The sequence below is a fragment of the Flavobacterium sp. FG68 genome, assembly GCF_057808895.1.
Genome location: NZ_JBMDIY010000030.1, coordinates 1 through 57,671 on the forward strand (window position 1 = coordinate 1; position 57,671 = coordinate 57,671).

Sequence of the window (57,671 nt, forward strand, 5' to 3'; positions counted from 1 at the left end):
GTGGAAATCCTTTTATTTTGGGGTTCAAAATAAAAGATTGGAACGGATAGCGGGAAATAGCTCCATCAAAACAAACTTCAATTCTTAAATTCCAAATTCCAAACTTAAAGGCTTCGACTTCGCTCAGCCGGACAATCAGCATTCAAAACCTAACAACAGTTTCATTCAAACCTTATAGCCTTTTTACTCTTATATATATTATAGTAGATTTTTCTACTTATATATGTATATAAATAAACCCCGCAGGTTTTAAAATCATGTCTGGCTATAGAAATAATAGCTACTCTTATATTAGCATACCTAGCTTCTTACATAATAAAGCAATCTTCTACATATATATATTGTATGTATTTTTGTAATCACTTATATTTGCATTCACAAAATTATAAACAATGATCAAGATTACTTTACCCGATGGGTCAATTAGAGAGTTCGCTCAAGGCGTAACTCCAATGGAGGTCGCTAAAAACATTAGCGAAGGTTTTGCAAGAAATGTTATTTCTGCATCTTTTAATGGTACAACTATTGAAACCGAGACTCCATTAACGACCGATGGTAATCTTATATTATATACTTGGAATGATGCTGAAGGTAAAAAAGCTTTCTGGCATTCGACTTCGCACGTAATGGCGCAAGCTCTAGAGGAATTGTACCCTGGAATTAAATTAACTCTTGGGCCGGCAATTGCTAATGGGTTTTACTATGATGTGGATTTTGAAGACCAAAAGATCTCTGAGGCTGATTTTAAAAAGATCGAAGATCGTGTTCTTGAGATTTCAAGAGGTAAACATGAATTCAAAATGCGTCCGGTTAGTAAGGCTGATGCATTAGAAATGTACAAAGACAATGTTTACAAGACTGAATTGATTTCTAATCTTGAAGACGGTACTATTACTTTTTGCGATCACTCTACTTTTACTGATTTATGTCGTGGTGGACATATTCCGAATACTGGAATCATCAAAGCTATGAAAATCATGAGCGTTGCCGGTGCTTACTGGAGAGGAGACGAAAAGAACAAGCAGCTGACTCGTGTTTACGGAACTTCTTTCCCTAAACAAAAAGATTTAACTGAGTATCTTGAACTTCTTGAAGAAGCTAAACGTCGTGATCACCGTAAATTAGGAAAGGAACTTGAATTGTTTGCTTTCTCTCAGAAAGTGGGCCAAGGTTTACCTTTATGGTTACCAAAAGGTGCTGCGCTTAGAGAGCGTTTGGAGCAATTTTTAAAGAGAGCTCAAAAGAAAGCAGGTTACGAGCAAGTTGTGAGTCCGCATATTGGACAAAAAGAACTTTACGTAACTTCTGGTCACTATGCTAAATATGGTGCTGATAGTTTTCAGCCGATACATACTCCTGCTGAAGGTGAAGAGTTTTTATTGAAACCAATGAACTGTCCTCACCACTGTGAAATTTACAATGTAAGACCTTGGTCGTATAAAGATTTACCTAAGCGTTATGCTGAATTTGGTACTGTATATAGATATGAGCAATCTGGTGAGTTACATGGTTTAACTCGTGTTAGAGGTTTTACTCAGGATGATGCACATATTTTTTGTACTCCGGAACAATTAGATGAAGAGTTCAAAAAAGTAATTGACCTTGTACTATATGTATTTGGTTCGTTAGGTTTTGAAAACTTTACCGCTCAAATTTCATTGAGAGATCAGGAGAATAGAGAGAAATATATTGGTACAGATGAAAACTGGGAGAAAGCTGAAAACGCAATTATCAATGCTGCAGCTGATAAAGGTTTGAATACTGTTGTAGAATATGGTGAAGCTGCATTTTACGGACCTAAGCTTGACTTTATGGTTAAGGATGCTTTGGGAAGACAATGGCAGTTAGGAACAATTCAGGTTGATTATAACCTTCCTGAGCGTTTTGATTTGACATACAAAGGTGCTGATAATGAATTACATCGCCCGGTTATGATTCACAGAGCTCCTTTTGGATCTATGGAACGTTTTATAGCAATTTTACTGGAGCACACTGCAGGAAATTTCCCACTTTGGCTAATGCCAGAGCAGGCTATTATATTGTCTTTGAGCGAGAAATACGAAAATTATGCTAAAAAAGTTTTAGATTTGCTAGAAAATCACGAAATTCGCGCCCTAATTGACAACCGAAATGAAACTATCGGTAAGAAAATTAGAGATGCAGAAATGCAAAAAATTCCATTTATGCTTATCGTGGGTGAGGAAGAGGAGAAAAACGGTACAATTTCTATTCGTCGCCACGGCCAAGAAGGAAAAGGTAATATCACTGTTTCTATCGAAGAATTTGCTTCGATTGTAGACGAAGAAATAAAAAAGACATTAAAAGTATTTACAGTTTAACTTAAATTAGAAAGTCATAGCAATAAAAAGTAACAGAGGTTTTCAACCTCGAGTAGAAAAAAAAGATGCACACAGAATAAATAACAATATTCGTGGTGTACAGGAAGTAAGGTTAGTAGGCGAGAACATCGAACCAGGTGTATTTAAGCTTGCAGAAGCTTTACGTCTAGCAGATCAGTTTGAATTAGACTTGGTTGAAATTTCGCCAAATGCTGAGCCGCCGGTTTGTAAAATCATGGATTACAAGAAATTTGTTTACGAACAAAAGAAGCGTGATAAGGCATTAAAAGCTAAATCTTCGCAGGTTGTAGTAAAAGAGATTCGTTTTGGTCCTCAAACAGATGAGCATGATTATGAATTTAAAAGAAAGAATGCTGAGAAGTTCTTAAAAGAGGGAGCTAAGTTAAAAGCATTTGTTTTCTTTAAAGGACGTTCGATCATCTATAAAGATCAAGGACAAATTTTACTTTTACGTTTGGCAACAGATTTAGAAGAGCATGGTAAAGTTGAAGCTATGCCGGTTCTTGAAGGAAAGAGAATGATTATGTTCATTGCTCCGAAGAAGAAAAAGTAAAACAGTTTGCAGTCGCAGTTTTCAGTTTTCGCATTGTAAACTGAAAACCGAGACTGACAACTAAAAAAATAAGTAAGTAAGAATAAATTAAAACACTAGGAAAAATGCCTAAAATGAAAACTAAATCTAGCGCTAAGAAACGTTTTAAAGTTACTGGTTCTGGAAAGATTAAAAGAAAGCATGCTTTTAAAAGTCACATCTTGACTAAAAAATCTAAAAAACGTAAATTAGCTTTGACACACTCAGCGCTAGTTCACTCAACAGATATGAAAAGCATCAAACAACAATTAAGAATTATCTAATAATTCTTTAGGTTAAAAAATTATTTATATAACCTTGGAGTATGGCTTTCAAGTTCCTTTGATTCAATTCAGGACGCCTGCTACAAAAACACATTAAAATTATGCCAAGATCGGTAAATTCAGTTGCTAAAAGAGCAAGAAGAAAAAAAATAATGAAGCAAGCCAAAGGTTTCTTTGGTAGACGTAAAAACGTTTGGACAGTTGCTAAGAACGCGGTAGAGAAAGCGATGAGCTACGCTTACCGTGACAGAAAACAGAATAAAAGAAATTTCCGTTCATTATGGATTCAACGTATTAACGCTGGAGCTAGATTAGAAGGAATGTCTTATTCTCAATTCATGGGGAAAGTTAAAGCTAACGGAATCGAATTGAACCGTAAAGTTCTTGCAGATTTAGCTATGAACCACCCAGAAGCTTTCAAAGCAATACTTAATAAAGTAAAATAAACGTTTTATAAACTCAATTTAGATTACTTACTTATCATAAAGAAACCATTCGTTAATTCGGATGGTTTTTTGTTTTTACAATAATCTGCTTTACCTTTAATCTTCTTATAAAACAATTGTAAAATGTTTACGGCACTATTTGATCATATACAAAAATTCATAACATTAGAGTCTTCAGAAATTGAGACACTAGAAGCATGCCTAACTATTTCGAAAGTAAAAAAGAAAGAACATCTATTACAGGAAGGCCAAGTTTGTAATACCTTATATTTTATACTAAAAGGCTGTGCGAGACAATATATCATTAATCCGAAAGGTGTAGAACAAACTTTGCAATTTGCTGTTGAAAATTGGTGGATAATCGATTATTTGAGCTTTCACAACACTACTCCATCTCACTTCTATATTCAAACTGTTGAAAACTGTGAATTAATAGCGATTGAAAAAGGGATTTTAGAGTCTCTATTAATTGAAATTCCGAAGTTGGAAAGATATTTTAGAATTGTTTCTCAAAAATCATTTGGAGCTGCTCAAATGCGTATTAAATTTTTATTTACAATGTCTGCCGAAGAAAGGTATCATCATTTTAATAATCAAAATCCGGAGTTTGTGCAGCGTGTACCGCAATATATGCTTGCCTCCTATTTAGATTTTTCAGCAGAATTTATGAGTAAAATCAGGGCTGGAAAAGTCTGATTTCAATTTCTTGAAGTAGTTCAAGTTTTTAAAAGAATACATTACTGACCTTTGTAATGAACTTTTAAAACACATAAAAATGAAATCAAGAATTCTTATCCCAGAAGCTGCCCCACAAGCTTATCAAGCTTTAATTAACTTAGAAAAATATATCTCTACTACTTCATTAACTCCAGTTCATAAAGAATTAATTAAAATACGCGCTTCTCAAATTAATGGTTGTGCTTATTGTATCAACATGCACACTGCTGATGCGAGAAAACATGGTATTTCTGAACAGAGAATATACTTAACAAGCGCATGGCGTGAAGCTGATGTTTATACTGAAGAAGAAAAAGCTATTTTAGCTTTAACAGAACAGGTAACTTTAATTAACAATCATGTTACTGACGAAGTTTATCTAAATGCTGCAAACTTATTTGATGAAAAATATTTAGCAGAAATTATCCTTGCAATTATTACTATTAACTCTTGGAACAGATTGGCAATTACTACTGGATTAAGGGCTGTATAATTCCTTTATAAGGATAAATTTTACAACATTTTTAAAATTCCAAACCCTCCTGCCAGAGGGTTTCTTTGTATTTACCTGTAAATGAGACTCAGTTAAATAAAAATTCAATCATTTTACAAAAACAGGTATTTATACTCTTTCATAGGAATTTAGGTTTTCTATTTTTGATTTATGATTTCAAAATACACTACAATAAATTCATACTCTATGGCAGTTTCTTTTGTCTTTTTTGCGTGCCAGAAGGAGTATTATAAATATTCTAATTTAAAAAACTCACAACTCAAAAATATAACAAGTATAAATCTTCATCGGATTTTTCATTAGTTATTTATAAGTACGGGGAAATACGGAAATCCGTACGAAGGCTATAACTAAGAGAATTAATTTTGAAAAAAGAATAGGTTTCAATTTACTATAAAATAAAATTTGTATGTTCAAAAAGGTTTTAATTGCAGAGGACATAGACAGTATTAGTGCAACAATTATAAAAGTTCTTGAAGAATTAGAAATTCCGGTAATTCATCATGTAAAATATTATGATGATGGTTTATTAAAAATCAGAAAAAGTCTTCTTGACAATGAGCCATATGATTTGCTAATTACCGATTTATCTTTTAAAATGGATCATCGAAATACCAACATTTTGAACGGTGAAGAGCTTATTAACTCCGTGAATAAAATACATCCACAATTAAAGAAAATTGTATTTTCATCGGAAGATAAATCATATAGAATAAAAAAGCTTTTTAATGAATCAAAGATCACGGCTTATGTTTCTAAAGGAAGAAACAGTATTGAGGAGTTAAAAATTGCTATGCAAAAGGCTTATAAAAATGAAGAGAAAATACTTTCTTCAGATTTGAGCTTTAGTTTTAATGATAAATCTTTAATTGAAATTGAATCTTATGACATTTCTATTTTAACCTTAATGGCAAGAGGCTATATTTTAGGAAACATTTCAAATGAATTTAAGGCAAAATCGATAACTCCAAACGGAACCAGCAGCATTGAGAAACGAATTAATAAATTAAAAATATATTTTAAAGCTAATAACAATGTGCACTTAATTGCTATAGCCAAAGATTTCGGCTTAATTTAATTCTATTAAACTTTATGAAACTTAAATATAAATTTAATCTGATATCGAAGATCAACACAGCCAGCAATAAAATTATCATAAAAACATTACTGCTTTGTCTTTTCTTGTCTATATGTTTTGCTTATGTTTCTGAAAAAACGGGCTGGCTTGAAATAGACTGGAAGATTATTTTTATACCTGCACTTCTTGTTTTGCAAATAATAATTATTGGAAAAGCTTTACAAAATAGATATAAAAAGCTTTAAGTATTTTGATTTAAAAATATCGAAATGCTTATATTTGATTTTTTAAAGCCTTATGAAAATTCTTATAAATTACGTTCTCTTATTATTCATTTCTTTCCATTCTTTAGCACAGACTAAAATTATTTCCTGGAATTTGGAAAACTTTGGAAAATCTAAATCACAATCTACTTTAAATTTTATAGCTAATACGGTACGCGATTATGACATTGTTGCCATTCAGGAAGTTGTTGCCGGATATGGCGGTTCGCAGACTGTTGCAAAACTTGCTGCACTGCTAAATGAAAAAGGGGCAAAATGGGATTATACTATTAGTGATCCTACAAGTGGAACCAGCTATAAAAAAGAACGCTATGCTTTTCTTTGGAAAACAAATAGAGCAAAATTAAAAGGAGAGCCATGGCTTGAAAAAAAGTATAATCTAGAAATTGATCGTGAGCCTTATTTTGCAACTTTTGAAGTAAATAAAAAAACATTTACTTTGGTCAATTTTCATGCAATCACAAAAAGCAAACAGCCGGAAACTGAAATTAAATATTTTAAATTTCTGCCTCAGCAATATCCCAATCTCAATTTAGTATTTACAGGAGATTTTAATTGTCCGGAGTCCCATACTGTTTTTAATCCGTTAAAGAAAATGGGATATACTTCGATGCTGCAGAAGCAAAAAACTACTTTAAAGCAAAAATGTAATGGAGATGTTTGTCTTGCTTCTGAATTTGATAATACTTTTTACAATCCAAATAGATTAAATCATATCGATTCAGGAGTTATTTTATTCTATAAAAAATTCAATACGCTTCAGGATGCCCGAAAAATATCCGATCATATTCCTATTTGGCTTGAATTTTCGCTGAATTAAATTATGTTTTGAGCTTTTTCTTTTTTGCTGCAGGGAATAAAACGTTATTTAAGATCAAACGATATCCTGGAGAATTAGGATGTAAATCTAAAACAGTTGGCGGATCTCCAACCTGATGTTGAAAATCTTCGGGATCGTGGCCTCCAAAAAAGGTAAACATTCCTTTTCCTTTTTCTCCGTGAATGTATCTTGCTTCACCATTTAGTTCACAAGTTCCCATCACTAATACATTAGATTTCACCAAAGTTTCATTAAAAGAAGTCGTTTGTCCCATAAATCCTTTTACCAATTGTGTATGATTTTGGCATAACATACTTGGAATTGGATCCCATTTTGCAGAAAATTCCATTAAGGTAAAGTAATCTTTTTCCATTGGGACTCTTCTTTTACCAGTCATATCAATATCCGAAAACTCGTAAACTTCTGGTCTTCGCTCTAAAATAAAGTCTTTGAATGCAAAAGAGTTTGCATAATTTAGTTTTGATTGATAATTAGATTCACTTGGGTCTCCATCAAACATGGTTTCGCAAATATCAACACCATCTGCTGCAAGCGCAATATCAAAACTATCAGTTGCTGAACACATAGCAAACATAAATCCGCCGCCGATAACAAAATCTCTGATTTTTTTTGCTACAGCGCCTTTTTCCTGTGAAACTTTAGAGTAACCCAATTTAGTTGCTAAAGCTTCTGCATCCTTTTTCTGCTCGATATACCAAGGTGTATTTTTATAAGCAGCATAAAACTTTCCATATTGTCCGGTAAAATCTTCGTGATGTAAATGCAGCCAATCATACAGTAATAATTGATCACTTAAAACTTCTTCATCATATATTGGGGTAAATGGAATTTCTGCATAAGTTAAAACCAAAGTTACAGCATCGTCCCAAGGTTGTTTTCCTTTTGGAGTGTAAACTGCAATTTTTGGAGCTTTTTCAAGAACAACTGATTCCATATTTTGAGATGGACTCGAAATATCATTTAAAATTGAGGCTTCTTCGCTATCTGAAAGTATCTCAAAGCTAACACCTCGAATTTTGCATTCTTTACGAATTTCATCAGCATCCGGCAATAAAAAGGAACCTCCGCGGTAATTAAGCAACCAACTAGCTTTGTAATCTCTGCTCAAACACCAATATGTAATACCGTAAGCTTTTAAGTGATTTTGCTGCGTTGTTTCATCCATCGGAAGTAAAATAAACGAAGCTTTTGCATTAAAGGAAAGCAATAAAATGAAAATATAAACTAAACTTTTTTTCATCAAAAAATATTTTAAGTAAAGATATAAAGGAAGCTTATAAAATCACAATAGAAGACTAGTTTTATAATAATATAAAACTGTTAATTAACAAGAATGCAAAAAAGTTGAAAGATTGAAATTTTGTAAAAAACAGGTAAAAATACGTAAACTATGACAACTTTTTCTGCCTAAATTTGGAATCTAAAATCGACCAAATTAATCGATTAAAATCAAACCAAATGAATTACAACCAAAATAATCAACCAAAAGAATTTAGCATAATGCAAAAAATAGGTATTTGTGTACTTGTTTTTACAATAATCGTTTATTATGTTTTATCCATTCAATTTTTAACAAGTTAAAATTATAATGTCAAAACAGCAATTTCATTTTGAATAGCATAAACAACTAAACCGGCAATATTTCGTGATTCTGTTTTTAGCAATAAATTATTACGATGTCCTTCTACAGTTCGCGGACTTAAAAAAAGATGTTCTGCTATCTCTGTAGTTGTTTTTTGCTGACAGATAAGCTGTAAAATTTCAATTTCACGCGGAGAAAGAAAACTTGTTTCAAGATTCCCTTTCGAGTTTTTAGAAGATACAATAGTTTCCTGAATAGTTTTTAATACATTTTCGTTGTAAAAAAATCCTTTTCTGTTAACTTCATTAATCGTTTTGATTAGATCTTTTGGAGTTGTGTTTTTAATGAGGTATGCCACTGCCCCAACCTGAATCATATTTGCAATAAATGATTTTGAATCATAGCTGGTCAGTGCTATAATTTTAATACCGGGAAAAGATTTTCGAATAATTTTTGTTGCTTCGACGCCATTTAAAACCGGCATTTTCAAATCCATGATAATGATATCTGGCTTGACATCATTATTTTGTAATTTGTTAACCAGCTCTTCACCGTTTGAAGCTTCAAAAATAATTTCAATATTGTCTTCTCTTTGCAATAAAAAAGCTATTCCTTTCCGAAACAATACTTCGTCATCGACTAAGGCGATTTTAATTACGGCATTCATTTTGTTTGTTTTTGGTCATTTGGTTTCCCGAAATTACAAAATATGAATTAATAATAACTACAGAACCTTGTTTTATTGATCCTAAAGCATAATTATTTACTAAAATTTATATTAAAAGGTAAAAATTACAGCAATACCTTTATTTATTTCTGAATTTATTTTTATAGTTCCGTTTAAAAACGAAACCCGGCTGTCAATGTTTTTCATTCCAAGTCCTTTTTGATTTTCACTGTTTTTGCTGTCAAAACCAATTCCGTTATCTTCATAATAACAAGTATTTATTCCGTTATTATCTTTAAAGGCAATCCAAATTTCTGTTGCTTTACCATGACGGAGCGAATTATTCATTAATTCCTGCAAAATTCTAAAAATGTGTAAATGACGATCGATATTATCATCAAAATCGATTTCATTTTTATAATAGGTTTTAACTGATTTACTGCTTTCAAATTCTTCGCATAATTCTTCAACACCGGCATTTAATCCAAATTTTTCAAAAACCGGCGGTAATAAATTATGAGCAATTTTTCTGGAATTCTCTAAGGCCTTTGCCGTCAGGTTTATAATATTATCTGTGATCTCGATAGTTTCTGCTTCGGTTAAATTAGGTGCAGAAAGTAAATGCGTATTTAAAGAAACAATATTAAGTTTTGAACTTATATCATCGTGCAAATCTTGTGCAATACGTTTACGTTCTTCCTCTTGTGTCACTATAATGGCGTGAAGCTGTTCTTTTTGATACTGTAATACAAGATCTTTTTTCTCGAGTTCTTTCTGTATTATTTTTTTTCTGGAGAAATAGAAAAATATTATCAATACAACTGCTACAATTATAAAGAAAAGAGAGATATACAATATAATGGCAACAAGTTCTTTTTCAGGGATTGAATGGGTATTCATATCAAAATTCTATGTTAAACATTAAGATTTTAAGTTAACCGAACTTTTGTAAAAACTTTTTATCCAATCGTATAAAATGAAAAACTGATAGATTAAAATTAAAAAAGCATTTAATATCCAGGTCAGATATTTAAGTTCGCTGCTAAGTCCTAAAGAAAAATTTCCAATTAAATACAACACTGTGCTTGCTAGTAAGTAAAAGACAAGACCTACGGTAGTATAATAATAACTTTTATTTTCTGTCAGCATATTATAAAAATGAAACAAGGCATAAATTACAATAAGCAGATTAGTCAAAGTAATTTCAAACAAATTAAACTTAAAAAACTCACTTGAATCTATATAAAATTGTATCGCTAAAACTAACAATGCTATGGTAAGGCTAATTTTTATAAATATTTTTTGGCTCTTTATCTGAGTTAATGAATTATAAAAAATTCCAAGTAATATCATTTGTCCAATAAAGAACATATTGACAAAAATTAAATTCGTCATTCCAAGGTGATAGCATAGTTCCATACTAAATTGCATAGTAAAGCAAAAAGCTAAATAAGAGACAAAAAAAACATTAGCTTTTCCCTTTCGGAAAAAGCTATATGAATAGACTATTAGGTTTATTAATAAAACGGTATACGTCGAGTATATTAATAATTCTTCATTCATTTTTTATATGCTGAATATTAATATGGAGGACTAGGACGTGTGCCATCGAACACAATATCATCAGCAGATTCTGCTCTATTTTGCTGAGATGATGAATGCCCGTAAACATCTACATATTTACCCGTTTCTTTATCATATTGTGCACCAACAAAAAGTAAGGTTTTTTCTTGTTGATCATTGATACCAATATATGCACGAACAGCATCTGTATTTAGTGCAAGTACATTTTCTAAGCTTTCTCGTGGAATTAAAAAAGATTTTACTTTGTTTTCTCGGGTTTCGATCGTGGTATCATCCTCGTATCTTTTTTCCCACACTTCTGCAGTAGCCAACGGGATTTGGATTGGCCCCGGAAAGTTTTTTTCGCTCATAGTTTTTGAATTTTAATTAGTTAATAGTTTTAGAATTGTTTATGGTTTTGCTAATCTACCGAATTAATTTTTATGTAGAAATATTATTTTGTGAAATTATATATGGACGTGTTTAATCGCTGAATAAAAAAAAATCTTTACAAGCTGGCTGCTCATAAAGATTTTTTTATTTAGAATTTTATTTAAATTAAAATGGAACATCACTGTCGTCATCGTCATCATTTAAATTACTTCCAAAGGCTTCATTTGCCGAAGGAAGATTATTAGTTATAAACGGATTATCATCATGATTCATTTTTGATGGTAAATCATCATAACTTCCCGAAAATTCATCAAGATTATCAAATTTTCCTAAGTGTCCTAAAAATTTCAAACGGATGTTTTCAATACCACCATTACGGTGCTTGGCTATCATAATTTCGGCTTGACCAGCTGTTGGCGAAGCTTCTTCATCATCCCATTCCTCAATTTTGTAATATTCTGGTCGGTATAAAAACGAGACAATATCGGCATCCTGTTCAATTGCTCCAGATTCACGAAGATCTGATAGCAACGGACGTTTACTAGAACCACGTGTTTCTACAGCACGCGACAGCTGGGAAAGTGCAATAACCGGAACGTTAAGTTCTTTTGCCAAAGCTTTTAAGTTTCGGGAAATTGTCGAAATTTCCTGCTCACGATTTCCTCCTCCTTTATTATTTCCTCCCGCAGTCATCAATTGCAAATAATCTATAATAATAATTTTAATACCGTGCTGCGATGCTAAACGACGACATTTTGCTCTTAAATCGAAAATAGAAAGTGAGGGTGTATCATCAATAAATAAAGGCGCTTTTTCTAAATCTTTCACTTTAGTACTCAACATTGTCCATTCATGAGCCTCTAATTTACCTGTACGTAATTTTTCTGATGACAATCCTGTTTCAGAAGAAATAAGCCTCGTAATTAACTGAACAGATGCCATCTCAAGAGAGAATAAAGCTACTGCATGCCCATATTGAATAGCAATATTTCTGGCCATAGAAAGTACAAATGCTGTTTTTCCCATCGCTGGTCTGGCCGCGATAATAATTAAATCACTCGGCTGCCATCCAGACGTTAGCTTATCCAGATTATGAAAACCAGTTTCAACACCACTTAATCCTTCTTTTTTAGAAATTTCTTCAATTTTCTTTTTAGCTTGTAAAACTAAACTTTGTGCAGTTTCAGAACTACGTTTAATATTTCCCTGTGTTACTTCGTATAATTTAGATTCCGCTTTATCCAATAAATCAAAAACGTCTGCACTTTCATCATACGATTCTTCAATAATTTCTGAAGAAATTCTAATTAAACTTCTTTGAATAAATTTTTGAAGAATGATACGCGAGTGAAATTCGATATGCGCTGAAGAAGCAATTTTTTGAGTAAGCTGAATCAAATAAAAATCTCCGCCTGCTAAATCTAATTTTCCGTTTTTCTTTAACTGAGTTGAAACTGTTAAGATATCGATTGGCTGAGTTTCGGTAAAAAGCTGTAAAATCGCTTCAAAAATATGTCGGTGCGCATCTTTGTAAAAAGCATCGGGCTGCAAAATATCAATTACATCATCAACCCCCTTTTTATCAATCATCATTGCTCCCAACACAGCTTCCTCCAGATCAAGTGCTTGCGGCGGCAATTTTCCTTTCTCCAGATTAATAATAGTGGTTTTATCTACCTTTACAGGATTTACATTCTTGAAATTTTCCATATAGCGAAAGTAACAAAATTTAAAAAAAAATTGTTATCTAGTTATAACTATTAAATGTTTATAAATATTTTGCTTTTGTTGATAACCAAAAAAAAATCCGAAACCGCAGGGCTTCGGATTTTTAATCATATTATATGAATTTACTCTTTATACTCGCCCATGTTGCTGTATTTGTCCATTCTTTGGGCAATTAGCTCGGCTGTTGATAAGTCTTTCAATTCGTTATATCCTTTGGTAATGTATTCTGCCACTGTTTTAAAAGTAGTTTCGCGGTCGTAGTGCGCTCCACCTAGTGGTTCAGGAATTACATCATCAACTAATTTTTGTTTTTTCATGTCAGAAGAAGTCAATTTTAAAGCATCTGCAGCACGTTCTTTGTACTCCCAGCTTTTCCATAAAATTGAAGAACATGACTCTGGAGAAATTACAGAATACCAAGTATTCTCTAACATATAAACTTTATCTCCAACACCTATTCCCAATGCTCCTCCAGAAGCTCCTTCACCTACAATAATAGTAATGATTGGCACTTGCAGACGAACCATTTCGAAAATATTTCTTGCAATAGCTTCTCCTTGTCCTCTTTCTTCAGCTTCAAGCCCTGGATATGCACCCGGAGTGTCTACTAAAGTTAAAACCGGAATTCCGAATTTCTCTGCCATTTTCATTAAACGCAAAGCTTTACGGTATCCTTCTGGATTTGCCATACCAAAATTACGGTATTGACGTGTTTTTGTATTAAAACCTTTTTGCTGACCAATAATCATAAACGATTGTCCGTTTACTTTACCAAGACCACCAACCATTGCTTTATCATCTTTAAAACCTCTGTCTCCATGAAGTTCTAAGAAAGTATCACCGCAAATTGCTCTGATATAGTCTAAAGTATAAGGTCTATTTGGATGCCTTGACAATTGTACACGCTGCCAAGCCGTAAGGTTTTTGTATATTTCTTTTTTAGTCTCTACTAATTTCTTGTTGATTTCTTTACAAGTTGGCGTAACATCAACGTCAGATTCTTTTCCAATTATAACACACTTTTCTAACTGTTCTTCAAGTTCTTTTATTGGAAGCTCAAAATCTAAATATTCCATGGATTTTTGAATTTTGTTTTTAAATCGAACCGCAAATATAAAAATATTATACTATTCGTGTGATTATTTCGTGTTTAAAATGTAAAAATGTAATTTAAAAATAAGGCAAATACTACACTTTTTCTTTATTCTTATAATGTTTAAAAACACCATTTAAAATAACTGTAATAACAATTATTACAGCTCCTATGTAAAATTCGGTACTCATTTTTTCTTTTCCGCCGAGGATAAAATAGGCCAAAAGAATACCGTAAACCGGCTCTAAATTAGTAGTTAACATTACCGTATAAGGAGTTAAACGCTGCATTACTTTTACCGAAGCTGTAAAGGCATAAGCTGTACAAACAGAAGCCAAAATCAACAACAAAATCCAGTTATTTAATGACATTACAAAAAAGTCTGCATTGAATTTTCCTATCACTAAAAAATAAATGGAGATAAAGAAAACGCCTGCACCAAATTCATAAAATGTAATAACTGAAGGTTCGTGATCTGAGATTAATTTCCCATTCATCAGCGTAAATAAAACTCCAAGAATTATCGAAATTAAGGCATAATAAACTCCTGTAAGATATTTAATTTCAACCTGCAATATCAATCCTAATCCGGCAATAATGATTAATCCGAAGAAAACTTCATACCATAAAATCTTTCTTCCGTAAAAAAGCGGTTCTAATAAAGACGCAAAAAAAGCCCCAAGCGAAAAAATCGACAATGTTATAGAAACATTTGATACGTGAATGGCTTTAAAAAAGAAAATCCAATGGAGTGCAATTAATAATCCAACGAAAATTAATTTAGCAAAAGATTGTGCTGATATTTTAAAAGACTGCTTTTTATAAATGATAAATCCGCCAAGAAAAATTCCGGCAATCAACATTCTAAACCACACTAAATTTTCGGCATCAATTGTAATTAAAGCTCCAAGAATAGCGGTAAATCCCCAAATAAAAACAATTAAATGAAGGTTTAAGTAACTTTTTAAATTATCGTTTCGCATTACGTAATAAGTAAACTGCCAAAATTCCAAAAACAATATTTGGAAACCAAACAGCTAATAAAGGTGAAAAAGTAGATTTTTCGGCAAGAGTACCAAATATTTTATCAAAGAATACAAATGAAAACGCAATTGCGATTCCAATTGCTAAATTCATTCCCATACCACCGCGGCGTTTCATTGCAGAAACGGATACTGCAATAATAGTCAGGATAAAGGCAGAAACCGGGATACTGTATTTTTTATAAAGAACTACTAAATAGGTATTGATGTTTCCTGAACCTCTTTTTCTTTCTTTTTCAATAAAATCAATTAATTTGCCTAAAGTCAATGTTTCTGCTATATAAACAACAGGCGTTAAATCAGCAAGTTCAAACTTAAATTTTATTTTTTTCTCAGGTTCTTTTTCAATTACATCATTTAAATCAGCTAGAGTTCTTTTTGTATAATCATACAAAATATAGGTTTTTAATTTCGGATCCCATTTAATACGGCTTGCTGTAATTTTATACGTTAGTTTATCTTTTTCAAAATGCTCTAACGTAAAATTAAATGCTGTTTTAGACTCTTCATTAAAACTGTTTACAAAGATAAAGTCATGATCATTGATCTGTCTGTAAACATTAGTGTTTTCCCCCCGCATGAGCTCCTTTCCATTTCCTTTCAAATAAGTATACCTAAAATTATTATACCCTTCACTTGCAGCCGGAACAATAAAAAATCCCATCAGCAAAACAAAAATCGAAACGATTGTTGCACCTATAATATAAGGACGTAAGAAGCGCGTAAATGAAATTCCTGAACTTAAAATCGCAATAATCTCTGTATTATTTGCCAGTTTAGAGGTAAACCAGATTACCGATAAAAACAAAAATATCGGAAATAAAGAGTTTATAAAATAGATTGTAAAATTGTAATAATAGAACGCAATATCCATAAACGGAATCTTGTTTTCGAGCATCTTATTTACTTTTTCAGAAACGTCAATTACGATTCCAATTGGCGCAAACAAAAGCAGCATCACAGAGAAAGTTCCGAGATATCTTTTTAAGATGTATTTATCTATTATTGACAGCATATAGTTTTTGTTTTTTTTGTTTCAGGTTTTAAGTTTCAAGTTCTGTGGAGAACTGGAACTTGAAACCTGAAACTTGAAACTCTTTTTTTAAAGTCTTTGACTCATATTTTTAACCATCATTTCTTTCCATGGTCTAAAATCGCCTGCTAAGATATGTTTTCTAGCTTCACGAACCAACCACATGTAGAAACCAAGATTATGAATTGTAGCAATTTGTTTTCCTAAATATTCGTTAGCGGCAAATAAGTGGCGTAAATATGCTTTTGTGTATTCTGTATCTACAAAAGTATGTCCCATTTCATCAATAGGAGAAAAATCAGCTTCCCACTTTTTGTTCTTGATATTGATTGTTCCATTTGCTGTAAACAACATACCGTTTCTTGCATTACGCGTTGGCATAACACAATCAAACATATCAATTCCTAATGCAATATTTTCTAATATATTAATAGGAGTTCCTACTCCCATTAAATAACGAGGTTTATCTTCAGGAAGAATTTCGCAGACAACTTCAGTCATCGCATACATTTCTTCTGCAGGTTCTCCTACTGATAATCCGCCAATTGCATTTCCCTGTTGACCAGAATTTGCAATATATTCAGCTGACTGACGACGCAAATCTTTATAAGTACTTCCCTGAACAATTGGGAAAAAAGTCTGCTCGTAACCGTATTTGTAAGGAACTTTTTCTAAATGATTAATGCAGCGGTCCAGCCATCGGTGTGTCATGTGCATTGATCTTTGTGCGTATCTGTAATCGCAAGGATAAGGCGTACATTCGTCAAAAGCCATAATAATATCGGCTCCAATAGTACGCTGAATTTCCATTACATTTTCTGGAGTAAAAAAGTGGTAAGAACCGTCAATATGCGATTTAAACTTCACTCCTTCTTCTTTAATTTTTCTGTTTGAAGAAAGAGAATAAACCTGATATCCACCCGAATCTGTCAAAATATTACGATCCCAATTCATGAATTTATGCAATCCTCCTGCTTTTTCAAGAATTTCTGTCTGCGGACGTAAATATAAATGGTACGTATTTCCCAGAATAATATCCGGATTTATATCGTCTTTTAATTCACGCTGATGCACTCCTTTTACCGAAGCCACTGTTCCAACAGGCATAAAAATAGGCGTTTCGATTACGCCGTGATCAGTAGTTATACTTCCCGCTCTTGCTTTAGACTGCGGATCTTTTTGTAATAAATCAAACTTCATGTGTTTCTTTTTTCAGTCGGCAAAGATAAGTTAATTTCAGGGAAATTTAATTAATTAGATAATTTGTCCATTATAAAATTGAGTTAATTAAAAAACAATATAAAAGCCAAACTCCAGAAATTTTTAAATTTGAATAAAATCAATAAAATATGATACGCAATATTGTCAGGCTGAGCGATCCCGAAGCCTTGGGAGAAGCTCACAAAGCATATCTGCCACAATAAAAAATAAAATGAATTTAGCTCAAAAACTTGGATATCCTGAAAACTCAAAACTATTAATCATTCATGCGGATGATGCCGGATTATCACATTCAGAAAATCTGGCAACGATTAAAGCACTTCAAAACGGATCTGTAAACTCATATAGTATAATGGTACCTTGCCCGTGGTTTTATGAAATGGCAGTATTTGCGAAAAACAATCCAAATTATGATTGCGGAATACATTTGACATTAACTTGCGAATGGGAAAATTATAAATTCGGACCTGTTCTTCCAGTTTCTGAAGTTTCAAGTTTAGTTGATCAAAACGGTTATTTTTACAAAACCAGAAAGGATTTTAAAGAAAATGCAAAACCTTCTGAAATCAAAAAAGAACTAATCGCCCAAATTGAAAAAGCTTTGCAATTTGGTATTCAGCCTACACATCTTGACTCGCATATGTGCAGTGTTGGCGTAACTCCAGAAATTTTAGATATTTATAAAGAACTCGGAAAAACATACAATTTACCTGTTTTCATCAATAAAGATTTTATCGAATCCATTAGTTTATCTGATGAAAAATATGATTTTGAAAATACTCTTTTAGCAGATAATCTTTTAATTGGATATTATAATGATTTCGAAAAAGGAGAACTTAAAAAATCTTACGAAAAAGCTTTAGACAACATTATTTCAGGATTTAATGTTTTCCTGCTTCATCCTGCTTTTGATGATTTTGAAATGCAGGGTATTACTGTAAATCATCCCAATTTTGGTTCAGAATGGCGTCAAATTGATTTTGATTATTTTACAAGCGATGAATGCAAAACGAAATTAAAAGAAAACGGAATTCAATTAATTACCTGGAAAGAGATTGGACAATTAGATGATTTGTCAATTTAGATAATGAGATAATTTTCTATTTTAATGTGAATATTACAATATCCTGTTATTAAAAGTATAAGAAGCAAAAATCATTGATTTCATAACTTTATAAAAAAATATTAAAATAAAGAAATCATGATAAACTCAGAAGAAAAATTAGATCAAATCAGGGATGAACAAATTGAAAGAAATCTGGAAAACCTGGATTATCCGGCAAATGAAGACATTTACAATCAGGAAGATAAATTAGAAGATATTGACCCGGAAGGCATTTCTGGCGAAAGAATCATTAATCAGGACAATCATGAATGGAAACAAAATAGTGATAAACTTGGAAATGATCTTGATGTTCCGGGTTCTGAACTTGATGATGATCAGGAAGAAATAGGTTCAGAAGATGAAGAAAATAATTTCTACAGCGAGGGCGATAATAATTAGCTTTATATCGTTCGATTATTTCAAAAGCTCCTTACGGAGCTTTTTTTGTTTAGCAAATTACTGGAAATCATAACATCTAAAATGTGGAATTTAAAAATTCTAAACCAAATTGGCTTTTTTTTTAAGATTAATAAAAAAAGAAACAGAATTTAACAATTGTGATAAACTAAAGCAGAAAATCATTTGTCTCCCCGCAAAATAACGATTACTTTTGCAACAGTTTAACTTTTACATATAAAATGAAGCCTAACACACAACAATTAAGCGATTTAACGATCCAAGTAAGAAGAGATATTCTTAGAATGGTACATGCTGTAAACTCTGGCCACCCAGGTGGATCACTAGGTTGTACTGAATTTTTGGTTACACTATACCAAAATATTATGGACCGCAAAGAAGGTTTTGATATGAACGGAATTGGAGAAGATCTTTTCTTCCTTTCTAATGGGCATATTTCTCCAGTTTTTTATAGCGTATTAGCACGTAGCGGTTATTTCCCTGTTTCAGAACTTGCAACTTTCAGATTATTAAACTCACGTTTACAAGGACACCCTACAACTCACGAAGGGTTACCTGGAGTTCGTATAGCTTCTGGTTCGTTAGGACAAGGTTTATCTGTAGCTCTTGGAGCAGCTCAAGCTAAAAAATTAAATGGAGACAATCATTTAATTTATTCTTTACACGGAGATGGAGAATTACAAGAAGGTCAAAACTGGGAAGCTATCATGTATGCTTCTGCTAAAAAAGTAGACAACATAATTTCGACAATTGACCTTAACGGAAAACAAATTGATGGTACAACTGACGAAGTTTTACCAATGGGAAGTATCCGTGCTAAATTTGAAGCTTTTGGCTGGGATGTTCTCGATATCGAAAAAGGAAACGACATTGATGCAATTCTTGCAGGTTTAAATGACGCAAAATCAAGAACAGGTAAAGGTAAACCAGTTTGCATTTTACTACATACTGAAATGGGTAATGGTGTTGATTTTATGATGCACACTCATGCATGGCATGGTAAAGCACCAAACAACGACCAGTTAGCAGGTGCTTTAGGTCAAAACATTTCAACTTTAGCAGACTATTAAAAACCAGCTTTAAGCTTTAAGCAGTATGCTTTATGCCTATTGCCTACAGCCTATTGCGTACAGCAAAATATAAAATGAAAAAATACGAAAATACAGGAAGTAAAGATACTCGTTCTGGTTTTGGAGCGGGAATGACTGAACTAGGTCAAAAAAATGAAAATGTAGTAGCACTTTGCGCAGATTTAATTGGATCATTAAAATTTGACGATTTCAAGAAAAATCACCCGGAGCGTTTTTTCCAAATTGGTATTGCAGAAGCAAACATGATTGGTATCGCTGCAGGTTTAACAATTGGAGGAAAAATTCCATTTACTGGAACTTTCGCTAACTTTTCAACAGGAAGAGTTTACGACCAAATCCGTCAATCTGTTGCTTATTCAGATAAAAACGTAAAAATCTGTGCTTCTCACGCTGGTTTAACATTAGGAGAAGACGGTGCAACTCACCAAATCTTAGAAGATATCGGATTAATGAAAATGTTACCGGGAATGACTGTAATCAATACTTGCGATTACAATCAAACTAAAGCTGCAACATTAGCATTAGCAGATCATCATGGTCCTGCTTATTTACGTTTCGGTCGTCCGGTTGTGCCTAACTTCACTCCTGCTGACGAACCATTTGTAATTGGAAAAGCAATTTTATTAAACGAAGGAACTGATGTTACTATTATTGCAACAGGGCACTTAGTTTGGGAAGCTCTTATTGCTGCTGAAGCTCTTGAAGCAAAAGGAATTTCTGCTGAAGTAATCAACATTCATACTATTAAACCACTTGATGAAGAAGCTATCCTTAAATCGGTTGCTAAAACAAGATGTGTGGTTACTGCTGAAGAGCACAACTACCTTGGAGGTTTAGGAGAAAGCGTTTCTGGAGTATTAGCTTTAAACAATCCAACTCCGCAAGAATTTGTAGCAGTACAAGATAGTTTTGGTGAATCTGGAACTCCAGAGCAATTAATGGAAAAATACAAATTAAACAATCAAGCAATTGTTGAAGCTGTAGAAAGAGTTATTAAAAGAAAATAATTTTTAATTCTTACTTTATAAAAACAAAAAACCTCGAAAGTGATTTCGAGGTTTTTTTATGTCTTATATTTTATTATTTCTTTTGATAAGGATACGATTTATCCAAATGAATTCTTAATCTTCCTGCAGCTGTATAATCTGCTGGTAAAAAACTTTTAGGATTATCAATTGATTCTGGCTGTCCTTCAGTTTTAAGAGGACCAGTTGGTCTTCTAGGAATTCCTCTTGGCTCCGTTTCGTCTGTATTTGGCGTACTTGGATTGTCTACAACAGGATCAAAAGGATAATACGTACTTGACCCATTAAATACTCCATCTACCCAGCCAATATGGTTTGTTGGTTTAGTGATTTCATAATAAGTAGAATAACCATCTCCATCATCATCAGTATCTACACAATCCGGAACACCATCTTTGTCTGTATCATCTGCCACCATTGTTGCCGGCGGAGTTGGATATCTTGCAGTATCTCTAAAATCATAAATATACCCATCTCCATTTAGATCTTCCTGATAATCAAAAACACCATCAAAATCATGATCTAATCTTTGAAGGCTGAACAATTTAAAACTAAACACTAAAGGCGAATAAGCCGGAATAGCATCTTGTCCTGAACCATAATATCCTAATCCGGAAGGTAAAAACATTACTCCCGCACCAAAATCTGTATACGTTATTGTACCATCAGGACCCGGAGCGCTAGGAGTACCTGTTTTAAACTGAGGAAAAATTTCGCCCCATCCATCAATTACAGATTGTGCTGCATACAAATACAATTCAAAACTTCTTCCTACACCATAAGAAGAATCAAATACAGTCCCGTCTAGCAAACTTCCTGTATAGGAAGCAAAAACTTTGTCCGTATTTGTTGGAGAATCTCCACTACCTTTATTTAAAGATAAGTAATACACTTTATAAGTAACATCGTGATTATAAACATCTCTGGATAGTAAAGGATATACTGTTTGATTCATGATTGAAGTTTGTGTTCCTCCTGCCGGAATTTTTTCAATCGTTATATCAAAATTAGCCGTTACTTCTTTTATATAATGAGTATTTAAATATTTAACAATAGAGTCATTGTCAGCTTTATATTGTTCTTTATAATCTCTTAAAGGAACTATTTCCGGATCATCATGGTCTTTACTACAGGAAACTATAGCTATACCCGCAAGTAATAAAATAAAATAATATTTAAATTTATTCATTATTGTTAATTTTTTAGGTGCGCAAGATACAATATTGATTTATTTTTGTAAAGAATTTAACTTGGATTTTAGAAAAATTATGAGAATAGATAAATACTTATGGTGCGTGCGTTATTATAAGACCAGAAACATGGTAACTGAGGCTTGTAAAAAGAACCATGTTACGGTAAATGGGCAAGTTGCAAAACCATCTAAAGAAGTTTTTCCTACTGATAGAATTACTTTTAGAAAAGATCAAATTACACAAATTATAACCGTACTCGATATTCCGGAAAGTCGTGTGGGAGCTAAACTTGTTGACATTTACCGTAAGAATGAAACCCCTGCAGAAGCTTACGAACATTTAGAGTTATTAAAACTCTCCAAAGAACATTATCGTAAAGCAGGAACTGGAAGACCGACTAAAAAAGACCGAAGAGATATTGACGATTATGGAAGTGATTTTATTGATGAAGAAGAAACGGAGTAAATTTCAATTTTTAAATTCCAAAACTTTATAAAAACACAAAAATTCAAAATTGCAAATCCCAAACACTCTAAAATCAAAAGCTCAACATTGGAATTTGGGATTTAAAAAATTTGGAATTTCCTTTATAAAAATTGGAATTTGGATTTTTTATATTGGAATTTAAATTAGTTATATTAGCAAAAAAATAAATCATGAGCAAAAACATCATCTTAAACAATCAGGAAATCGAACACAAAATAAAACGTATCGCTTATCAAATTTACGAGACGTTTGTAGACGAAGAAGAAGTTGTAATTGCCGGAATTGCTTCCAGCGGTTCTGTTTTTGCTCAAAAAATTGCTGCGGTGTTAAGCGACATATCTACTCTAAAAATTTCTCTATGCGAAGTACGAGTTGACAAACAAAATCCGCAGCTGCCTATTCAGACTTCTTTAACTGCAGAAGAATATTCTAATAAAGGATTAGTTCTTGTTGATGATGTCTTAAACTCAGGCACAACATTAATCTACGCTGTTCGTCATTTTCTGGACGTTCCGCTTAAAAAATTCAAAACTGCGGTACTTGTAGACCGAAATCACAAAAAATACCCTGTAAAAGCCGATTTTAAAGGAATATCTTTATCTACGTCTTTATTAGAGCACGTTCAGGTTGTTTTTGATGAAAACGGAGACAATTACGCCTTTCTAAGCTAAGATTTCTAAAATATCATCAACTGTTTCATCGACTGTTTTATTATCTACCACAACTTTGTGTTGTGCGTGATTGTAATAAAAACTTCTGTCGAATAAATGTTTTGCGATAAATTCTTTCATTTCTTCCTCATCCATATTCGCAATTAAAGGACGTTTACTTTTATTGTGAACTAATCTATTATATAAAGTCTCTATTGAAGCTTTTAAATATATAGATGTAATATCCTCTCTTTGCAATAATAAATGATTATTTGCATAACAAGGAGTTCCTCCGCCTAAACCAATAATGGCGTTTTCTGAAGATTGCAGCAATTCAAGAAACATTTCGTGTTCTAATTTTCTAAAATAAATCTCTCCATGTTGTTCGAAAATCTCATTTATCGACAAATTTGCTTTTTTTTCGATACATTTATCTAAATCTAAAAATGGAATATTTGTAATTTTTGAAAGGTTTTGGGCAATTGTTGACTTTCCGCAGCCCATATAACCTAATAAGACGATTTTTTTCATTCTAATAAAACACTATAAATTAGGGGATTGTAAATTTTGTTTAAAAAAAGACAAATTTATAATAAAATTGCTTGCAATTAATAAAATAAACTCCTTATATTTGCACCCGCATTCAAGAAACGAATATGACTCGATAGCTCAGTCGGTAGAGCACATCACTTTTAATGATGGGGTCCTGGGTTCGAGCCCCAGTCGGGTCACAAAAAGGTCGAGTATTAATTTACTTGACCTTTTTTGCATTTAGGCCATGTGGAGAAACGGTAGACTCGCCATCTTGAGGGGGTGGTGCTCGCAAGGGCGTGAGGGTTCAAATCCCTCCATGGTCACTTTAAAAAAGAAAAAGCCTGAGAATCTAGATTCTCAGGCTTTTTAATTATATATATCAGTAGATATGAATCATTTTGATTGAACTTCAAAAAGATTGTTCATCTTATAAACAGATTTTTTTACTATATTAATTTAATTGATTTTTTAAAATTTTCGAATTCTAAATATGCTATTTGATTTTGCTCAGATGATTGATGACAATTAAAATCATAATAGTAATCATTATGTTCTGCCTTTATAACTTTTAATTCTACTTTTAGTGGTTCATCAAGCTCAATATGCTCAAATTTATACTCCGCATCATATTCATAGAATTTACAACCTGAAATTTCATAGGGTTCATATTTTTTGGTTACGTTAAAATCATTTAGCAAATTACTAGTACCCGCTAATGAAAGCTCCATTAATTTTTCAAAACTCTCATATTCACAATCTTGTAATTCACTTTTATGTGTGATGTTAAGAGTAATTGTTGGAGAGAATTTTCCTTTATATTCAGGTTTGTCCTGATAATACTTTGTAATAATACATATTGGTTCACCAAGATCTTCATAAACTTCGTCTTTTTCATTCTCCCAGCCATTTGCCAAAATTTGAGAGTCCCTTATTTTCCCAAAATCCTTTACGTCAACATATCCCCATCCTATAGGTTTATAAAATAATATACCTAGTTTTTTATTAACATAAACATCATCATTTATAATAACTGACTGTAATGGATTTATAACCACACCGGTCAAGGCTAAACTAGTAAATTTTAAAAAATTTCTTCTTCCAATTCCCATTTGAATATTATTATATAGATTTTATCATTCCTTTTTCAGCAGCAAATCAAAAACAATTAAATCATTTATTCAAACCCATTTGCTTTTCTCCCCAAATTCTCATTTGATTGATAAAAGGAATTAATTCTTGTCCATTTTCAATAAGAGTATATTCAACTCGAGGCGGAACTTCGGGATAAACCTTTCTTGAAATCAACTCATCAGCTTCTAACTCTTTGAGTGTTTGCGTAAGCATTTTTGGTGTTATACCTTCAACAGCTTTTTTCAATTCACCGTACCTCATTAAACCATCTTTTAAATACCACAAAATTCTTCCTTTGTATTTCCCGCCTATTCTTTGAAAAGCATAATCAACCGGGCAATATACTTTAATATTTCTTTTCTCCATTATTATTTCATTATATAAAATACTAATAATCAACAATAGTATACTTTTAGAACCTAAAGAACTAAAATGTACGTACTTGTGATAAAGATATTAAATTACTTTATTTGTTAAGACCTTTAGAAGAAAATGGCAGCAATTAATTATACATAAACCAATATGAGTAATCTAACCCAACAAAATTCAGAAAACATAAAAGTATTAGAAATTCGGAATTATTTATTAAAACCAAATTTAACCGATAAGTTTCGCGATTATTTTCATTCGAAATTTGTTGCTCCAATGAATGAATTAGGCGGCTACACGCTGGGAGAATTCAAAATTGACAATACAAACGATCGATTTGTCTGGTTTCGTGGTTTTACTGATATGAAAACCAGATTAGAATTCCTGAATGATTTTTACATCAATAGCACAACCTGGAAAGAATATGGCAATGGTGCAAACGAGATGATGATAAACTCTGATAATGTTTATTTGTTGCGACCGTTAAAAGAAGAAGTTAATAGTGAGCTACTAAAAACTGATAAAACTTTTAGTGTTGTAGACTTTTATATTTGTAATAACACACTTGAAAAGGTTATTAACTTATTTGACACTGCTTATATTCCTTTTCTTAAAAATTTAAAAATAGAAGATATAACACTTTGGATAAGCGAAATGGCTGAAAATGATTTCCCAAGATTACCTGTTTTTCAAGATAAGAACCTTTTAGTGAGTATTACACATTACAAAGATAAAAATGAGTTTTATGCCAAACAAAAGGAAATTGATGCTATGCCGGCTGATTTAAAAAATGCGATGCAGAAATTAATAACCATTCAGAATCAATTAGTCCTTTTGAATTTGAATCGCTAAATCTAAGTTTGTCAATTTCAAGATTTCTTTTACTTCACAAAAGCTGATAACAACAATTACAATTTCTTGTATAAACAATTCCCAAAATATTTTTTTATTAAAGCATTTCAAATTAAATTAGTTGATTTTTCTTATAAAATTAAAAACTATGATTAAGATAAACTATAAAATTCAATTTGTTTTATTTGTTATATCCTTATTCTTTATAGGATTGGGCATATTTGAAGTATCAAATGAAGGATTAAAAACTGGAACTGATCTTTTTTGGCAAATTTCTCACTTTGTTCCATTCGTTATGGGAGCAATAATTTTTGGTGTTAATTTATATTCTAAACGAATTGAGAAATTCAAAATTTAATAAAAAAGCCTCTCAAAGTCATCAAACTTTGAAAGGCTTTAAAATCAGAATAAAATTGTAACCTAAATTTATTCCTTAATTATTTTTTCTACAGAAGTTCCTTTTTCAGAAGTTATTCTGATAAAATACAATCCGTTTGATTTGTTGGATAGATTAATTTTCGAACTGTTTTTGTTTTCAATTACAGACTGAAGTATTCTGCCCTGAACATCAAACAATTCAATTCTTTTTATGGTATTATCACAATTAATAAACACCTCATTTTTTGTTGGATTTGGATATATATGTATAGTGCTGTCTTTTTCAAAATCTTTATTTCCTAATGATTTAAAAATGGTTTCTGCCGTATTTGTATCAACTGCTTCGTTGTAATCAAAATAAATACTGGCATCTTGTCCAACCTCATCTCCTGATTGAAGCGAAGGCAGTGTTTTTATCTTAAATAAAATATTTCCATGACCTCCAACCGGCGGCGCTTTTGAGGTGCTCAATTTAATTTTTGCAAAAATAAATTCGGCAGTATTTCCTTTTATGACAACATGTACTGCATGCGAAGCATCTAATAACTGAAGCGAATTAATATCATATTTACTTTGATCTATAACAACCTTTACAACCACATTTTCAGCTTCAGCCGTGCCTGTATTTTCAAAATTGATTCCATAATGTAAATAATTTCCAATTGTTGAAGGAGAAACGCTCTCACCTTCTAAACAAGTAATATCATTTGGATCAAATGAACCCACTATTTCCTGATTAAAAACAAATTGATTATCTGCCGGATTACTGTCTCCCGCAATTGGATTTATTGAAGCAGTAAAATTTAAAATATCTCCCAAATTTGCCGGCGGAACCTGTACCGGACTATTTACATTTAATCCGACATAAATTCTCCTAGTTTCAAATGGAAGTAAATTAGCGTAATTCCAACCAAGATTTCCTGGAGTTTGAACGTTTGGTGCCAGCGTTGCTATTCCATAATGCAATACATTTTGATTGTAGGTAAAGTTAGCTGTACCATTTAGCGTTTGATTTCCTTTATTTCGTATCAAAATCTCGTACCAGGCCATAAATCCGGGTTTTGCAGGATATATAGGCGCAATCACGATTTCAGCGTCGCTGTTTGTTCCTAATGCGCTTACACAGAAATTTTGCTGTGCGGTATTATTGTTGTTATCTGCAAATGAAACAATCGGCGTTGTTGGCGAAACAGTAAAGAAAGCAGGATTTTCAACCGCTGTGGTTATATTAAAGTTTCCGGCATCGGTAAAGAATGTATATTTTCCGTTCAAATCTGTAAAAGTGGAACTTAGGGAAGAACCATCATTTAAATTCACTTTTACATTAGCTTGTTTTGAATCGGCAGCATCACAGCCATTATTATCCACATCAAAAGCAATTGTTCCCGTTATAGTGTTGTAATTTCCGCCTGGATTAAAACTGCAATATGAGTTTACAACAACTGTCGGTAAACCAACACCAACTAGGTAACTTTTTGTGTCTGCTACATTCGCATCGTCCTGACAAACAAAAATTAAATTTGAATTTCCGGTATTAAAAAAGAAATCTTCATCACGTCCGTTTTTTGCAAACACCATTTTCAGATTCGGGTTATCATTTGCTGTTAAAGATTGAAAGGCTGAAAGATTCGAAACATCAATATTTTGCAATCCTGTTTTAGTAATATTTAAAACCGTAATATTTGGTGAATCAGAGAAATCAGCTGTCGCTAAAGGCATATCAGAATAAAATACATTTATCAATGCACTGCAATTTGTTAAATCAACTGAATTGATGTTGCTATAACTGCAGTTTAAAAGTTTTAAATTAGTCAATCCAGATAGATTCAATGAAGTTATCGGCGCTTTTTGAACGGCTGTGCCGGCAAGTACAAGCGTTTCAAGCGCAGCACATCCCTGAACATTTATTGAATTCAATGCTTCACTAGTATTACTAATAACAGTAAGCGCATTGCAATTTGAAAAGTCGGCGGTCACTAACGGAACATCCTGAATGCTTAAAACTTTTAACTTCGTACATCCTGAAACATTTAGATTTGCAGTTGGATTAATATCCAATTCTAAAATTTCCAAATTTGTATTTCCCGAAAGGTCAACCGAAGGAATTTGATTAGAAACCAAAAAAACATTTTTTAAATTCACAGTACCTGTCAAATTCAAATTTGAAATAGAATTTGTGTTTGCTCTAAGTTGAGTAAGATTTGAAGACGAACTCAAATCTAAAGAAGTTAATTGATTTTTGGAACATTCAATCGTCAAAAGTGCCGAACATCCTGTGAGATTTAAATTTGTCAATACATTGTTAAACACATTTAATCCCTGTAATGAACTGCAGCCTGATAAATTTAAAGTAGTCAGTAAATTATCCTGAATTAGAAGATTTTGTAAACTGGAGCAATTCGAAAAATCAGCTGTTTTTAAAACCTGATTAGAAGGAAAAGTAGACTGCGGAAAATTAAGGAGCGTACATCCCGAAGCATTTATATCTTCTAAAGTTGGATTATCTGTTATTAAAAAAGTAGTTAGTTTAGTTAATCCCGAAACATTTAATGTTGTTAGTTTATTATTTACGGCATTAAAATATTCCAAATTTGGGCAGCCCGTTAAATCAAGTTCCGTTAAAACATTATCTTCTAAATACAACTGGTTCAAAGCAGAAAGACCGCTGAAATTCAATGTAGAAAAAACAGGGTTTTGCTGTGCTACGATATTAGTAAGACTCAAACAATTCGAAATAGTTAAAGAAGTCATCAACGGGTTTTCCATAAAAGTAACGCCCGTTAATCCATTCATTCCTGAAACTGTCGCAGAAGTCAAAGCTGGACTTTTTACATAAATCGTTTTTAAGTTCGGCATTCCGCTTAAATTGATCGAAGTCGTACTGATACCATTAAAACCCAATTCTGTTACATTCGTGAAACCTTCAATTCCCTGAATATTGGTTACTGCATAAGCATTAGCACCTTCTATCCAAAGTTTGTCAATTAAAGCCGCTTCAGAAACCTGAATCTGATTATCAAAATTAGTATCGATTCTCGTAACAGCAACGCCGCCGGAATAAGCCGTAAAATTTGCCGCACCGCCATTTACAAGCATGTTTTTAAATGTTGGATCGGTAAAATTTAAAATCTGTGCTTTTAGTATTACTGTGAAAAACAGTAAAAATAGGAGTAATTTTTTTCTCATAATTAGTGATATTTTGGTTTTTGGGGAAATCGTTAAAGAGCATTTATTAATTCCTGCAATTTTTCTTTTTTGCTTTGCGCAATCGGAATATTCGAATTATCAGCCATAATCACATAACCGCCATCTGTTTTTATATAAGATTTCAGATAAGACAAGTTGATTAAATGCGATTGATGAATGCGCTCAAATCCATGTTCTGAGAGTAATTCTTCGTATTCCTTAAGCGTTTTAGAAATTAATATGGGTTTGTGATTTTTAATAAAAAACTGCGTGTAATTAATTTTTGCTTCACATCGAATGATATCCGAAACTTCAAACAAATGAATTCCATCGCTGGTAGAAAGTGCTATACGTTTAAAATTGTCGACTTTTTTTCGGATGTTTTCCAGCAGCAAATCAATATTCTCAAATGAATTGTTTTTTCCAACAGCTTCTTTAATTTTTGCCATTGTATCTTGCAATTCTTCCGGATCAACAGGTTTTAAGATAAAATCAAGAGCACTAAATTTAAATGCTTTTACAGCATATTGTTCATGCGCAGTGATAAATACAACATGAGCATTTAGTTTTCCGTTTACTTTATTTAATCTTTCGAGAATATCAAAACCAGTTCCGTCGGTTAAATGAATATCCAGAAAAATAACCTGAGGCCTTAATTTTTCAATCACGGCAATTCCGGTTTTTACACTTTCGGCTTCGCCAACAATTAAAATATCATTTGTATAACGTTCTAAAAGCGCTTTTAGACCTGTTCTCAAATGTTTGTCGTCCTCTATTAATACTGCTGTTATCATTTATTAAAAATTAGGGTATGTATTGAACAGGCAGACGCAAAACGACTTTTGTTCCTGTTTTTTTATTTTCTGATTGTAATTCGGTAATTTCTATTTGAGCAGATTTAGAGGTTATAGATTCCATTATTTCCAAACGCTTTTTTGTAATTCCTAAAGCCATTGATTTATGCGCCGTAACTGAGTTTTCTTTTAAATGTTTCGATTCCGATAATCCAATTCCGTCATCTTTAATCGTACAAATCAGCTGCTCTTTTTCAACATCAAAATCAACTTCAATTTTTCCGGTTCCATCTTTAGGTACAATTCCGTGAAGAATCGCATTTTCTACAAAAGGCTGAATCAGCAAAGGCGGTAATCCCATATTAAATTCGACTCTTTCGCTAGATCTTATTTCAAATTCAAATTTGTCATGAAAACGGAGTTTTTCTAATTCCAGATAATTCTGAAGGCTTTCGATTTCTTTATCAATCGGAATCAATGAACCTTTTGAATATTCAAGTGTAAGACGCATTAATTTGGAGAATTTAGACAAATATTTCAATGCCGAATCGGTTCCGTTCTGGACAATAAAACTCGAAATAGAACTCAAGCAATTGAATACAAAATGCGGGTTCATTTGTAAATGCAGGGCTTTTTGCTCGTATTCGGCAACTTCTTTTTTCAATGTCAGCTGACGTTTAACCTGCATTCGATTATAAATTACCAATATTAAAGCAATTAAAAGTAAAGCGCCTAAAATGGAGAAAATAACAAACTGAATCTGCCTTTTGTTTTTTTCAGATAATAAAGCTTCTTTTTTTCTGTATTCGTAATTCACTTCTGCCAAAGCAAATTTCTGACTTGTTGTTTCATTGATAATACTATCACGTGCTTGAACATAATTTTTATAATGTTCTAACGCTGTTTTCGGATCATCTAAAGCTTCGTACAATTCGCTTAATAATTTTTCAGAATGATACGTCTGGTCCAGCACTCCTATTTCTTTTGCATAAGCAAGGGATTTCTCTGCAAAAGGCATTGCTTCTTTATATTTTTTTTGATTCTGAAGCAAACCTGCGATATTGTATAAGGAAAGTGAAGCCCCAAATTTATTCTGCAGTTCTTCATACAAATTCAATGACTTCGTATAATACTCATTAGCCAGTTTTAAATCATTTTCTTTCTTATAATAATCGCCTAAATAATTACACAAAAGTGCATATCCTCGCATATTATCTGTATTCTCAAAAAGCTTTTTAGCTTTGTTATAATACAAAATCGCATTTTTATTCTGACCTGTTTCAAAGTAAATCGCACCAATATTGGTAAGCGTAACAGCAGCGTTTTTTTCTCCTGTTTCAGTTTGAATTTTAGAAGCTTTCTTTAAGTATTCTAATGCTTTTGGATAATTTAACTGTGATTTATAAATAATCCCGATATTATTAAGCGCTTTAGAAACATTAGCCTGTTCATCAATTTCCTGATATAACTGCAGTGCTTCTTCGTAATTTTTCAATGCCAGAATTTGATTGCTTTGTTCTGAGTAAACCACACCCGAGCTGGCATAAGAACGCGCCAAACCGCTTTTTACTTTTTTGCCTGAATCTTCCTTTAAAACCTTTTTAAATTCTAATTGGGCAGTTTTAAAATATTTTAAAGCATTTGGGTAATCTCCTAAAATGATTGAAGCATTTCCTTTATTGACATAAGCCGTAGCAAGTCCAAAAGTAAAGTCAGATTTCAAACTTAGATTAGTTGCTTTTTGAGCATAAAACAATGTCGAATCAGGATTGATTTCTTTATATAAATCGGCTATTTTATTATACTCATTGACTTTTGAAGTATCAACTTTAGTATAAATTAGCACTCTTTTCAAGCTGTCAATCTTAGCATTTTGAGCGTTCAATAGCTGTCCTGCAAGAAAGAAGAAAAAGAAAATTATTTGACGTAGTTTTTGACTCACTATTTTTTATTTTGCTTGTTGTGAGACAAATGTATGATATGTTTTTTAGTAACTGAACATGAATTATTATTTCTCAGGTTTCACTTATTATTTGATTTTTTTCAATTATTTCAAAATATAAACCAACATCAGAATTTCAAAGAGCATGTTTTTTTAAGATATATCTTCTTTAATAATTTATACATTTTTATAAGTTAAATATTACATTTTAATAATTAAATAACAAGGTAATTACTATATTAGCCGTTAGTCAAATTAAATAAAACCTTTTTATGAAAACAAAATTTTTAAAATTAGCAGGAGCATTTTGCGCCTTATTGTTGATTCATTCTTGTCAAAAAGATGAACTTCCGTTAAATGCAAAAAATGACAGTTCTTTAATTGAAGAAGAAAGAGGAACGGGGTATATTCCGTCTACTCCTGAGCAGCTGGCAGAAATTAAACAATTAAAAAAGACATCAAGCCTCTTTGGCAAGGAAGCTATTCCTGCTCAATATGTACTTCCTGAGCTGCCTGCTGCTCTTAATCAAGGATTCAAAGGCTCATGTGTTGCTTATTCAATTGCACATGCTCTTACTATTTTAAATAATGAATCAAAAACATTAGCTGATGGAAGTCCAAATTATAATGGTTATGCAAGTGGGGATTATTTATATGAAAAATATAAGTCCAGAGATAATTGTGATGGTCAATTATATTTTATTGAGGCTTTAGATGCTGTAAAAACAGAAGGAACACCTAGCTATGCTGATATGGAATATGGACCTTGCGGTATTCTTCCTACTCTCACTCAGGAAAAAAATGCATACAAAAACAGAGTAAATGATTACTACAGATTATCATCGCCCGAAGGCGGCATACCTTCACTGGAAGATATAAAAAGACAAATAGCAAATGGAAAACCAGTAATGTTAGGACTAATTATTGATAACGATTTCAAAGCTAAATCTATAAGATTGTGGGATAAAAACACTTCAAGTTCATATGCAAGCCATGCCGTTGTTTTAACTGGTTATGACAATCAAAAACAAGCATTTAGACTTATTAATTCTTGGGGACCAACATGGGGTGAAAAAGGATATATTTGGGCTACTTACAGAAAAATAGAAGAAGTTTTAAGTTCTGATGTATTTGTAGTAGAGAAAAATAATCCATTATCTTATAAAGAAGAAACATTACCTTTTATCACCTTTACTAAGGATATAAGTAATTCAGGAGATAATATAAAATTTACAAAAGGTCAAGTAAATCCTTTTATTAGTAATGGAAAGTTTAACTGGAATAATGATTTGATAAATCCATATTTTGATCAATATAATAATCCTACAATGAGTTTGAGTTATTTTGTACCTGCTAATAATGACGGAATTGATGTAGATGGAGATTTGACTTTTGAGATAAGAGTAAAAATAGAATCAAGCAAAAATGTACCTTATCCTATTGATACAGAAAAAGGAATTGAATTGCAATTATGGAATGGTGCATATGGAGGCAAAAATCAATACATGAGCTGTATTGTCCCGATGAATTCAGCGTATAAAGAAATATTCACAAATAACTCAGGTGAAACTTATAAAAATAGAGCAAATACTTATATTGACTATAATAATCCAAATACTTTTGATAGAGAGAAAACTATTAGAGTTCATATTAAAAACGGACAATTCTATGTGGCCAATAAAACTTACAAAATGCCATCTGGAATAAATAGGCTAAAAACTTTTTATATAAAAAACATAGGCACTATGGGTTCTATTACCGATATTAGAGTATATATAAATGATAAACAAGTAGGTATTGATACTTTTGATCAGGCAAAACCATGGCTTCAATGGTATGAATAATAAACTAAAATTAAAGGCGCAAAGAAATCTTTGCGCTTTTTTTTAATCTTAACTTTAAATCCAAAAATTTAAAATATATCATTTCCAATCTTTTTTGTAATTTCATCCTTAATTACAGATTGCTTTTCTCCAAAATATTGACTAAAAAGATAAACGTATGGCAAGAATACATTTATTTGAATTTGAAGATCAAAAATGGTTTCCTGTTTTTTTAAGAAATTACATAACCGACTTTTTGCAATTCCTGTCAAACAAAACCGGAATGTACAAACCTGTTGTTCCTTTACTTGTAAATATTCTAAAAACCAATAATGCAGCAACAATTATTGATCTGGCTTCTGGCGGAGGCGGAGGACTTATTTGGTTAAACAATGAATTAAAAAAAGAAATTCCAAACTTAAAAATCATTCTGACCGATTATTATCCAAATATCCCCGCTTTTGAATACACAAAAAAACAAGCTGATAATTTTGAATATATAAGCCATTCTGTAGATGCAAGAAATGTTCCCGCAGAATTAAACGGACTTAGAACTCAGTTTCTTTCCTTACATCATTTTAACCCAAACGATGCGAAACAGATTTTACAAAATGCAGTAGATGCTAAATCCCCAATCGCTATTTTTGAAGTTCAGGAAAGGAGTTTTGCCAGTATTGTGGCAATGATTTTTTCTCCACTAAGTGTATTATTCACTACTCCATTTATCAGGCCTTTTAAAATTGGCCGAATTATTTTTACTTATTTAATTCCTATAGTTCCACTTTTTGTTTTATGGGATGGTATTGTTTCTTCATTAAGAACTTATTCTGTCGAAGAAATGAATGATCTTGTAAATGAACTACATAATACAGAATCTTATAACTGGCAGATTAACCGGGTAAAATCCGGTCCTGGAGTGGTATTGTATTTAATAGGAATTGAGAAAAAATAAATATTATCCAAAATACAATTCATAATTAGTAATTATTTTACAAAAGAATTCTTTCACAAAAACAAAACTTTGCTAAATTCGTTTGAAGAATAATTAACCTGCTAATCCCAAATTAGTTTTATGAAAAACCTACTATTATTATCATTTATTATGATAAGCTTTTCGTCGTGGTCACAAACCGCAGAAATTTATTTTAACAGAGCTTTTAACAAAGCTGCAAACGGAAATTACAAAAGCGCAATTACTGATTACACAAAAGCCATTGGCAAAAATTCTAAATTTGTTGAAGCGTATCAAAATCGCGGCGTTGCAAAATACCAATTGAATGACCTACAAGGCGCAATGACCGACTTTAGCAAAACCATTGAACTTGATAATATGAATGCCGATGCTTTTACGGGCCGTGCAAACGTAAACTTCAAACTTTCAAAATTTAAAGAAGCCATTGAAGACTGCACATCATCACTTAGTTTAAACCCAAGAGATTATGTTGCTTACAATTTACGAGGTTTAGCTTACAATAAAGTTGGAGAAAAGGCCAAATCCTGCAAAGATTTCTTAAAAGCAATCGAATTAGGAAGTCAAAGTGCTATAAAAAACAAAAGCACTTTTTGTAAATAATAAATCAAATTTGTGTTAACAAAAAGTAATCTGCAAAATAATGCCTTTGCAGATTACTTTTTATACCTTATTCATAAAAAAATAGTGTCCGTTTTTTAATAATCTGGTTAGTTGTTACATTTGTTACAAAACTAACTTAACCATGATAAAACACTACTTTTCAAAAACTTACACTCCTTATACCCTTTTCATATTAGTTTTTCTGTTTACAGCCAATGTAAAATCACAAACCTTTACAGACAGTAATTTACCTATTATCATTATTAATACAGACATAGATCCGAACACGAATCAGCCAATTGAAATTCCCGATGATCCAAAAGTTTTGGCAACGATGAAAATCATTAAAAGACCAGACGGAACCCGAAATTATTTAACCGATAGTAATACTGCCGCTTATTTAAATTATAACGGAAGAATTGGCATTGAACTGAGAGGATCGTCTTCACAGTCGCTTCCTAAAAAACCGTATGGCTTTACCACTTTAAAAGCGAATAATACAAGCAATAATAATGTCAGCTTACTGGGAATGCCGGTAGAAAATGACTGGATTTTAAATTCACTAGCTTTTGATCCTTCTTGTATTCGTGATTATATTTCGTATAATTTATCCAGACAAATTGGCGATTATGCTACGCGAACTGTTTACTGCGAAGTAGTAATCAACAATGAATATAAAGGCTTATACATTTTACAGGAAAAAGTAAAATCAAACGTTAACAGAGTAAACGTTATTAAAATGGCCGATACTGATAATACACTTCCAAATGTAAGCGGAGGTTATATTACAAAAGCCGATAAAACAACTGGCGGAGATCCGGTTGCCTGGACGATGTCTTCTTACAACGGTTCTTCTGTAGATTTTATTCATGAATTGCCAAAACCGGAAAACACAACTATTGAACAAAATGATTATATAAAAAACCAGTTTAAAAATCTGGAAATTACAGCCGGCGCACATAATTCTGATTTAGCAGCAGGATATTCATCTATTATTGATGTTCCCTCTTTTGTTGATTATATGATTTTGGCCGAATTAGCTTCAAATGTTGACAGTTATCAATACAGCACTTATTTCCATAAAGACAAAGAAGGAAAACTGCGTGCCGGCCCTATTTGGGATTTTAATCTAACATACGGAAATGATTTGTTTAGCTGGGGATATGACAGAAGCAAATACGATGTTTGGCAATTTTCAAACGGAGACAATGAAGGCGCCAGATTTTGGAGAGATTTATTTACTGACACTACATTTAAATGTTATTTCACTAAAAGATGGAATGAACTTACATTGCAGGGAAAACCTTTAAACTACAACAGCCTTACCCAGTTTATAGACGAAACTGTAAATTATATCAGCGAAGCAAAAGCCAGAGAAAATCAAAAATGGGGAACAATTCCAAACGATGCACTTGAAATCAATAATCTAAAATCATTTTTATCCAATAGAATTTCATGGATAACAGGACAATTAGGAAGTTTTAGCAGTTGCAGCAATATCGAAACTCCTTCACTTGTTATCACAAAAATAAATTACAATCCCGGCGTTTCGGCAACTTTTCCAACCAGTAATGATCTGGAGTTTATTGAAATTAGAAATACAGGAAACACCACTGTTAATTTAACTGGTATTTATTTAAGCGAATTGGGACTATCGTATCAATTTCCTGCCAATTCAACATTAGCAGCAAATCAGGGTATTTATATCACAAGCAATAAAACTACTTTTGATTCTAAATACGGAGTAACCGCTTTTGGGCAATTCTCCCGAAACTTATCCAATACATCACAAAAAATAATTTTAGCAGATGGTTTTGGAAACACAATCGATTCTGTTGAATATACAAATGTATCTCCGTGGCCAAATGCAGATGGAAACGGAAGCTATTTACAGCTTTCCAGCACTGATCTTGACAATGCGCTGGCGTCAAGCTGGATTGCAGCATCAGATAATAATTTATCTGTTCCTGAAAGTGTTGAATTAAAAAATGCTGTTTTATATCCAAATCCGGTAAAAAACACCTTAACTATTCAGGCAAGCAAACCTATTTTGAATTATAAAGTTTATGATATACTGGGACGTTTATTGTATGAATCCAAACAAGATTCTAATACAATAAAAGCAGATTGGAGTTTGTATCCAAAAGGAATTTACTATATTTCGATTTCCAATGAAAATGGATACAGCACCAAAAAGGTAATCAAACAATAACAGTAAAAACTGCATGTCACTTTTAAGAAAAATAAATAACCTTCAAACAGATAAAAATTCAGGATTTGGTACTAATGCCGGAAGCTACGGCGGAAGATTTGTAAATAAAAACGGAACTCCCAATATCGAAAAAAGAGGTATGAACCTGCTTCGCCGAATAAGCTGGTACCACACCATGATCGATATGCCCAACTGGAAATTCATGCTTATTTTATTTTCTTTCTATATTATAATCAATTTTATTTTTGCAGTTATTTATTATGCCATCGGTGTTGAACATCTGGACGGAATTTCACCATCAGGAAGTCTTTTAACGCAGTTTGGTCAGGCTTATTTTTTTAGTGCGCAGACTTTTACAACGGTTGGTTACGGACATATCAGCCCAACCGGATTCCTGACAAGTGCTTTATCAGCAGCCGAGGCTTTAATTGGTTTGCTAAGTTTTGCCATTGCAACCGGTTTATTCTTTGGAAGATTCAGCAAACCAACAGCCTTTTTAAAATTTTCGCACAATGCCTTAATTTCTCCTTATGGAGAAGGCAAAGGCTTAATGATAAGGCTTGTTCCTTTTAAAAACACCAATTTTACAGATGCAGTGGCAAAAGTTACTTTAGGTATGAGCATTGAAGAAAACGGTCAGCGAGTAAATAAATTTTATACTCTTAACCTCGAAATAGATCGTATAAATGCGCTTTCGCTGAGCTGGACATTAGTTCATCCCATTGATGAGAACAGCCCTTTGTACAATTTTACCGAAGAAGATTTTAAAAACACACACGGAGAGATTTTAGTTTTCATCACCACTTTTGATGATATGTTTAGCAATACCGTGGCAGCCCGAACTTCGTATACTTTTAACGAAATTATTTACGGTGCAAAATTCCAAATTATGTACAACCGAAGCAAAGATAATACTAAAACGATTTTACATTTAGACAAATTAGATCAGTTTGATACTACAAACTTCTCATAAAGAATCATTTTTATCTAGTTTTTAAGGTTTTTTGAGATTTTATTTTACTTTTGTTTACATAATCGTATCAAATGGTAAACAATATAAAAACTGTTTTCAGTATAAAAGATCTTGAGAATTTATCCGGAATAAAAGCACACACGATTCGCATTTGGGAAAAAAGGTATAATATTTTGGAGCCAATGCGTACTGATACCAATATCAGGCTTTATAATCTGCAAAATCTACAGAAACTTCTTAACATCACATTATTACACGAATACGGCTATAAAATTTCTAAAATAGCAACTTATCCTGAAGAAAAAATTCCGCAGTTGGTCCGTGAAATTATTTCGAAGAAAAATTCTCAAAACTACGCCATTACATCTTTCAAAATGGCGATGATGAATTTTGATCAGGAGCTGTTTTTCAACACGTTTGACTGGCTTATTTCTGAAAAAACATTCAAAGAAGTTTTTAAAGACCATTTTTTACCCTTATTGAAAGAATTGGGATTATTGTGGCAGTCAGAAACAATTACACCTGCAAATGAACATTTTATGAGTCATTTGATCAAACAGAAAATCTTAATTTATACTGAAAGCCTTCAGATTCAAAAACCAACAAAAACAGACCGAATCTTTGTTCTTTCCCTTCCATTAAATGAAATTCATCAAATAGGATTGCTTTATCTTCAATATGAAATTTTATCTAAAGGCTACAAAACCATTTATTTAGGCGAAAGTATGCCAATTGAAAACCTACAGGATTTAACCAAACATTTTGAAAACATCACTTTTGTTTCCTTCATGACAATACAGCCGGATCGCAGCGTTATCAACCAGTATGTCAAGTCAATGGGGCAAAAACTGCTGCAAAAAAATAATGAAATCTGGCTTATGGGTAAAATGGTTGAACATATTGATCACAAAAACCTGCCGGAACGAATCCGTATTTTTGATTCGATGGAAGAAACAATGGAAACAATATAAAAGTTTCGTTTAAAGTTTTTTGTATATTTGTTAAACAAAAATGACAAAAACTATTGCAATTATAGGTTCGGGCTTTTCTTCGTTAGCCGCTTCATGTTACTTGGCAAAACAAGGAAACAAGGTCACTATTTATGAAAAAAATCCAACGATTGGAGGTCGCGCAAGACAATTCAAAAAAGAGGGTTTTACATTTGATATGGGACCAAGCTGGTATTGGATGCCAGATGTTTTTGAACGTTTTTTTAATGACTTCAATAAAAAACCATCAGATTATTACGAGCTTATAAAACTAAATCCTGCCTATCGTGTTTATTTTGGAATAAATGATTTTATAAGCATTTATGATAATTTAGAAGAGATTAAAGCCACATTTGAAGAAATTGAAAAAGGAAGCGGCAGCCAGCTGGAAATCTTTATTAATCAAGCCAAAAGTAATTATGATATTGCCATAAAAGATTTGGTTTATCGTCCCGGAGTTTCTCCACTTGAATTAATTACAAAAGAAACAGCATTAAAACTCAATCAGTTTTTTAGCAATGTGAGCTCAGATATTCGCAGGAAATTTAAAAATGAAAGGCTGATTCAAATTCTCGAATTTCCCGTTTTATTCCTCGGCGCAAAGCCAACTAAAACGCCTTCATTTTACAATTTTATGAATTATGCCGATTTTGGACTCGGAACCTGGCATCCTAAAACCGGAATGTTTGATGTTATTCGTGGAATCGAAAAATTAGCCATAGAACTTGGTGTTACCATCCAAACAAATTCTCCTATTGAAAAAATAATCGTTGAAAATAAAACCGCAGCAGGAATTGTTATTAATGGCGAAATTATAAAAGCCGATATTATTTTAAGTGGTGCCGATTATCAGCATACCGAAACTTTACTGGAAAAAAAATATCAGGTTTATTCTCAAAAATACTGGGAAAGCCGAATTTTTGCACCCTCTTCTCTCCTATTTTTTGTGGGTTTCAATAAAAAAATTGAAAATATTTCGCATCATGCCTTATTTTTTGATGTCGATTTTAATCAGCATGCAGCTGATATTTATGACAATCCAAAATGGCCGGAAGCTCCATTATTTTATGCCAACTTCCCGTCGAAAACAGATCTGACCGCAGCTCCTCACGGAATGGAAACGGGATTTTTCTTAATTCCGCTTGCGCCGGGAATTGAAGATAACGAAACACTAAGAGAAGCATATTTCGAAAAGATAATTACTCGTTTTGAGCTACTTACACAACAAGAAATCAGAAATAACATTATATTTAAGGAATCATTTTGTAAAAACGATTTTGAAGCAGATTACAATGCTTTTAAAGGAAATGCTTACGGAATGGCTAATACATTATTGCAAACTGCATTTTTGCGCCCAAAACTAAAAAGCAAAAAAGTACGTAACTTATATTTCACAGGACAATTGACCGTTCCCGGCCCTGGTGTTCCGCCTGCATTAATTTCAGGAAAACTAGCCGCTGAATTAATTCAAAAATCTTTAAGATCTTAAAAAATGAAATCATTATTCGACGCCGTTTCTTTTAAATGCAGCAAACTAGTTACCAAAAACTATAGTTCCTCTTTTTCACTTGCTGTAAAAATGCTGTCACCAAGCATTCGCGATGCTATTTACAGCATTTATGGATTTGTTCGTTTTGCAGACGAAATTGTAGATTCTTTTCATGATTATGATAAAGAAGCCCTAATTGACGATTTTGAAAAAGAATATTATAAAGCAATGGAATTAGGAATCAGCCTAAATCCTATTTTAAATTCTTTTCAGCATACGGTGAAAGAATATAATATTACTGATGATCTGGTTCAGGCTTTTTTAAAAAGCATGAAACTCGACCTTGTAAAATCAACTTATAACACACAAGCCGAATATGCGGATTATATTTACGGTTCTGCAGATGTTGTGGGTTTAATGTGTTTAAAGGTTTTTGTATCAGGAAAAGAACATAAATATCAACAATTAAAAAGCGAAGCCATGCGATTAGGGTCGGCCTTTCAGAAAGTGAATTTTTTGAGAGATTTAAAAGATGACAATACCATTTTAAACCGAACTTATTTCCCTGGCGTTAACCTCAACAATTTCAACGAAGATTCAAAAGCGCAGATCATTAAAGAAATTGAAGAAGATTTTCACATTGCTTATCAGGGAATTGTAAAACTGCCAATCGAAGCCAAATTTGGCGTTTATACGGCATATGTTTATTACAGCAAATTGCTTAAAAAACTAAAAAACACACCGTCTCATGAAATTGGAAATTCAAGAATCAGAGTTTCAAATTATACAAAAGCCGGGCTTTTAGCGCAGTCGTTTGTGACGTATAAATTGAAATTAGTTTAGGTTATATTAAACGAACGGTTTGTCATCCTGAGCGAAGTCGAAGGAACGCGAGAAGCTCTACAAAGATTGTTACTTTAGATTGCGGAGCTGCTTACGGTCCTTCGACTTCGCTCAGGATGACAAAAATGATAGAACTCACAATAACAAAAAAAAATAATCTTTAGAGTCAATCTTTTATAAACTAAAGCTAAACTCAAACGATTTTAAATCATAATTTTAATAACAACATTTATAAAATGATTTCTTTTTTAATCTTTTTAGGCGTTTTTCTGTTTATGGAATGTGTGACCTGGCTTACGCACAAATATGTAATGCACGGTTTTATGTGGTATTTTCACGCTGATCATCATCAGCCAAAATACGAGCATACTTTTGAGCGCAATGACATTTTCTTTGTCATTTTTGCAATCCCAAGTATTCTTCTATTTTATTTTGGAGTTCAGGGCGGGTTCAATTATTTGTTTTTCATTGCCTGCGGCGTTACGCTTTACGGAGCCTGTTACTTTTTAATTCACGATGTATTGATTCATCAGCGTTTTAAATGGTTTAAAAATACCAAAAACAAATACCTCATCGGACTTCGAAAGGCACATAAAATACATCACAAACACCTAAATAAAGAAAAAGGAGAATGTTTCGGAATGTTGTTTGTACCCTTAAAATATTATAAAATGTAGCTTATTTGGGTGTTCCAAATGAAACATTTGTAACCATTGATTTAGTTAGAAGATGAAATTATACAAGATAGCAACCGTACAATATGTAAACGCCAAGGTCGAAGATTGCTGGGATTTTTTCTCCAGTCCAAAAAACCTGCAGACTATTACACTCGACAATATGAATTTTGAAATCAAGGATTTTGACGAAAAGCGAATGTATCACGGACAAATTATAACTTATACTTTGCGACCGCTTTTAGGAATCAAAATTTCATGGGTTACAGAAATCACAGCCTGCAAAGAAAACAACTACTTTATCGATGTTCAGCGTTTTGGCCCTTATAAATTATGGCACCACAAACACTTTTTTGAACGAACTGCTGACGGAGGAACCAAAATGACAGACGTTGTTCATTATGCGCTCCCACTTGGAATTTTAGGGAGAATTATGAATTGGTTGGTGGTGAAGAATAAATTAAAAACCATTTTTGATTTTCGTTACAATAAAATCGAAGAATTGTTTAATTCAAAATCACAGCCAAAGATTATACAGATAAATGCCGAGCAAAAAAGTATATAAATATCTTATTTAAACACATAGAAACATAGTTTATATTGCGTAGAAAAGGCGTTTCACTTGCATAAACAAACATAGCTATGTGTGAGAAACTAGTTTCTTTCCATATTCTTTCACAAGAAAAATAAAACCTATGTTTCTATGTGTTTAAAAAACCACACATAATACAAAATATTCGTCAAGCGAAAATTATAAAATGACAAAACAAAAAGTTTCCTTTTTCTGGTTTAGACGTGATTTACGTTTAGAAGACAATACCGGATTATTTCATGCTTTACAATCCAGTTTCCCTGTAATTCCATTATTTATTTTTGATGATGATATTCTGGATAATCTTCCAAAAAACGATGCACGAGTAAGTTTCATTTACGATTCACTTCAAAAAATAAATACCGAATTAAACACTTTTAAATCTTCGGTTTTAATCAAAAAAGGAAAAACAAAAGACGTTTGGAAATCACTTCTGGAAGAATTTGATATTCAAAACGTATTCTTTAATAAAGATTATGAACCTTTTGCTATCCAGCGTGATACTGCAATTTGTTCTTTATTAAAAGAAAATAATATTGAATATTTCTCTTTTAAAGATCATGTTATTTTCGAAGAAAAAGAAATCATAAAAGCCGACGGACTTCCGTACACGGTTTATACTCCTTATAAAAATAAATGGCTTGAAAAATATCATTTATCAGGATCAGCTCCAGAATATGATTCGAAACCATTTCAATCAAATTTTGCAAAAAATCAATTTCCATTTCCTGAATTAGCAGCAATTGGTTTTGAAAGAAGTTCTATAAAAGTTCAGCCTCACAACTTAACACAAATTGCCAATTATAAGGAAACAAGGGATTTTCCCGCTCTTGACAGTACATCTTATCTTTCGCCGCATTTACGTTTCGGAACCGTGAGTATTCGGAAATTAGTAAACTGGGCAAATAGAAAAAATCAAACTTTTTTAAGTGAATTGATTTGGAGAGAATTCTTTATCCAGATTCTGTTCAGTTTCCCTAATTGTGTGAATCATAATTTCAAATCAGCTTACGATGGAATTCAATGGCGAAATAATGAAGAAGATTTTAAACGCTGGTGTTCCGGAACAACGGGATATCCAATGGTCGATGCCGGAATGCGGCAACTTAACGAAACAGGTTATATGCACAATCGCGTTCGTATGGTTGTGGCCAGTTTTTTGTGCAAACATTTATTGATTAACTGGCAGTGGGGCGAAGCTTATTTTGCCGAAAAACTACTGGATTTCGAACTCGCTTCAAACGTCGGAAACTGGCAATGGGCTGCGGGAACGGGCTGCGATGCCGCACCATATTTCAGGGTTTTTAATCCTGAAATCCAACAAAAGAAATTTGACGAAAAAGGCGAATACATTCGCAAATGGGTTCCTGAGTTTGATTTTGGATATAATGAACCTATGGTTGATCATGCCTTTGCGAGGGATCGCGCGATTGCGACTTATAAGAAGGGGATCATTAAATAAATTCCAAATTTTTTAAATTCCAAATTCCAATATTTTAGGGTTATCCACAATCTTGTCATTCCGAGGAACGAGGAATCTTCGCAAGAAAGTCCGTTATCAAAATCGACAATCTTTGTAGAGAGCTACTTACGAAGATCCTTCCTTCGTCAGGATGACAAATTAAACGAAAAAAAACCTTTGTCAAAGTTTAAAACTTTGACAAAGGCGTATATCTATAAATTTGGAATTTGGAATTTAAAAAATTGGAATTTCTCAGCTTAATACTTCAAATAATTCTCCACAACAATTTTCGCTTTCAAATCAAACATTAAATTATAAAGTCCGAAGAAAGTACGGTTCATGTAAATAAAGTGCTTAGAACCACGATTCCCGTTCATTTTTTTCAAATTTGTATCTTCAGAAAAACGTTTGCCTAATTCTGCAATCGCATTAAAGAAAGATTCATCGGCAAAATCGAAAGTTTCATTTTGAAAAGGTTTGGTGAAAAGTGATAATAAATCATGAAACATATCAGTGAAATATTCCACTTCTGCCGGAGTATCGTCTGGACGAAGGATTTCTAATTCGAATAATTTTTTATTAAAAAGCTTCTCGTCTGTAATCACATTTTTATTGATTAACTCAAAATAGGGTGTATAAAACTCTTCTGGAATTTGTTTCATACAGCCAAAATCTAAAGCGATTAATTGGTTTTCATCATTAACCAAAAAATTTCCCGGATGCGGATCTGCGTGTACTTTTCGCAAAACATGAATTTGGTACATGTAAAAGTCCCAAAGCGCCTGCCCTACTTTATCGCCAACTTCCTGATCTGTATTTTTAGCCGTAAATTCAGAAAGATGAATTCCCGTCATCCAATCCATTGTAATGATTTTCTCTGATGAAAATTCAGGATAGTAATTTGGGAAAATGATGTTTTCAATTTTATTACAAGCTTCTACAACTTCCTGACTTTGCTTTAATTCTAACAAATAGTTCGTTTCTTCAATAAGTTTGTCTTCAACTTCTTTAAAATATTTGTCTGAATCTTTTCCCTGCAGATTAAACATTCTGATTGCAATAGGTTTTACCAAAGCTAAATCTGAAGAAATACTGTTGGCAACGCCCGGATATTGAATTTTAACGGCCAGTTTTTTATCATTTTTCTTTGCTAAATGAACCTGACCAATACTTGCAGCATTTACGGAATTTGCATTAAACTCATCAAAAATTTCATAAGGTGTTTTGCCAAAATTAGTCTTGAAAGTTTTTAAAACCAAAGGTGCAGAAAGCGGCGGAACTGAAAATTGCGACAAAGAAAATTTCTCCACATAAGCCTGAGGCAAAAAGTTTTTGTCCATGCTTAACATCTGCGCTACTTTCAAGGCACTTCCTTTTAAGCTTTTAAGTCCGTCGTAAATATCTTCGGCGTTATTTTCGTTAAGTTTATCGCGGGTTAAATCTGGGTTTACTACTTTTTCAGCATAGTGCTTTATATAATTTACTCCGATTTTGGCGCCGGTTTGAACTAATTTTCCGGCTCTTTCTATTTTTGAAGTTGGAATATAATCGATTGTTTTCATTGTTTGCTGTATATTTTTTCTTTGAATAGAAATTTTCCAAAATCTATTAAATGATTCATTGGTGCAACATTCATTAATTCAAATGATGCATTAACCGATTTTTCGATAAAGATGTCTGTTTTTTCAAAAGCAGCAGATTCATCTTCCATCCAAAATTTAATCGTCAGCATTAATTGTAACCATGACGATTCCTGAATGGCTTTTTCCTGATATTTCTGCAGTTTTTCTAATTCTAATCTATAATCATCAGTCAGAATTTCAGAAACGTATTCTTTGAAACTATTTCTAAGTGTAGTTAACTGAACCAGGTTTTTAAGCGGATTTCTATCAATTTTAAGCGATTGTAAAACGTAACTTCTGTTTGAGGTTAAAATTTCGAAGAAGGTAAAATAGAAACTCAGCATTTTATTCTTCATGTCATATTCCTGATATTCTTCGTTTTTGTGAAGTAAGTTAACCGTGTTTTCAAAAAACAATCGGAATATTTCTTTTTCTAAACCTTCTAATGTTCCAAAAAAGGAATAAAATTCCGCTTCGGTAAAATCATTTTCTTTCGCAAAATGATAAACTGATTTTGGTTTTTGGCCTTTTTCTAAAACTTCATCCATGTATTTTGAAACGATATCATCTTTGGTAATTACCTTTTTTTTAGTCGTCATTTTATTTAAAATTTAGAATTTGCCATAAAGGTAAACATTGTTTAAGTACCTTTACTAATGATTAAACGGCAAGCACTGTTAAATATATTATAAACTATTATGGCTCAAAATGTTCTATTAACCGGAGGAAGCGGATTCATTGGAAAACATCTAACAAATGTTCTTATTCAAGCTGGATATTCTGTATCTGTTTTGAGCCGTTCCCATAAAGAAAACACTGCTGAAATCACCTATTACAAATGGGATTTGAACAAAAATTATATTGATGAAAATGCTGTCCTAAATGCTGATTTCATAATTCATCTTGCCGGTGAAGGAATCGTTGAAAAAAGATGGACAGAAAAAAGAAAAAAAGCAATTCTGGAAAGCCGCATAAAACCAATTGATTTGATTTTTTCGGTTTTAGAAAAAAACAACAAAAAACTTGATGCTTTTATTTCGGCTTCGGGAGTTGGAATTTATGGCGCTGTTACCAGTCATAAAATTTGTACTGAAGAAACGCCTGCAGCCAATGACTTTTTAGGCACAACCTGCCAAATTTGGGAAAATGAAGCTGATAAAATAGAAACATTAGGCATTCGAACCGTAAAAATCAGAACTGCAATTGTATTGGGAAAAGATGAAGGATTTTTGAAAAAAGTCAATCCTAATTTTAAAGCTGGTTTTGGTGCCGTTTTAGGATCAGGAAAACAATATTTACCCTGGATTCATATCGAGGATTTATCTCAAATTTATTGTAAAGCAGTTTCAGATGACCAAATGCATGGCCCGTATAATGCGGCTGTGACAGATAACACTACAAATTCGAGATTTTCTAAAATATTGGCTTCATTATACGGATATACAATCTGGCTGCCTAAAATCCCTCCTTTTATTCTTAAAATTGTTTTAGGAGAAATGAGCGAAGCGGTCCTAACCGGACAAAGGGTTTCATCAGAAAAAATACAAAAAACCGGATTTGAATTTCAGTTTACTGATTTAGAAAAAGCGCTTATAGCAAGTATTCATTAAAATCATTTCAAAGTTAGATACTTCATATCTTCACTTTTCACAACTCCAAGTAAATTTGTATTGGCCGTTTTTGAAATTTTGCTGGCAACCACACTTGGTATTTCTATATTAAAATCTGAAACTGAAATTGGATAATTACACGAAATCTGTATTCCGTCCGGAACTCTTTTTATTAAGGCTTTCATTTCAATGATTTTCGATTTTCCGTGCAGGTAAAGTTTTCCTTTTACGTCATACTCTTTTTCAATTTCATCGACGTTTTTCAAATCAAATTTTTGAACTTTCCCTTTAAAAACTGATTTTGGATAACGATGGCTTTCAATATAATTTTCATTAAAATGTTCTTGCATTAAATCCATTTTAAAACGAAAATCTTTGATTACAACAGTACAGATCAAAGTACTGGTTTCTGGTTCGAGAATAATAGTTCCGAGTTTATTTACTGCTTTTACTTCTTCAAAAAAAGGAACAGAAGCTTCGAAATTTACAACTGCCGTAGTGGTTTTAAATTTGTCTTGGGCAAGTAATGAAAATGCAGTAAAAAATAAAATAAGCAATGTAGTTCTTTTCATAATCGTCATCAATTAAACAATTATGTCATTCTATTTCTAAGAAGAATTTTACAAGTTAAAAAATAGAACGGCAGTACTCCGTGAAAAAATTTGTAACATAATGTTTATACTTAAAGTTACGAAATTTCAAGATGCGGAGTTCTTGAACTAGTGCTAAATATTTGTGAATATTTTGGTGTACGAAATGGTGGATATAAATGCGAGGTGAAATTTGTTTGAGGTGAAATCAAATGTCCCAACGGGACAAATATGGGGTCGGGAATTTTATTTTTTCTACCGACGAGATATCTCTACGAGATATTTTTTTTGACAGCGAAATAATAAATGCCGTATAGTCCCTACGGGACAAAAACGGGATAGACAATTTATTTTTTCTACCGATATGTAATCTCTACGAGATATTTTTTTGACAACGAAATAATAAATGCCGTATAGTCCCTACGGGACAAATATTGGGGTCGGAATTTTATTTTTTCTACCGATATGTAATCTCTACGAGATATTCTTTTGTGAATATTCTATTTGAACAAAATTCGTTTTTGAAAATTTTAATTTTTTCTACCGATATGTAATTCCTAACGGAATATCTCGTAGAGATTACATATCGGTAGAAAAAAAAATAACGAATGACCCAAATGTCCCGTAGGGACTATACCGCTATTATTAATGACATTTTATCCATGCATTGGCGTACAAATTTCCAATAAAAAACCATCTGTATCTCTAACATATGCTACAACTTGTCCCCACGGTTTTTTTTTTGGTTCTGTAACTAAAACGGCTCCAAACGAAGTTGCTTTTTGAACAAGATCGCCAACATCTTCTGTAATAAAACCTAATTCTATTGCAAAAGGTTTGTCTTCTAAACTGCTTTCTATAAAACCTTCGCTTAAATTATGCGATGCCAACTTTTTTGATGCAAACGAAATGGTGGTTTCGCCCGTATTTAATTCTCCATAATCATTATCCGGGCTTATAAATTTTCTTGCGAACCCGAATACATTTTCATAAAACTCTATTGATTTTTCTACGTCTTCAACGTATAAAATTGTATATCCAAACTTTATCATGATTTCTTTATTTAATGAATGATTAATAAAAATGAGATGTCCCTACGGGACAAAATGTGTTGGTACATATCTTTTTCGTCTACCAACGAGATATTATATTACTAATATAATCATTGAATGAAAAAATTACAACTAAATACGAAAGAAATATCTCAGAGAGATATTTGATCGGTAGAAAAATTTAGCTGATTTCTAAAAGCACGTTGTATTTATCTAGGCTTGCTAAGTCTTCGATTGAGTTAATATTGGCAACTTTTTCGTGTTCTTCGACTTCTTTTCTAACCTCGATATGTTTGATTGCTTTTCTAAAACGTCGCACTTCATCTAAATTTGACAAAATCAATCCCGGAACAGGAACACTTTTACCTTCTTTATCTTTGGCAACCATTGTAAAATAAGATGAATTACAATGTTTGATTACTCCGGTTTGGATATTTTCTGCTTCAACACGAATGCCCACAATCATCGAACTTCTTCCCACATAATTTACAGAGGCTTTCATGGTTACTAATTCTCCAACTTCTATTGGTTTAAGAAAGTTTACGGTATCAACAGAAGCCGTTACGCAATAGTTACCGCTAAATTTTGACGCCGAAGCAAATGCAATTTGATCTAAAAGCTGTAAAATATATCCCCCGTGAATTTTACCGCTAAAATTAGTATGCGACGGAAGCATTAATTCTGAAATGCTGATTTTTGATGAAGAAACGGGTTTAAAATCTGTAGTCATGTTTTTTGTTTTTGGAAATTTCTATAGTTATTATTTTAAACACATAGGGACATAGTTTTTCAATGTCGTTAAAGGCGTTTCACTTGTATTAACAAACATAGATAACTATGTGTTAGAAACTAGTTTCTTTTTAATTCTTTCACAGAAAAATAAAATCTATGTTTCTATGTGTTTAAATATTTTCTTGATTCAATAATTCGGTTTCATCCGTATTCAACGCTCTGTTGATGATGTTTTCGGGAAGTGATTTCTTGGCTTTTGCTCCCATTTTTTTTAATCTTTCTACACTCGAAATCAAGTTTCCTTTGCCGTCAACAAGCTTATTCATAGCGCTTTCGTATTCAGTTTTGGTGTCTTTTATTTTATTTCCAATTCTAACTAAATCGGTAACAAAACCTTCAAATTTATCGTATAAAGCTCCGGCTTGTCTGGCAATTTCAAAAGCATTTTCCTGTTGTTTTTGATTTGCCCACATACTATCTATCGTGCGCAGCGTTGCTAATAATGTACTTGGCGTAACAATTACAATATTTCTGTCGAAAGCTTTATTATATAAAGTAGAATCTTCGTTTAACGCAATCGCAAAAGCGGGTTCTATCGGGATAAAAAGCAAAACAAAATCCGGGCTCTCAATTTGATATAAATCGTGATAATTTTTATTTCCGAGTTGTTCAACGTGGCGTTTAATAGACGAAACATGTTCTCTAAGCCAGTCTGCTTTTAGTAAATCAGATTCTTCGTTTACCCATTTTTCATAAGCAACAAGAGAAACTTTAGAATCGACAATCATTTTCTTACCATCCGGAAGATTGATGACAACATCTGGAAAAACACGGTTTCCTTCGGCATTTACAAAACTTTGCTGTACTTCATATTCTCTTCCTTTTTCTAAACCAGATTTTTCGAGAACACGTTCTAAAACAAGTTCACCCCAGTTTCCCTGCATTTTGCTGTCGCCTTTTAACGCTTTCGTTAAGTTTAGGGTTTCTTTGCTCATTTGAGCGTTCATTTCGCTTAAACCAATAATCTGCTGGCGCAATGCTGCGTGATAATCAATGCTTTCTTTATGCGTTTGATCTACTTTTTGTTCAAATACATGAATTTTATCCTGAAGCGGCAGCAGGATATTTTTCATGTTTTCACTATTCTGCTCTGTAAATTTTGCCGATTTTTCTTCAAGAATTTTATTCGCGAGGTTTTCAAATTCTTTGGTGAATTTTTCCTGAAGTTCGTTTATTTCACTTTTCTGCTCTTTGTGGCGTTCCCATAAATTCTCAAAATCAACTTCTTTTTTAGAAAGCTGAATGGCCAGACTATCTTTTTCTGTTCGGATACTTTCTTTTTCAGAATTGGTTAAATGAAGCTGTTTCTGAAAATTATTTCTTTCTGTTTCAAATTGTTCTTTCTGTAATTGAAGCTGATTTGCAGTTGCACTCAGTCTTTCTTCTAAACTTACTTTTTCTGCCTGAAATTTAGCCGAAAACAACATTTTTCCTAAGTATATTCCCAGAAACAGAGCAATTACAAAAGCCAATAAAAGTGGAAGAAATTCTATCATATCTAAGTTTATTTTAAGTAAAAGTACGCAATAATACGTAGTTCGTGGTTTTAAAAATTAAAATATCACGAATTAGTATGGGGTCTAAATTAATCAAACAATCTAAATAAGATTTACGGAAATCCTTTAAAAAAATAATTTTTCACGCAACCATTTTAAAGCAACTTCATCTACATTATATAACCTATTAAAAAATAATCATGAAAAAATTAATGTTGAGCTTATTTATCGCTTTTGGATTTAGCGCCTGCTCTCTTAGTAATGACGACCTGAATGTTGACTGTGGAACTAATGTAGATTTACCTTTTTCAGGCTTCCCTGTTTTATGTAACTATAGTGTAAAAACTTTACCTAATAATCCGAGTGCCCTTATTATAACTTCGCAGGAAAAAATGGACGCTTATTTTACAAAACATGCCAATACCTGTACAGTTGCAAGCGATCCTAACATTAATTTTAGTGATAACTATATGATTGCACTTTTTGCAGGCGTAAAACCTACAAATGGTTACGCAATAAAAATTACTTCAATTGTACAAAACAACTGCGAAATCATTGTTAATTTCTACGAAAAAGGACCTCAAACGGGAGAAACTTTAACGCAGACTCCAACTTACCCGACAGATTTCATTTTGATCCCTAAAACTGCAAAAGCAATTTTGTTTAACAGAACAAACGAAAGTCCTGACAATATCGTAATTGGAAGTTTTGGAACTACAAATGACTTTTTTCAGATCAATGACTACAATATTTTAAAATTCCTTGGTGTAACTACCGGAAACTACGAGTTTGAGCAATATAAATACAATGCTAAAACGGTAAGAAGTGAATATACTACATTGTCAAAAACTATCCCTACAGAAATTACAGCAATTAAAGGTCAGACAAAAACCTATGGTACACCAGGTGCTCAGGGCGGCGTTTATTTTGAGCTTCGTCAGGGAATTACAGTAACTAAAATTACTATTGACAATAATGATACTCCAGATATGAGCAGTGAAATAAAAGCTTTCAGAATGGCGCTTAAGGCAAAAATCAACAGCTTAAAATAATACTCATTGAGTAACATCTGTATCTTTTGTTACCCAACAAAAGATACAGATATACTTGATAATCAAAAACTAACACAAAATACCACTAGTTCTAACTATTTACAAAATGTAGTTTTGTAAGCTTTTAAGAACTATTTTTGCAAAACCAAATTAATCCATTTTTTGAAAGACGATTTAGAGAAATATATTAAGCTTTGCATGAAAAATGACAGAGGAGGACAACTGAAAATATATCAGTTGTTCTCTCCTGTTTTATACGGTATTTGCCTTAAGTATATGAAAAATGAAGACGATGCAAAGGATGTTTTCCAGGAAGCATTTGTTATTGTTTTTCAAAAAATCAGCCAATATAAATTTGAAGGAAGTTTTGAAGGCTGGCTAAAACGAATTTTCATTAATAAGCTGATTGAAACTTTAAATAAGAAGAAAAAAGAGAGTTTCTTTCTTGATGTTTTTGATCCCGATACTGATTTTGTAGAAGAAGAGGAACTGGACATTATCCCAATAGAACAAGAAAAACTGTTAGAATATATTAGAGATTTACCAGATCAATATCGAACGGTTTTTAACCTCTATGTTTTTGAAAAGATGAAACACAAAGAGATTGCCGAATTACTAAAAATCTCCGAAGGAACATCAAAATCAAATTTAAATAGAGCTAAACATATTTTGCAAAAAAGAATACTGAGCATAAAAAAAAATTTTAAGATAGCATGAAGAAGCAAAAAATAGAAGATATTTTTTCATCAATGGAAGACTTCTCGAGTGTTCCGCCTCCTGAATTGTGGGGTCAGATTGAAGAAAAACTCGACAAACCTAAAAAGAAGAAAAGAGCAATTCTTTGGTGGTCTGCGGCTGCATGCTTATTATTAGGTTTACTGCTCCCATCTGTATTGCATTTTAGTTCTGATAATTCGGGAATTAAAACAATACAAAACAATTCTATTGAAAATAATAATGTGGTTCTGGATCAGGAAAATAAGGATACAGATAAAACCAGAAGTATTGAAAATAAAGAAAATATCCTTGAAAAAGAATCGAATAATAATCGGGTTTCGTCATCAGAAAAAACAACAAATCAATCAGACCAAAATCAATTAAACCAGAATTCAAAAACAGTTAAAGCTCAAACAGGTTCTCAAAACAAAACAAATAATAACAGCTTTGAACCAAAAGTAAATGTCGAAAGAAATAATGCCGTAGCCGAAAAATCATTTGTTCCAGCGAGAGAAAATGGGTTAAATGCAGATTCTAAAAGTCAAATTTCTACCAATAAAAAAGAAAATATAAATCGCGCTGTCGCCGAAAAAACATTTGTTTCAGCTGGAGAAAATGGATTTAATGCGGCATCTAAAAATCAACTTTCGACCACTAAAAAAGAGAATTTAAACAAGGCTGTTGCCGAAAAATCATTTGCCCCAAACAAATCGAATTCTTTTAATTACGGCTCGAAAAGTCAGTCAGACATTGAAAAAAGAAATGCTGATAAGGTTTTAGCAGAGAAGAAATTTGCTCCGGCAAAAACAAATAATTTTAATGCTGTTTCAGGAAATCAATTACCGAATTCAATTTTTGAGGATCTTTCGTCTTCAAAAAATAAAAATGCACTTGCACTTAATGCTTCAAATTCTACGACAAAGAGAAATCCAAATGCTTTAAGTCCTTTGTTGAATAAAGAAAATATTCAAAAAACGACTACTGACAAAAGTATTGCAAGTGTTCAAAATAGTAATTCAAAAAACAATACTGCTTTTAGTAATTCAAATGTTTTGAGTAAAAAAGATTCTGTACAGTTAGCGGAACTTCAAAATTTAGAAAAAGGAATTGCTGCTGTTACTCCGGAAGCAGAGAAAAAGAAAAAAGAAGACAAAACATTATCTAAATCAGAAAAATGGGCTTTACAGCTTTTTGCCGGTGTTGCCAATTCTGAAAATTATAAAAACAATAAAACTTTAGGAAACGTAAACGATTCTAAACAAAGTAATTCATACGGTGTAAAAACACAGTATAAAATCAATAAAAAATGGGCTGTTGCTTCTGGCTTTAAAATCAATGAACTGGGACAAAGTGTGGCAAATGTTTCCTATTTAAGCACAAGAAACCAAGCTCTTTTCAGCTCAAGCGATTATTTTGTAAAAAATGAAAGCGTTCCTCAAATTGCAAGTGATACACGTTATGTTTTAGTTTCAAATACTACAAAAGATGTGCTGCAAAGCGATAATATCGAAACTGGAAATCTGAGCCAAAATCTTCGTTACATCGAAATGCCTTTAGAAGTTTCGTATTCTGTTTTTAATAAAAACAGAACAAACATAAATCTAAACACAGGCGGATTTGTTGGTAAACTGATTTCTAACAGTGTTGCCATTGATGGAAATTCTATGGGCGAAAACGTAAATGCAAACGATTATGTTTATGGTACCACTTTGAGCAGTACGGTACAATATAGGGTTTATAAAAAAACAAACGTTTTTGTTGAACCTGCTGTTAATTATTATGCAAATCCTTTAAGCAATCAATCTTTTAATCAATTTCAATGGGGATTGAATTTTGGGTTGAATGTTAACTTTTAATGTCTATAGTTTATTGTTTTTAATTTCAATAGATATAACAAAAAGGCGGTTCAATTGAACTGCCTTTTTTATTGAATTAATGTTTGATTTATTGTATTTTGCAGGGAAAATAAAACAATTAATGCCTTTTAAAAATAACTGGAATGATCTAAAATTTGTTCCAAAGAATTTACAAATTGCAAAAGAACTGATTTATGATATTTGCAATTTCGAATGTTCTGAACCTCAACCCGAAAAGGAAAGTCAGGAATATGACGCTTTCGATTTTAAAATCGGCGAAAGCCAGATTAAATTTAGATCGGCTAAAATTACGCCAACCAAAACGGGTCAGTTTGTAACTTTATGGAAACGAAATAAAGCCGGAATTATCGAACCTTTTGATTATTCTGATGCAATAGATTTTGTAATTGTAAGTGTTCAAAAAGAAAATCTTTTAGGGCAGTTTATTTTTCCGAAAGAGGTTTTACTCAAAAAAGGAATTTTTACAACAACTGTAAAAGAAGGAATAAGAGCCACAAGAGTTTATCCGCCTTGGGATGAAACAACAAGCAAACAAGCACAAAAAACACAGCAATGGCAATTGGATTATTTTTTATCCATTTCTGATCCAATAGATATAAATCGCGCTAAGTTTTTACTTGGGAAATAAATGAAAAACAAAAAGGCAGTTCGAATTGAACTACCTTTTTGTTTTTTATGTATGTTTTTGTTCCGTAGGAACATTTCATTGGTAGAAAATATATTATTACCATATAATTTACGTTCCGTAGGAACGTTTCATTTTGTTATCATTTTTTTCAATATCATATCAAACGTTCCTACGGAACGTAAACACTGCTTGCTATTGTTTTTTTCTACCAACGAAACATTCCGACGGAATGATAAGCCAATCTATTTCAAAATTGTAAAAGACTAATTTATTAAAAACAAAAATAATTTTAATGAATTAATCTTTAGCTTATTTTTTCAGGATTTTTTCTTTATAAATCACTTTATTGTTTTCTGATAAAGTATAAATGTAAAGTCCCGGATATAAATTACGAACTGACATTACGGTGTTTGAAAGTTCCTGACTGCTTTTAATTTCAATAGGATTTCCTAACACACGACCGTTTATATCGTAAAGTCTTAGTTTTAGATTTCTGTTTTCGCTTGTTTTTACTGCAAAATTTAAATCATCAACTGCCGGATTTGGATATGCTTTTACAAAAAATCCGTTTTTAGATCCAAAATCAGGAGTTGATAAAACATCTTCTTTTAATTCAAAACGAGCAATTACAGGCCCGTGATCTGACGTTGTTGTGGTATAACTTGGAATATCATTACGCGGGTCATAAACTGCAATGGAATTTGGAATATATTCATCACTTAATTCATTAGAAATTATAATGTGATCCAGAAATCCGCCTGAACTTAAAAAACTGTAAGCTCCAGCCTGACTTATTCCTAAAGTAAGTGGATTGTAGTTATTCGTATCTGTAACAAAACTTTCGTAAGAAGAAGGATTTGGCGTAATTACTGATGCTTTTACGTCATCATTGTAATCTCCTAAAATAATTAAATTAGAATTTGAATAATGTGCATCTAAACTGTCTTTTAAAACCTGAGCATCGTATTTACGCATGTTATAACGTGAAATATCGCTTCCGCTGTTAGCGCGTGCGTGAAGATCAACCAAATTGA

Annotated in this window: 57 protein-coding genes and 2 tRNA genes (1 of these 59 running past the window's edge); 35 read left to right on the forward strand and 24 right to left on the reverse strand. The window is 32.3% G+C overall.

Features of this window, described 5'->3' with window-relative positions; genetic code table 11:
* Positions 1 to 392 precede the first annotated feature (392 nt).
* The 9 genes from thrS to ACODSB_RS17735 all read left to right on the forward strand — a co-directional run bounded on the left by thrS (position 393) and on the right by ACODSB_RS17735 (position 7,074).
* Entirely contained in the window at positions 393 to 2,339 is a 1,947-nt protein-coding gene (gene thrS, locus ACODSB_RS17695) for a threonine--tRNA ligase (RefSeq protein WP_053474258.1), read from the forward strand.
* 22 nt (positions 2,340 to 2,361) lie between these two features.
* Complete coding sequence (gene infC / locus ACODSB_RS17700; protein ID WP_073489566.1) at positions 2,362 to 2,913, forward strand: translation initiation factor IF-3; 552 nt, start codon at positions 2,362 to 2,364, stop codon at positions 2,911 to 2,913.
* A 104-nt stretch (positions 2,914 to 3,017) separates the two neighbouring features.
* Entirely contained in the window at positions 3,018 to 3,215 is a 198-nt protein-coding gene (gene rpmI / locus ACODSB_RS17705; RefSeq protein ID WP_007810722.1) for a 50S ribosomal protein L35, read from the forward strand.
* A gap of 101 nt (positions 3,216 to 3,316) precedes the next feature.
* Complete coding sequence (gene rplT / locus ACODSB_RS17710; protein ID WP_008464948.1) at positions 3,317 to 3,661, forward strand: 50S ribosomal protein L20; 345 nt, start codon at positions 3,317 to 3,319, stop codon at positions 3,659 to 3,661.
* A 123-nt stretch (positions 3,662 to 3,784) separates the two neighbouring features.
* Complete coding sequence (locus ACODSB_RS17715; RefSeq protein WP_488938021.1) at positions 3,785 to 4,357, forward strand: Crp/Fnr family transcriptional regulator; 573 nt, start codon at positions 3,785 to 3,787, stop codon at positions 4,355 to 4,357.
* A 79-nt stretch (positions 4,358 to 4,436) separates the two neighbouring features.
* A complete protein-coding gene (locus ACODSB_RS17720; protein WP_488938022.1) occupies positions 4,437 to 4,871 on the forward strand; it encodes a carboxymuconolactone decarboxylase family protein in 435 nt (144 codons plus the stop codon).
* Positions 4,872 to 5,301: 430 nt separating this feature from the next.
* Positions 5,302 to 5,970: a DNA-binding transcriptional response regulator gene (locus ACODSB_RS17725; protein WP_053474262.1), complete on the forward strand. Its 669-nt coding sequence runs from the start codon at positions 5,302 to 5,304 to the stop codon at positions 5,968 to 5,970.
* A gap of 14 nt (positions 5,971 to 5,984) precedes the next feature.
* Positions 5,985 to 6,215, forward strand: coding sequence for a hypothetical protein (locus ACODSB_RS17730; RefSeq protein WP_053474263.1), 231 nt, complete (start codon positions 5,985 to 5,987; stop codon positions 6,213 to 6,215).
* 52 nt (positions 6,216 to 6,267) lie between these two features.
* Entirely contained in the window at positions 6,268 to 7,074 is an 807-nt protein-coding gene (locus tag ACODSB_RS17735) for an endonuclease/exonuclease/phosphatase family protein (RefSeq protein WP_053474264.1), read from the forward strand.
* Between the two features lies 1 nt (position 7,075).
* On the opposite strand, the gene ACODSB_RS17740 is transcribed toward ACODSB_RS17735, so the two are convergent.
* From ACODSB_RS17740 to tgt, 10 genes are all read right to left on the reverse strand, one after another.
* On the reverse strand, positions 7,076 to 8,335 hold the full coding sequence (locus ACODSB_RS17740; protein WP_256635850.1) for an asparagine synthetase B: 1,260 nt from the start codon (positions 8,333 to 8,335) through the stop codon (positions 7,076 to 7,078).
* A 343-nt stretch (positions 8,336 to 8,678) separates the two neighbouring features.
* Positions 8,679 to 9,344: a response regulator gene (locus ACODSB_RS17745; protein WP_488938023.1), complete on the reverse strand. Its 666-nt coding sequence runs from the start codon at positions 9,342 to 9,344 to the stop codon at positions 8,679 to 8,681.
* Positions 9,345 to 9,455: 111 nt separating this feature from the next.
* The gene (locus ACODSB_RS17750) at positions 9,456 to 10,244 is read right to left on the reverse strand and encodes a sensor histidine kinase (protein WP_488938024.1); all 789 of its coding nucleotides are present in this window, start codon (positions 10,242 to 10,244) and stop codon (positions 9,456 to 9,458) included.
* 21 nt (positions 10,245 to 10,265) lie between these two features.
* The gene (locus tag ACODSB_RS17755) at positions 10,266 to 10,907 is read right to left on the reverse strand and encodes a hypothetical protein (RefSeq protein ID WP_180859818.1); all 642 of its coding nucleotides are present in this window, start codon (positions 10,905 to 10,907) and stop codon (positions 10,266 to 10,268) included.
* Between the two features lie 17 nt (positions 10,908 to 10,924).
* Positions 10,925 to 11,278, reverse strand: a complete 354-nt coding sequence (locus tag ACODSB_RS17760) for a hypothetical protein (protein ID WP_053474269.1) — start codon at positions 11,276 to 11,278, stop codon at positions 10,925 to 10,927.
* Between the two features lie 187 nt (positions 11,279 to 11,465).
* A complete protein-coding gene (gene dnaB, locus ACODSB_RS17765; RefSeq protein ID WP_053474270.1) occupies positions 11,466 to 13,010 on the reverse strand; it encodes a replicative DNA helicase in 1,545 nt (514 codons plus the stop codon).
* Positions 13,011 to 13,150: 140 nt separating this feature from the next.
* Entirely contained in the window at positions 13,151 to 14,104 is a 954-nt protein-coding gene (locus ACODSB_RS17770; protein ID WP_053474271.1) for an acetyl-CoA carboxylase carboxyltransferase subunit alpha, read from the reverse strand.
* Between the two features lie 112 nt (positions 14,105 to 14,216).
* A complete protein-coding gene (locus tag ACODSB_RS17775) occupies positions 14,217 to 15,104 on the reverse strand; it encodes a DMT family transporter (RefSeq protein ID WP_488938025.1) in 888 nt (295 codons plus the stop codon).
* A complete protein-coding gene (locus ACODSB_RS17780) occupies positions 15,091 to 16,179 on the reverse strand; it encodes an LptF/LptG family permease (protein ID WP_056201516.1) in 1,089 nt (362 codons plus the stop codon). The genes ACODSB_RS17775 and ACODSB_RS17780 overlap by 14 nt, the downstream gene beginning before the upstream one ends.
* 87 nt (positions 16,180 to 16,266) lie before the next feature.
* Entirely contained in the window at positions 16,267 to 17,397 is a 1,131-nt protein-coding gene (tgt, locus tag ACODSB_RS17785) for a tRNA guanosine(34) transglycosylase Tgt (RefSeq protein ID WP_035649585.1), read from the reverse strand.
* 232 nt (positions 17,398 to 17,629) lie between these two features.
* On the opposite strand from tgt, the gene ACODSB_RS17790 reads away from it, so the two are divergent.
* The 4 genes from ACODSB_RS17790 (at position 17,630) to ACODSB_RS17805 (ending at position 21,038) form a co-directional block, all read left to right on the forward strand.
* Complete coding sequence (locus ACODSB_RS17790; protein WP_488938026.1) at positions 17,630 to 18,502, forward strand: polysaccharide deacetylase family protein; 873 nt, start codon at positions 17,630 to 17,632, stop codon at positions 18,500 to 18,502.
* A 117-nt stretch (positions 18,503 to 18,619) separates the two neighbouring features.
* Positions 18,620 to 18,922 (forward strand): hypothetical protein, encoded by a 303-nt coding sequence (locus tag ACODSB_RS17795; RefSeq protein ID WP_180859822.1) that lies wholly within the window; start codon positions 18,620 to 18,622, stop codon positions 18,920 to 18,922.
* A 239-nt stretch (positions 18,923 to 19,161) separates the two neighbouring features.
* The gene (locus ACODSB_RS17800; RefSeq protein ID WP_053474275.1) at positions 19,162 to 20,010 is read left to right on the forward strand and encodes a transketolase; all 849 of its coding nucleotides are present in this window, start codon (positions 19,162 to 19,164) and stop codon (positions 20,008 to 20,010) included.
* A 74-nt stretch (positions 20,011 to 20,084) separates the two neighbouring features.
* A complete protein-coding gene (locus ACODSB_RS17805; RefSeq protein ID WP_256635855.1) occupies positions 20,085 to 21,038 on the forward strand; it encodes a transketolase family protein in 954 nt (317 codons plus the stop codon).
* A gap of 73 nt (positions 21,039 to 21,111) precedes the next feature.
* Here the strand turns inward: ACODSB_RS17805 and bamM are convergent, their stop codons facing one another.
* Positions 21,112 to 22,245 carry a BamM family beta-barrel-assembly machinery protein gene (bamM, locus tag ACODSB_RS17810; protein WP_488938027.1) on the reverse strand — a complete coding sequence of 378 codons (1,134 nt, stop codon included), beginning with the start codon at positions 22,243 to 22,245 and terminating at the stop codon, positions 21,112 to 21,114.
* A gap of 79 nt (positions 22,246 to 22,324) precedes the next feature.
* On the opposite strand from bamM, the gene ACODSB_RS17815 reads away from it, so the two are divergent.
* Together ACODSB_RS17815 and ACODSB_RS17820 are read left to right on the forward strand one after the other, a co-directional pair.
* Positions 22,325 to 22,714 carry an RNA-binding S4 domain-containing protein gene (locus tag ACODSB_RS17815; protein ID WP_053474277.1) on the forward strand — a complete coding sequence of 130 codons (390 nt, stop codon included), beginning with the start codon at positions 22,325 to 22,327 and terminating at the stop codon, positions 22,712 to 22,714.
* Between the two features lie 191 nt (positions 22,715 to 22,905).
* A complete protein-coding gene (locus ACODSB_RS17820; protein ID WP_053474278.1) occupies positions 22,906 to 23,406 on the forward strand; it encodes a phosphoribosyltransferase domain-containing protein in 501 nt (166 codons plus the stop codon).
* Here the strand turns inward: ACODSB_RS17820 and ACODSB_RS17825 are convergent.
* Positions 23,398 to 23,916: a shikimate kinase gene (locus ACODSB_RS17825; RefSeq protein ID WP_488938028.1), complete on the reverse strand. Its 519-nt coding sequence runs from the start codon at positions 23,914 to 23,916 to the stop codon at positions 23,398 to 23,400. The two genes, ACODSB_RS17820 and ACODSB_RS17825, sit on opposite strands and share 9 nt — an antisense overlap.
* A 127-nt stretch (positions 23,917 to 24,043) precedes the next feature.
* Between ACODSB_RS17825 and ACODSB_RS17830 the strand changes: the two genes are divergently transcribed.
* Positions 24,044 to 24,116: transfer RNA gene (locus tag ACODSB_RS17830), tRNA-Lys, on the forward strand.
* 43 nt (positions 24,117 to 24,159) lie between these two features.
* Positions 24,160 to 24,242: transfer RNA gene (locus ACODSB_RS17835), tRNA-Leu, on the forward strand.
* Between the two features lie 123 nt (positions 24,243 to 24,365).
* Here the strand turns inward: ACODSB_RS17835 and ACODSB_RS17840 are convergent.
* On the reverse strand, positions 24,366 to 25,028 hold the full coding sequence (locus tag ACODSB_RS17840) for a hypothetical protein (RefSeq protein WP_488938029.1): 663 nt from the start codon (positions 25,026 to 25,028) through the stop codon (positions 24,366 to 24,368).
* A 61-nt stretch (positions 25,029 to 25,089) separates the two neighbouring features.
* Positions 25,090 to 25,416 carry a winged helix-turn-helix transcriptional regulator gene (locus ACODSB_RS17845; RefSeq protein WP_180859828.1) on the reverse strand — a complete coding sequence of 109 codons (327 nt, stop codon included), beginning with the start codon at positions 25,414 to 25,416 and terminating at the stop codon, positions 25,090 to 25,092.
* A 156-nt stretch (positions 25,417 to 25,572) separates the two neighbouring features.
* Here ACODSB_RS17845 and ACODSB_RS17850 point away from each other — a divergent pair, with 156 nt between their 5' ends.
* The gene (locus ACODSB_RS17850; RefSeq protein WP_488938030.1) at positions 25,573 to 26,271 is read left to right on the forward strand and encodes a hypothetical protein; all 699 of its coding nucleotides are present in this window, start codon (positions 25,573 to 25,575) and stop codon (positions 26,269 to 26,271) included.
* 148 nt (positions 26,272 to 26,419) lie between these two features.
* Complete coding sequence (locus ACODSB_RS17855; RefSeq protein ID WP_488938031.1) at positions 26,420 to 26,629, forward strand: hypothetical protein; 210 nt, start codon at positions 26,420 to 26,422, stop codon at positions 26,627 to 26,629.
* Between the two features lie 68 nt (positions 26,630 to 26,697).
* Here the strand turns inward: ACODSB_RS17855 and ACODSB_RS17860 are convergent, their stop codons facing one another.
* The 3 genes from ACODSB_RS17860 to ACODSB_RS17870 are packed head-to-tail and all read right to left on the reverse strand — an operon-like array spanning position 26,698 to position 32,571.
* Positions 26,698 to 29,835 carry a DUF7619 domain-containing protein gene (locus tag ACODSB_RS17860; RefSeq protein ID WP_488938032.1) on the reverse strand — a complete coding sequence of 1,046 codons (3,138 nt, stop codon included), beginning with the start codon at positions 29,833 to 29,835 and terminating at the stop codon, positions 26,698 to 26,700.
* A gap of 32 nt (positions 29,836 to 29,867) precedes the next feature.
* Positions 29,868 to 30,629 (reverse strand): LytR/AlgR family response regulator transcription factor, encoded by a 762-nt coding sequence (locus ACODSB_RS17865; RefSeq protein WP_053474285.1) that lies wholly within the window; start codon positions 30,627 to 30,629, stop codon positions 29,868 to 29,870.
* A gap of 10 nt (positions 30,630 to 30,639) precedes the next feature.
* Positions 30,640 to 32,571, reverse strand: coding sequence for a tetratricopeptide repeat-containing sensor histidine kinase (locus ACODSB_RS17870; protein ID WP_488938033.1), 1,932 nt, complete (start codon positions 32,569 to 32,571; stop codon positions 30,640 to 30,642).
* 272 nt (positions 32,572 to 32,843) lie between these two features.
* Between ACODSB_RS17870 and ACODSB_RS17875 the strand changes: the two genes are divergently transcribed.
* The 11 genes from ACODSB_RS17875 to ACODSB_RS17925 all read left to right on the forward strand — a co-directional run bounded on the left by ACODSB_RS17875 (position 32,844) and on the right by ACODSB_RS17925 (position 45,201).
* Positions 32,844 to 34,415, forward strand: coding sequence for a C1 family peptidase (locus tag ACODSB_RS17875; RefSeq protein ID WP_488938034.1), 1,572 nt, complete (start codon positions 32,844 to 32,846; stop codon positions 34,413 to 34,415).
* A gap of 157 nt (positions 34,416 to 34,572) precedes the next feature.
* Entirely contained in the window at positions 34,573 to 35,346 is a 774-nt protein-coding gene (locus ACODSB_RS17880) for a hypothetical protein (protein WP_488938035.1), read from the forward strand.
* A 120-nt stretch (positions 35,347 to 35,466) separates the two neighbouring features.
* Entirely contained in the window at positions 35,467 to 35,967 is a 501-nt protein-coding gene (locus tag ACODSB_RS17885) for a tetratricopeptide repeat protein (protein WP_488938036.1), read from the forward strand.
* Between the two features lie 142 nt (positions 35,968 to 36,109).
* On the forward strand, positions 36,110 to 38,179 hold the full coding sequence (locus ACODSB_RS17890; RefSeq protein WP_488938037.1) for a CotH kinase family protein: 2,070 nt from the start codon (positions 36,110 to 36,112) through the stop codon (positions 38,177 to 38,179).
* A 13-nt stretch (positions 38,180 to 38,192) separates the two neighbouring features.
* Positions 38,193 to 39,152 (forward strand): ion channel, encoded by a 960-nt coding sequence (locus tag ACODSB_RS17895; RefSeq protein WP_488938038.1) that lies wholly within the window; start codon positions 38,193 to 38,195, stop codon positions 39,150 to 39,152.
* Between the two features lie 71 nt (positions 39,153 to 39,223).
* Positions 39,224 to 40,123, forward strand: coding sequence for a MerR family transcriptional regulator (locus ACODSB_RS17900; protein ID WP_053474291.1), 900 nt, complete (start codon positions 39,224 to 39,226; stop codon positions 40,121 to 40,123).
* Between the two features lie 40 nt (positions 40,124 to 40,163).
* The gene (locus tag ACODSB_RS17905) at positions 40,164 to 41,630 is read left to right on the forward strand and encodes a phytoene desaturase family protein (RefSeq protein ID WP_488938039.1); all 1,467 of its coding nucleotides are present in this window, start codon (positions 40,164 to 40,166) and stop codon (positions 41,628 to 41,630) included.
* Between the two features lie 3 nt (positions 41,631 to 41,633).
* On the forward strand, positions 41,634 to 42,473 hold the full coding sequence (locus ACODSB_RS17910; RefSeq protein ID WP_053474293.1) for a phytoene/squalene synthase family protein: 840 nt from the start codon (positions 41,634 to 41,636) through the stop codon (positions 42,471 to 42,473).
* A gap of 236 nt (positions 42,474 to 42,709) precedes the next feature.
* Positions 42,710 to 43,150, forward strand: a complete 441-nt coding sequence (locus tag ACODSB_RS17915) for a sterol desaturase family protein (RefSeq protein WP_180859856.1) — start codon at positions 42,710 to 42,712, stop codon at positions 43,148 to 43,150.
* A 52-nt stretch (positions 43,151 to 43,202) separates the two neighbouring features.
* Complete coding sequence (locus ACODSB_RS17920; RefSeq protein ID WP_053474295.1) at positions 43,203 to 43,712, forward strand: SRPBCC family protein; 510 nt, start codon at positions 43,203 to 43,205, stop codon at positions 43,710 to 43,712.
* Between the two features lie 193 nt (positions 43,713 to 43,905).
* The gene (locus ACODSB_RS17925) at positions 43,906 to 45,201 is read left to right on the forward strand and encodes a cryptochrome/photolyase family protein (RefSeq protein WP_488938040.1); all 1,296 of its coding nucleotides are present in this window, start codon (positions 43,906 to 43,908) and stop codon (positions 45,199 to 45,201) included.
* Positions 45,202 to 45,458: 257 nt separating this feature from the next.
* Here the strand turns inward: ACODSB_RS17925 and ACODSB_RS17930 are convergent, their stop codons facing one another.
* Complete coding sequence (locus ACODSB_RS17930) at positions 45,459 to 46,763, reverse strand: ABC1 kinase family protein (RefSeq protein WP_053474297.1); 1,305 nt, start codon at positions 46,761 to 46,763, stop codon at positions 45,459 to 45,461.
* Positions 46,760 to 47,422, reverse strand: a complete 663-nt coding sequence (locus tag ACODSB_RS17935; RefSeq protein WP_488938041.1) for a TetR family transcriptional regulator C-terminal domain-containing protein — start codon at positions 47,420 to 47,422, stop codon at positions 46,760 to 46,762. The genes ACODSB_RS17930 and ACODSB_RS17935 overlap by 4 nt, the downstream gene beginning before the upstream one ends.
* A 99-nt stretch (positions 47,423 to 47,521) precedes the next feature.
* Here ACODSB_RS17935 and ACODSB_RS17940 point away from each other — a divergent pair, with 99 nt between their 5' ends.
* The gene (locus tag ACODSB_RS17940; protein WP_488938042.1) at positions 47,522 to 48,433 is read left to right on the forward strand and encodes a TIGR01777 family oxidoreductase; all 912 of its coding nucleotides are present in this window, start codon (positions 47,522 to 47,524) and stop codon (positions 48,431 to 48,433) included.
* Between the two features lie 2 nt (positions 48,434 to 48,435).
* Here the strand turns inward: ACODSB_RS17940 and ACODSB_RS17945 are convergent, their stop codons facing one another.
* From ACODSB_RS17945 to ACODSB_RS17960, 4 genes are all read right to left on the reverse strand, one after another.
* Positions 48,436 to 49,005, reverse strand: coding sequence for a YceI family protein (locus ACODSB_RS17945; RefSeq protein WP_053474300.1), 570 nt, complete (start codon positions 49,003 to 49,005; stop codon positions 48,436 to 48,438).
* Positions 49,006 to 49,679: 674 nt separating this feature from the next.
* Entirely contained in the window at positions 49,680 to 50,075 is a 396-nt protein-coding gene (locus ACODSB_RS17950) for a VOC family protein (RefSeq protein WP_053474301.1), read from the reverse strand.
* A 181-nt stretch (positions 50,076 to 50,256) separates the two neighbouring features.
* Entirely contained in the window at positions 50,257 to 50,805 is a 549-nt protein-coding gene (locus tag ACODSB_RS17955) for an acyl-CoA thioesterase (RefSeq protein ID WP_053474302.1), read from the reverse strand.
* Between the two features lie 172 nt (positions 50,806 to 50,977).
* Positions 50,978 to 52,363, reverse strand: coding sequence for a DNA recombination protein RmuC (locus tag ACODSB_RS17960; protein ID WP_488938043.1), 1,386 nt, complete (start codon positions 52,361 to 52,363; stop codon positions 50,978 to 50,980).
* Positions 52,364 to 52,563: 200 nt separating this feature from the next.
* On the opposite strand from ACODSB_RS17960, the gene ACODSB_RS17965 reads away from it, so the two are divergent.
* From ACODSB_RS17965 to ACODSB_RS17980, 4 genes are all read left to right on the forward strand, one after another.
* Positions 52,564 to 53,415, forward strand: coding sequence for a protease complex subunit PrcB family protein (locus ACODSB_RS17965; RefSeq protein WP_053474304.1), 852 nt, complete (start codon positions 52,564 to 52,566; stop codon positions 53,413 to 53,415).
* A 162-nt stretch (positions 53,416 to 53,577) separates the two neighbouring features.
* Entirely contained in the window at positions 53,578 to 54,132 is a 555-nt protein-coding gene (locus ACODSB_RS17970; protein WP_053474305.1) for an RNA polymerase sigma factor, read from the forward strand.
* A complete protein-coding gene (locus ACODSB_RS17975; RefSeq protein ID WP_488938044.1) occupies positions 54,129 to 55,988 on the forward strand; it encodes a hypothetical protein in 1,860 nt (619 codons plus the stop codon). Before ACODSB_RS17970 ends, ACODSB_RS17975 begins: the two co-directional genes overlap by 4 nt.
* A 121-nt stretch (positions 55,989 to 56,109) precedes the next feature.
* The gene (locus tag ACODSB_RS17980; RefSeq protein WP_488938062.1) at positions 56,110 to 56,637 is read left to right on the forward strand and encodes a MepB family protein; all 528 of its coding nucleotides are present in this window, start codon (positions 56,110 to 56,112) and stop codon (positions 56,635 to 56,637) included.
* 309 nt (positions 56,638 to 56,946) lie between these two features.
* On the opposite strand, the gene ACODSB_RS17985 is transcribed toward ACODSB_RS17980, so the two are convergent.
* Positions 56,947 to 57,671, reverse strand: partial view of a choice-of-anchor J domain-containing protein gene (locus tag ACODSB_RS17985; protein ID WP_488938045.1) — the 3' end only. It continues 2,686 nt past the right edge of the window; 725 of the gene's 3,411 nt are visible here — the last part of the coding sequence; the start codon falls outside the window, past its right edge — the gene reads right to left on this strand; it ends in the stop codon at positions 56,947 to 56,949.

Bases quoted from the DNA above. Each gene is read 5' to 3' on its own strand.
- thrS (WP_053474258.1), top strand. From the start codon at position 393: ATGATCAAGATTACTTTACCCGATGGGTCAATTAGAGAGTTCGCTCAA.
- rpmI (WP_007810722.1), top strand. From the start codon at position 3,018: ATGCCTAAAATGAAAACTAAATCTAGCGCTAAGAAACGTTTTAAAGTT.
- rplT (WP_008464948.1), top strand. From the start codon at position 3,317: ATGCCAAGATCGGTAAATTCAGTTGCTAAAAGAGCAAGAAGAAAAAAA.
- ACODSB_RS17715 (WP_488938021.1), top strand. From the start codon at position 3,785: ATGTTTACGGCACTATTTGATCATATACAAAAATTCATAACATTAGAG.
- ACODSB_RS17720 (WP_488938022.1), top strand. From the start codon at position 4,437: ATGAAATCAAGAATTCTTATCCCAGAAGCTGCCCCACAAGCTTATCAA.
- ACODSB_RS17725 (WP_053474262.1), top strand. From the start codon at position 5,302: ATGTTCAAAAAGGTTTTAATTGCAGAGGACATAGACAGTATTAGTGCA.
- ACODSB_RS17730 (WP_053474263.1), top strand. From the start codon at position 5,985: ATGAAACTTAAATATAAATTTAATCTGATATCGAAGATCAACACAGCC.
- ACODSB_RS17735 (WP_053474264.1), top strand. From the start codon at position 6,268: ATGAAAATTCTTATAAATTACGTTCTCTTATTATTCATTTCTTTCCAT.
- ACODSB_RS17740 (WP_256635850.1), bottom strand. From the start codon at position 8,335: ATGAAAAAAAGTTTAGTTTATATTTTCATTTTATTGCTTTCCTTTAAT.
- ACODSB_RS17745 (WP_488938023.1), bottom strand. From the start codon at position 9,344: ATGAATGCCGTAATTAAAATCGCCTTAGTCGATGACGAAGTATTGTTT.
- ACODSB_RS17750 (WP_488938024.1), bottom strand. From the start codon at position 10,244: ATGAATACCCATTCAATCCCTGAAAAAGAACTTGTTGCCATTATATTG.
- ACODSB_RS17755 (WP_180859818.1), bottom strand. From the start codon at position 10,907: ATGAATGAAGAATTATTAATATACTCGACGTATACCGTTTTATTAATA.
- ACODSB_RS17760 (WP_053474269.1), bottom strand. From the start codon at position 11,278: ATGAGCGAAAAAAACTTTCCGGGGCCAATCCAAATCCCGTTGGCTACT.
- dnaB (WP_053474270.1), bottom strand. From the start codon at position 13,010: ATGGAAAATTTCAAGAATGTAAATCCTGTAAAGGTAGATAAAACCACT.
- ACODSB_RS17770 (WP_053474271.1), bottom strand. From the start codon at position 14,104: ATGGAATATTTAGATTTTGAGCTTCCAATAAAAGAACTTGAAGAACAG.
- ACODSB_RS17775 (WP_488938025.1), bottom strand. From the start codon at position 15,104: ATGCGAAACGATAATTTAAAAAGTTACTTAAACCTTCATTTAATTGTT.
- ACODSB_RS17780 (WP_056201516.1), bottom strand. From the start codon at position 16,179: ATGCTGTCAATAATAGATAAATACATCTTAAAAAGATATCTCGGAACT.
- tgt (WP_035649585.1), bottom strand. From the start codon at position 17,397: ATGAAGTTTGATTTATTACAAAAAGATCCGCAGTCTAAAGCAAGAGCG.
- ACODSB_RS17790 (WP_488938026.1), top strand. From the start codon at position 17,630: ATGAATTTAGCTCAAAAACTTGGATATCCTGAAAACTCAAAACTATTA.
- ACODSB_RS17795 (WP_180859822.1), top strand. From the start codon at position 18,620: ATGATAAACTCAGAAGAAAAATTAGATCAAATCAGGGATGAACAAATT.
- ACODSB_RS17800 (WP_053474275.1), top strand. From the start codon at position 19,162: ATGAAGCCTAACACACAACAATTAAGCGATTTAACGATCCAAGTAAGA.
- ACODSB_RS17805 (WP_256635855.1), top strand. From the start codon at position 20,085: ATGAAAAAATACGAAAATACAGGAAGTAAAGATACTCGTTCTGGTTTT.
- bamM (WP_488938027.1), bottom strand. From the start codon at position 22,245: ATGAATAAATTTAAATATTATTTTATTTTATTACTTGCGGGTATAGCT.
- ACODSB_RS17815 (WP_053474277.1), top strand. From the start codon at position 22,325: ATGAGAATAGATAAATACTTATGGTGCGTGCGTTATTATAAGACCAGA.
- ACODSB_RS17820 (WP_053474278.1), top strand. From the start codon at position 22,906: ATGAGCAAAAACATCATCTTAAACAATCAGGAAATCGAACACAAAATA.
- ACODSB_RS17825 (WP_488938028.1), bottom strand. From the start codon at position 23,916: ATGAAAAAAATCGTCTTATTAGGTTATATGGGCTGCGGAAAGTCAACA.
- ACODSB_RS17840 (WP_488938029.1), bottom strand. From the start codon at position 25,028: ATGGGAATTGGAAGAAGAAATTTTTTAAAATTTACTAGTTTAGCCTTG.
- ACODSB_RS17845 (WP_180859828.1), bottom strand. From the start codon at position 25,416: ATGGAGAAAAGAAATATTAAAGTATATTGCCCGGTTGATTATGCTTTT.
- ACODSB_RS17850 (WP_488938030.1), top strand. From the start codon at position 25,573: ATGAGTAATCTAACCCAACAAAATTCAGAAAACATAAAAGTATTAGAA.
- ACODSB_RS17855 (WP_488938031.1), top strand. From the start codon at position 26,420: ATGATTAAGATAAACTATAAAATTCAATTTGTTTTATTTGTTATATCC.
- ACODSB_RS17860 (WP_488938032.1), bottom strand. From the start codon at position 29,835: ATGAGAAAAAAATTACTCCTATTTTTACTGTTTTTCACAGTAATACTA.
- ACODSB_RS17865 (WP_053474285.1), bottom strand. From the start codon at position 30,629: ATGATAACAGCAGTATTAATAGAGGACGACAAACATTTGAGAACAGGT.
- ACODSB_RS17875 (WP_488938034.1), top strand. From the start codon at position 32,844: ATGAAAACAAAATTTTTAAAATTAGCAGGAGCATTTTGCGCCTTATTG.
- ACODSB_RS17880 (WP_488938035.1), top strand. From the start codon at position 34,573: ATGGCAAGAATACATTTATTTGAATTTGAAGATCAAAAATGGTTTCCT.
- ACODSB_RS17885 (WP_488938036.1), top strand. From the start codon at position 35,467: ATGAAAAACCTACTATTATTATCATTTATTATGATAAGCTTTTCGTCG.
- ACODSB_RS17890 (WP_488938037.1), top strand. From the start codon at position 36,110: ATGATAAAACACTACTTTTCAAAAACTTACACTCCTTATACCCTTTTC.
- ACODSB_RS17895 (WP_488938038.1), top strand. From the start codon at position 38,193: ATGTCACTTTTAAGAAAAATAAATAACCTTCAAACAGATAAAAATTCA.
- ACODSB_RS17900 (WP_053474291.1), top strand. From the start codon at position 39,224: ATGGTAAACAATATAAAAACTGTTTTCAGTATAAAAGATCTTGAGAAT.
- ACODSB_RS17905 (WP_488938039.1), top strand. From the start codon at position 40,164: ATGACAAAAACTATTGCAATTATAGGTTCGGGCTTTTCTTCGTTAGCC.
- ACODSB_RS17910 (WP_053474293.1), top strand. From the start codon at position 41,634: ATGAAATCATTATTCGACGCCGTTTCTTTTAAATGCAGCAAACTAGTT.
- ACODSB_RS17915 (WP_180859856.1), top strand. From the start codon at position 42,710: ATGATTTCTTTTTTAATCTTTTTAGGCGTTTTTCTGTTTATGGAATGT.
- ACODSB_RS17920 (WP_053474295.1), top strand. From the start codon at position 43,203: ATGAAATTATACAAGATAGCAACCGTACAATATGTAAACGCCAAGGTC.
- ACODSB_RS17925 (WP_488938040.1), top strand. From the start codon at position 43,906: ATGACAAAACAAAAAGTTTCCTTTTTCTGGTTTAGACGTGATTTACGT.
- ACODSB_RS17930 (WP_053474297.1), bottom strand. From the start codon at position 46,763: ATGAAAACAATCGATTATATTCCAACTTCAAAAATAGAAAGAGCCGGA.
- ACODSB_RS17935 (WP_488938041.1), bottom strand. From the start codon at position 47,422: ATGACGACTAAAAAAAAGGTAATTACCAAAGATGATATCGTTTCAAAA.
- ACODSB_RS17940 (WP_488938042.1), top strand. From the start codon at position 47,522: ATGGCTCAAAATGTTCTATTAACCGGAGGAAGCGGATTCATTGGAAAA.
- ACODSB_RS17945 (WP_053474300.1), bottom strand. From the start codon at position 49,005: ATGAAAAGAACTACATTGCTTATTTTATTTTTTACTGCATTTTCATTA.
- ACODSB_RS17950 (WP_053474301.1), bottom strand. From the start codon at position 50,075: ATGATAAAGTTTGGATATACAATTTTATACGTTGAAGACGTAGAAAAA.
- ACODSB_RS17955 (WP_053474302.1), bottom strand. From the start codon at position 50,805: ATGACTACAGATTTTAAACCCGTTTCTTCATCAAAAATCAGCATTTCA.
- ACODSB_RS17960 (WP_488938043.1), bottom strand. From the start codon at position 52,363: ATGATAGAATTTCTTCCACTTTTATTGGCTTTTGTAATTGCTCTGTTT.
- ACODSB_RS17965 (WP_053474304.1), top strand. From the start codon at position 52,564: ATGAAAAAATTAATGTTGAGCTTATTTATCGCTTTTGGATTTAGCGCC.
- ACODSB_RS17975 (WP_488938044.1), top strand. From the start codon at position 54,129: ATGAAGAAGCAAAAAATAGAAGATATTTTTTCATCAATGGAAGACTTC.
- ACODSB_RS17980 (WP_488938062.1), top strand. From the start codon at position 56,110: ATGCCTTTTAAAAATAACTGGAATGATCTAAAATTTGTTCCAAAGAAT.